Consider the following 56482-nt stretch of genomic DNA (forward strand, 5'->3'; position numbering starts at 1 on the left):
AACGGGTGCCGGTGCCGCCGCACTGGGGCGGCTTCCGCGTCGTACCGCAGACCATCGAGTTCTGGCAGGGCCGGGAGAACCGCCTGCACGACCGCCTGCGCTACACCGCCCGCCCCGACGGCGGCTGGCGGATCGAGCGCCTCAGCCCCTGAGGCCCGCCTCGAAAACGCAGACGACCCGCGGGCTGGGTTCCTCCGGAGAGGAGCCGGCCGGACGTACCGGCAGCCCGCGGGTCGGGTGACTGCTTGGGATTGGGCCGGCCGCACGTATCTCTCACGTGCCGGCCCGGCACCGCACTGAGCGTGGTGACGAGCCGCTAGCCCGCAGCCACCTCACGCGTCCGGTATCCATACATTCGCCGAACCACCTCCCTTCCGTGTGCCTACAGCGTAGGAACCGGCCGGAGCGGACTCAACTGTTTTTCCGCGCCTTCGGCCGGGGGCGCCCGGAACGCCCCCGGACCACCGTCGGCTCGCCCGAATGGATGAGCCGCATCGGTGGTAGGACTGGTGGCTGTGACCGATCTTCCGCATCCCCCCGATCCCTCCGATCTCTCTGGTGTGCCCGGACTCCGGACGGCCCCGGTCGAGGGCGACGCCATGCTGGAGCAGTGGCGGCTCGTGCACAACGCGGTGGTGCCGCCCGCCGCGATGTCACCGGCGCAGGCGCGGGTGCGCAGGCAGCGGTACCTGCTGGACAACGCGTACGCCGGGGACGTCCTCGTGGGCTGCTCGACCGTGCGGCCGCCGGTGGGGAAGGAGCGGGTGGCGACCGTGATCGCGCGGGTGCTGCCCGAGTTCCGGCGCCGGGGGTTCGGGACGGTGATCTACGGGAACGCGCTGGACCGGGCCCGCTCGCTGGGAGCGGGCGTCGTGGAGACCTGCGTCCTGGCGGCGAACGAGGACGGGCTGCGGTTCGCCCTGCGGCGGGGCTTCGCGGAGGTCGAGCGCTACGTGCTGGACGGAGAGCGGGACGAATGGGTCGACCTGCGACTTCTGGTCACGGAACGCGGGGATTGATTCCCTCCATCTTGGGGGAACAGGATGTGGGCTGCGTCACGTTCGAGTTGAATGAGGGCAATGAGCGGAACGGGCGCCTTACGTGCGCCGACGCAGCGTGCAGGGGGTCCAGGTGAGTACTTCCCGGCGGAGTGGGGCCACCGATGAGCTGGGGCCCGACGAGCCCGGCGCGTCGGGGGAGTGCGGCGGCGCGGATCTGCTGGCCGCGCTGCTCGACGGCATGGACGCGGCGCTGTGCGCCTTCGACGCGGACGGCGTCATCACCCACTGGAACCGCGAGGCCGAGCGGATCCTCGGCTGGAGCGCCGCGGAGGCGGTCGGACGGCGCGGGTTCGCCGGCTGGGCCGTGCGCACCGCCGACGCCGACCAGGTGCAGGCCCGGCTGCTCTCGGCGATGCGGGCCCACGGACGGCAGGTGCACGAGTTCGCGCTGCTGACCAAGGACGGCGGCCGGGTCCTCGTACGCACCCAGTCCGCCGCCGTACGGGGGCCCGACGGGGAGCCGGCCGGGGTGTACTGCGCCTTCAGCGAGGTGCACGCGCAGATCGACCTGGAGCGGTCCATCGCGCTGAGCGAGGCGCTGTTCGAGGACGCCGAGTGGGGTGTCGTCCTGGTCGACGCCGACCTGCGCCCCGCCGTCGTCAACGCGCACGCCGCGAAGGCCCTCGGCACCGGGCGCACGTCCGCGCTGGGGCGTCCGCTCGGCGAGCTGCTCACGCAGGGCGTGGAGGAGCTGGAGGCCGCGCTGACCCATGTGCTCGCCGAGGGTGCGCCACCCGCGCCCGCCGAGGTGTGGGTGACCCTGCGCACCGCCGCCGAGGGCGAGCGGCGCCGCTGCTGGCGCAATGCCTTCCTGCCGCTCGCCTCACCGCTCGCCGAGGAGCCCGTGCCGCTCGGGGTCGGCTGGCTGTTCACGGACGTCACCGAGGCAAAGCGGGCCGAGCAGGAGGCCGCGCTGCTGCGCTTCCGCACCAAGCAGCTGCACCGCGCGGCGCGCGCCGCCGCCGAGTGCGAGGACCCGCTGGAGGCGGCCACCGTCCACCTCGACTACGCCCTCGCCGGCTTCGCCGACCACGCCCTGATCGACCGGCTCGCGAACGCCCCGCGCGATCCGGGCGCGGCACCGGCGGGCGCGGTACGGCTGGTACGGCTCGCCGCCACACCCGCCGGGGCGCCGGGCCCGAGCGTGCTCACCGGGGCCGCCGGGCTGCCCGTGCGCTACGAGCCGGGGCATCCGGCGCTGAGCTGCGTGGAGCGCACCGGGTGCGTGCGCGCGGAGGCCGGGTCGGTGCCGCCCGAGCTGGCCCGCGAGTGGGCGCTGCGCCGGCAGTGGCCCGGCGACGCGGTGCACGCCCTGTGCGCGGTGCTGCGCAGCCGGGGCCGCACGCTCGGCGTGGTGACCTTCCTGCGCGGCGCCGCCCGCACCCCCTTCGAGCGCTCCGACGCGTCGTACGCCGAGGACGTGGCGCTGCGGATAGCGGCCGCGCTGGACCTCGGCGGGGCGGTGCCGGCCGGGGAGGCTCAGCGGCGGTAGAAGATCCGGTCGCCGTACTCGTCCATCACGCGGGTGTTCCAGTCGTGGCCGCCGTCCACGTTGCCCGAGCGCAGCAGCGGGGGCTCGATGCCGCGGTCGGCGAGGGCGGCGGCGGTGGTGGCCAGGACGGCCTGCATCAGTGCCGTGGTGACCACGGTGGAGGCGGGGGCGAAGGGCGCCGGGATGGTGTCGAGGGTGAGCTCCGCGTCGCCGACCGCGATCTTCGAGTCGAGGACCAGGTCGCAGTGGTCCTTCAGGAAGGTGCCGGAGGAGTGCCGGGACGTGGTCTGCGCCGCGTACGCCACCGAGGTCACGCCGATCACCGTGATGCCGAGGGCGCGGGCGCGCTGGGCCATCTCCACGGGCAGCGCGTTGCGCCCCGACAGGGAGATGATCACGAGGGCGTCGCCGGAGCGCAGCGGCGAGGTGCCGAGGACGGCGCTCGCCAGCCCGTCGACGCGTTCGAGCGCGGAGCCGAGGGTGGCGGGGGTGACATCCACGCCCACCACGCCGGGGACGGCGAGCAGGTTCATCAGGGCGAGGCCGCCGGCGCGGTAGACGACGTCCTGGGCGGCGAGCGAGGAGTGACCGGCGCCGAAGGCGAACAGGCGGCCGCCTCTTTCGACGGTGTCGGCGAGCAGGGTGCCGGCGGACTCGATCGCCTCCGCCTCCTCCTGCCTGAGCCGTCGCAGGAGGTTGATGGCGGCGTCGAAGAACAGGTCGGCAGGCGTGCCGTCGCTCATGCGGTGCCCCTTCGCAGCGTCTGTGTCGCGGATCACGGTGCGGTCTGGACCAGTGCGGTGTCAATACGGCCGCCGCCCGCTGCGGCGCCCGGACCTGCCCCCGCCCCCGGAACCCGCCCCGTTCCCCCGCTGACGCCCGGTTGTCGGTGGCATCCGGCAGAATTGAGTGGAGGCCGGCGCACGCGCCGGGTGCCGGCAGAGGTAATCGAGGGGCACGTATGTCCGGACTGATCGACACCACGGAGATGTATCTCCGCACCATCCTCGAACTGGAGGAGGAAGGCGTCGTCCCCATGCGCGCCCGGATCGCGGAGCGGCTGGACCAGAGCGGGCCGACGGTGAGCCAGACGGTGGCGCGGATGGAGCGCGACGGACTGGTCTCGGTGGCCAGCGACCGCCATCTGGAGCTGACCGACGAGGGCCGCAGGCTCGCCACCCGCGTGATGCGCAAGCACCGCCTCGCCGAGTGCCTGCTGGTCGACGTGATCGGCCTGGAGTGGGAGCAGGTGCACGCGGAGGCCTGCCGCTGGGAGCACGTGATGAGCGAGGCCGTCGAGCGCCGCGTCCTGGAGCTGCTGCGGCACCCGACCGAGTCGCCGTACGGCAACCCGATCCCCGGCCTGGAGGAGCTGGGCGAGAAGGACGGCGCCGATCCGTTCCTGGACGAGGGCATGGTCTCGCTCGCCGACCTGGACGCGGGCACCGACGGCAAGTCGGTCGTCGTACGCCGCATCGGCGAGCCCATCCAGATGGACGCGCAGCTGATGTACACCCTGCGCCGGGCCGGTGTGCAGCCCGGTTCCGTGGTGAGCGTGACCGAGTCGCCGGGCGGGGTGCTGGTCGGCAGCGGCGGCGAGGCGGCCGAGCTGGCGGCCGACATCGCCTCCCACGTGTTCGTCGCCAAGCGCTGAGCGCCGGACCGCACCGGGACCCGGAAGGACGGGCCCCCGGATGACAGCGGGCCCCCGGATGACAGAGGGCCCCGGCGCCTCGCGGCGCCGGGGCCTGTCCTCCCCTGCTGCTGACCCGGAGCCCCGAGCTCTCAGGGTCAGTCCCCCTCGGACCGTTTTTCCCCGAGCGGTCCGCCTCCTGCCAGAAAGATCCCCTCCGGGACGGCGATCATTCCTGACGCGGTGTCACTCGAATGAGGGGTGTTGCCCGCAGAGGCAGTATTTTCGAACGCGCGTTCGCGGCAATGCGTCCTCACGCGTACATCCGCAGCTCACCCCTTGCTGACCGCCGCCAGGATCTCCGGCAGTCGGCCCGCCGCCCGCGGGGCCGCGAGGCGCAGCCCGAGCAGCGCGATCCCGGCGCCGTACACCGCCCCGACGGGCAGCAGCAGCCAGGCGGGGCCGCCGTCCGTGCCATGGGTCAGCCAGACGGTGAGGGCGATGAAGGGGGCGCACAGGACGGCGGCGGCGAGCATCCCGCCGAAGAGGCTGGCCCCGGCGAGACCGGTCTGACCGGGGACGACGTTCTTCATGGCCTCCTGCGGGATGGAGTACGGGTACCGCGCCGACGCCCACGCCCCGGCCGCCAGCATCGCCCCGAGCAGCGCCAGGGACAGCCCGAGGACCCCCGGCAGCCTGGTCCAGGCGTCCATCAGGGCGACGGTCAGCACCGTGACGAGCGTGGCGTAGGGGAGGGTGATCAGCAGCAGCGCGAGGGCCCGGCCGCGCAGCTCCTCGTACGCGTCGTGCGGCGAGGAGATGGTCAGGGCCACCATCCAGAACGCGGAGGTGTCCTGCCCGAACTGGTTGTACATCTGGAGGCCGAGCAGCCCGGCGGCGAAGCACCCGAAGTACACCGACCCGATGTGCTGGAGCGCGTAGAACACCGGGACGAGCAGCCCGATCGCCAGCGAGGTCACCCAGCCGGCCTTGGTCTTCGGATCGCGCCACACATAGCGCAGGGTGCGCTCCATGACCGCGCCGGTGCGCCCGGCCGGCAGCAGCCGCGCGAGCCCGCCCGAGCGCCGGCGCTCCGCGCGCCCGGAGCCGGCCGCCTGGAGCGTGGACCCGTCCGGCGTGGTCATCAGCCTGGTCATGCTCCGCGCCCAGACGACGATCAGCGCCACCAACGCGGCGGCGGTGAGCGCGAGTTGGGCGAGCGCGATGCCGTACGACCCCTCGCTCGCCGAGCGCACCGCCGCCACCGCCGACGCGGGCGGGACCCAGGAAAGCACGTCCGCGACCGGCCGCAGCTGCCCGAGCCCGCCCGAACCGAGGCGCCGCGCGCCGAAGTTGACGAGCTGGGTGCCGAGCGCGATCACCAGTCCGCTGAGCACGGCCAGATCGCGGCCCTTGCGGCTGGTGAGCAGCCGTACGTTGGCGGCGGCCACGGCCCGCGCGAGCGCGACGCACACCAGCAGCGCGAGCGCGAGGGCGACGACCGCGGTGAGCCAGCCCGCCGCGCCCCGCGCCGGCACCAGCACACAGCCGAGCAGCAACAGCAGGGTGACCAGCGGGCCGACGCCGACCAGGGAGGACACCAGCAGCGCGCGCATCAGCGGCAGGGGCCGCAGCGGCAGCATCACCAGGCGGGTCGGGTCCAGCGTCTCGTCGCCGGTCGGGAAGAACAGCGGCAGGAAGGCCCAGCCCAGCGCCAGAAGGGCCGTGGCGGTCACGGAGGCCACCTCGCCGTGCGGCTGCCGGCCGAGCAGCACCATGCCGGGCAGCTGCGCGAGCGCGAACAGCAGCGCGAGGACGCTGGAGACGATGAAGGCGTCCCGCCGCCCCCGCGACTGCCGCAGCCCGCCCCGCAGCAGCGACAGCTTCAGACGGACGACGGTGCCGGTGAGGTTCGTCATCGGGCCGCCCCGCCGCCCAGCCAGTCCAGCTCGGAGCCGGCGTCCCGGCCGTTCGCCCCGACCAGCTCCAGGAACGCGTCCTGGAGCGTGGGGTGTTCGCCGCGCACCTCGGCGAGGGGCCCCGCGGCCCGGACGCGGCCGGCCGCCATCACCGCGACCCAGTCGCACAGCGACTCGACCAGCTCCATGACATGGGAGGAGAAGACGACCGTCGCGCCGGAGGCCGTGTACCGCTCCAGGACGCCCCGGATGGTCTGCGCGGACACCGGGTCCACGCCCTCGAACGGCTCGTCCAGGAACAGCACGTCGGGGTTGTGCAGCAGGGCCGCGGCGAGCCCGATCTTCTTGCGCATGCCGGTCGAGTAGTCGACGACCAGCTTGTGCTGGGAGCCGGCCAGGTCGAGCACGTCCAGCAGCTGGGTGGCCCGCTTGTCCACCTCGTCCCCCGGCAGCCCGCGCAACCGCCCGGTGTAGCCGAGGAGTTCCCGCCCCGACAGCCGCTCGAACAGCCGCAGCCCCTCGGGCAGCACCCCGATCCGCGCCTTCACGGCCACCGGGTCCCGCCACACGTCGTGCCCGACGACCTCCACGGTGCCCTCGTCGGGCCGCAGCAGCCCGGTCACCATGGACAACGTCGTCGTCTTCCCCGCCCCGTTCGGCCCCACCAGCCCGATGAACTTCCCCGCGGGCAGCTCAAGTTCGATCCCCCCGACAGCCACCTGCTCCCCGAACCGCTTCCAGAGCCCCCGTATACACACTGCGGTATTGGTCATGTTCCGAAGCCTACGGCGGCATCAGCGCGACCCGAAGGGGCGCGGGGAACTGCGCGAGTACCACGACTCACCCGCACTCGCGCGTGATCCGAACCAGGCAGACGAACAGGCGAACTACCTATCCCTACCGCACGCATACGCGAGGGCCGAGATCAACTCCTCCACATCCGGCAGCCACCGGTTCGCCGGCGTCGGCCGCCGCGCCCACTGCACCGCCCCGCGCCCCCCGAACCGGGTGGGCGGCGCCGCCACATACGCCCCCTCGCCCAGCGCCACCAGATCCAGCGACGCCGGCGCCCACCCCAGCTTCCGCACCAGCTCCGGCACCTTCAGCGAACCCCCCGGCAGCACGAAGAACTGCATGCGCCGGTCGGGGGAGAGCGCGACCGGCCCGAGCGTGAGCGACATCCGCTCCAGGCGGGCCAGTGCCAGGAACCCCGCGGTCTCCGGGACGGACAGCGCGTCGAACGTGCGCCCCGTCGGCAGCAGCACCGACGCCGTCGGCTGCTTCTGCCACAGCCGCCGTACCACCGTCGCGCTCCCCGTCGCCTGGGTCGCCCAGTCGGGGCGCGCGGGGTGCGCGCCCGGCGCGGGGCAGGACGCCTCGCCGCACGAGCAGCGCGGCATGCCGCGGACGGCTTCCAGCCAGGTCCCCGGGAACACGTCCCAGTGCCGCTCCTCGGCGTAACGCACGGCGGTTTCCTGCGGTGATTCCCCGCGCTGCTGCGGAATCTGTCCGGCAATCTGACTGTCTTCGGCGGCCGCGATCGTCTCTTCCACGCTCCACTCAACTCCCGCACCCACCGGGAGTTACGGCCCCTGCCCCGCCGGGGGAGGAGCATCGCCTGCCGCATGGGGCGCATGGGCGCACCGGTGGGGGCGCGCGGGAGGAGGCGGGGAGTGAGTTGGGTAACCAGGAGGGGGGTTGGCATCCGCCGGTACCCGGCAAACCGCACATGTCACGCATTGACGGAATGTCAGCTGGGCAGTGATCTTCCCGAAAGGTCACGCTCCAGGGGTTCGCAGGGGGTAGGTACATGGCCGCACGGCCGCTCGTCGCGAGGCAGCCGAACGAAAGGCTGCAGGCACTCATCCAGGAAGCGGGGTGCTCCAACGCCGGTCTTGCCCGGCGGGTCAACATGTGCGGCGCCGAACACGGCCTCGACCTGCGCTACGACAAGACGTCCGTGGCCCGCTGGCTGCGCGGCCAGCAGCCGCGGGGCCGGGCCCCGGCGATCATCGCGGAGGCCCTCGGCCGCAAGCTGGGGCGCACGGTCACGATCGACGAGATCGGCATGGCCAACGGCAAGAACCTCGCCTCCGGGGTCGGTCTCCAGTTCTCGCCGACGGTGCTGGGGGCTATCGAGCAGGTCTGCGAGCTGTGGCGCAGCGACGTGGGGCGCCGGGACTTCCTCTCCGGTTCCTCGGTCGCCGCGTCCGCGCTGGTGGAGCCCAGCCGCGACTGGCTGATCTCCGCGCCGGACGCCCAGGTGGCCCGGCAGGCGGGCCCGCGCGTGGGCCAGTCCGACGTGGCGGCCGTGCGGTCCATGACCCAGGCGCTCACCGACCTGGACCACCAGTTCGGCAGCGGCCATGTGCGCCCGGTCCTGGTGCACTACCTCAACAGCGTCGTCTCCGGACTGCTCGCGGGCTCGTACCGCGAGTCGACCGGACGCGAACTCTTCGGCGCCGTAGCCAGGTTGACGGAGCTGGCCGGATACATGGCCGTGGACACCGGCCAACCCGGCCTGGCCCAGCGCTACTACATCCAGTCGCTGCGCCTCGCCCAGGCCGCCGGGGACCGCGGCTACGGCGGATACGTCCTGGCCGCGTCCATGAGCCACCTCGCCGCACAGCTCGGGAACCCGCGCGAGATCGCCCAGTTGGCGCGCGCCGCGCAGGAGGGCGCACGCGGCCATGCGACCCCCCGCGTGGAGGCGATGTTCCACGCGGCCGAGGCGCGCGGGCACGCACTGCTCGGCGACGCGCGCGCGGCGGGCGCCGCGACCGCGCGGGCGGTCTCCGCGATGGAGCAGTGCGACGAGGACTCCGGGGACGACCCGGTGTGGATCCGGCACTTCGACGAGGCGTATCTGGCCGACGAGTTGGCGCACTGCCACCGCGATCTCGGCCAGCCCGAGCAGTCCGCGCGCTACGCCGAGCAGTCCCTCGCAGGCCACCCCGTCTCCCGTGCCCGGCGGCGCGCGATCGGCTATGTGCTGCTCGCCACCGCCCAGGTGCAGCAGCGCGAGGTCGAACAGGCCTGCGCCACCGGCATGAAGGCGGTGGAACTGCTGGAGACGCTGCGCTCCAACCGGGGCGCGGAGTATCTGGACGACCTCCAGCAACGGCTCGAACCCTTCCGGGACGAGGCGGTGGTACGGGAATTCGGGGCGCGTCTGGATCTTCAGCAGGCCGCGTGAACAGCGGCCCCGCGCACACGTGAACATGTGGCGAACACCACCCGGTGGGGCGGTCGGTGCCATATACAGCGTTGCGCGGGGCCGTTGTGTTACTGCCGCCGGGGGCGGGCGGATCGCGGGCCGAGGTGCGTGGCAAGGGGCTCCGGGTACCCGGTAGCGTGACCCGACGATTCACAAGGTCCCCCATTGGTAGGAGTCCCGGTGACGCAGAGTGGACAGGGCGAGGAGCTCTCGGCGCAGCCCGCGCACGAAGGCATCGTGCTGCCCTCCGACGGAGGAGAGCCCCTGCTGCCGGGCATGCACGCCACGCCCGCGGGCGGCCAGGCCTGGGGCGGATCCTGGGGGCCCGGACAGCAGGCGCCGCAGCAGGGAGCGCAGGGCCAGGGCTGGCCCCCGGCGCCCGCCCAGCAGTGGGGCGACCAGGGCGGGGCCCAGCCCCCGGCCGGCGCGGGCCCGCTGCCCCCGGAGGGTGCCCCGGCCCCGTCGTACGGGGGGCAGCAGCAGGCGTCGTACGGCGGCCAGCCGCAGGGCTACGGCGCGCGGGACCCGTACCAGCAGCAGGGCCACCAGCCCCAGGGGCACCAGGGGCACCAGCCCCAGCAGCACCAAGGGCACCAGCCCCAGCAGCAGCCGGCCCACCAGCCCCAGCAGCCGCAGTACCCGGCCCCCGGCCAGGCCGCCCCGCTGCCCCCGGCCGCGGACGACGCCACCCACTATCTGCCGCCGGTCTCCGCCGCCCCCGCCGACGAGGGCGCCACGCAGTACATACCGCCGGTGACCGCCGGGGCGCTGCCGCCCGAGTCGCCCGGCGAGGAGACCCGCTATCTGGGGGTCAACCGCCAGGCCCCGCCCCCGCCCGCCTCGCCCGACGCCGAGGCCACGCAGTACATCCCGCCGTACCAGGCCCAGGGCCAGAACCCGGCGCAGGGACAGGGGCAGGGCGGGGACCGGCAGCCGCCCGCCGAGTTCGACAACCTCTTCCGGGGCGGCCCGGCCGGCCCCGACGCCCCCGCCGGCTCCACCGCGCAGCTCCCGCGCGTCGAGCAGCCGGGCGCCTATCAGCCCTCGTACGACGGCCCCCCGTCGCCGTACACCCGCCACGACGACGGCCAGGACGAGCGGCCCCGGCGCCGCCCGTCGAAGGCGCCCATGATCGCGGCCGTCGGCGTCGGCATCGTGGTGGTCGGCGTGGGCGCGGGCGCGCTGCTCAGCAAGAGCGGCGGCTCCTCGGGCAGCACGGACGACAACAAGACGGTGGCCGCCACCTCCGCGGCCCCGCAGAGCTCCGCGCCCGCCGCCGACCCGGCGCGCGCCCAGGCGGTCGAGCTGGACAAGCTGCTCGCCGACAGCGGCAGCAGCCGCGCCACGGTGATCAAGTCGGTGGCCGACGTCAAGCAGTGCGCGAGCCTCGACGGCGCCGCCACCAACCTGCGCAGCGCGGCCGGGCAGCGCAGCCAGCTGGTCACCCGGCTCGGCAAGCTCAGCGTGGACAAGCTGCCGGACAACGCCGCCCTGAAGGCCGCCCTGACCAAGGCGTGGCAGGCCTCGGCCGCGGCCGACAACCACTACGCGGCCTGGGCCGACCAGATCAAGGCCGGCGGCCGGAAGACCTGCCACAAGGGGCACGCCAAGACCACCAACGAGGCGCAGGCCGGCAACCGCGAGAGCGGCACCGCGAGCCAGCAGAAGGCCAAGGCGGCGGCGCTGTGGAACGCCATCGCCGCCAAGTACGGCCTGACCCAGCGCCAGCCCACCCAGCTCTGACCGTCCTGACCTGGGAGGACGCGGACGCGGGGCCCTAGTCCACGTCCGCGTTCTCCAGGGTGCCGGTCATGTCGGTGGTGCCGTCGATCCCGCCGACGCCCTTGCGGGGCGCGACCAGCTCGCCGTCCCGCACCACCTGGAGGGTGACGTCGGCGTTGACCATCCGCGGGAAGCCGACCGAGGCCAGCTTGCCCTCGTAGGGCCAGCGCAGGGTGGGGGTGAGACCCCCGGTGGAGACCGCGAGGCCGCCGTCCAGCGTCTTGCGCACGGAGTCGGCGCTCACCGTGCCGTCGCCGATCTTCTCCAGGACGGCCTTCAGCACGGTGTAGGCGATCCAGGTGGTCTGCACCCCGGCGTCCGCGGGGTCGATGCGGTTGTCACCGAACGCCTCCTTGTCGATCACCTGCTTCATCCGCGTCCAGCGGGCGTCGTTCGCGGGCGGGTACCAGCCGGTGAAGTACGACCCCTCGTACGGCCCGGACGAGCCGCCGGTCGCGTTGATCATCGTCTGGTCGACGCTGCCCAGCACCGTGCCGAGCCGCACCGCCGGATAGTCCGCGCGCTCGCGCCGGAAAGAGTCCATGAAGGTGTCCGTGCGGTCGCCGAGCGCGGGCACCACGCACCCCTTCTTCATCGCGTCGCCCGCCGCGTACCGGAGCGCCTTGTCGGACGGGGTGCCGTACTCGGTGAGGTCCTCCGCCACGAGCTGGTCCTGCGCCTCGGAGTGCCCGCCCGCCTTCAGGCCGGAGTCGAGCATGGCGGGCAGCTCGTCGCCCGCGATGCTGTCGGGGCGGACCAGCGAGACCGGGCCGCAGCTCGCCGCGAGCGCCCTGCCGAGACCGGCGAGCAGCGCGGGCTGGCCGCCGTTGACCGGGTAGGACATCATCCCGGTGAACTCGTCGGTGGTGACGCCGTAGCCCCCGATGTAGGGGATGCCGGCGCTCTCCAGCGGGGCGAGGAAGGAGTCGCCGAACTGGCTGTAGGAACCGACGACGGCGACCACGTCCTCGTCGGCCGCGCGCCGGGCGCAGTTGGCGGCGTCCACGCTGTCGTTGTGGTCGTTGCAGGTCAGGACCTGGAGCTTGTGGCCGTCGATGCCGCCCTGGGAGTTGATCCACTTGGCGTAGGCGAGGGCCATCGCGGGCATGCCCGGCTTGTTGGTGGCGTCGGTGTCCTGCGGCGCCCAGGTCATGACCTTGACGGTGTCCGCGGCGCCCGTGACGGACGGGAGGACCCCGCAGCCGGCGGTGAGCGCGGCGGACACGGCCAGCGCGCCCAGGGACAGGGCACGCGCCCTGCCGGGGCGGGCGGCGGAGGGAAGGGGGGACGTGCTGGTGGTGCGGGGCCTGCCGGTCATGGTCCCGCACGATTCCCTCACACCGCTAACCCGCGAGTGATCCACGGCCGACGGAAGGTGACGCATGGGTGAATTGCGGGGGTCGGTGCGGCGCGCGGACCGATGAACGTACGATCGGTGACCGTGCAAGGTTCGGAGAACTCTTCCCGTCGCGGCCGTCGCTCCTCCACCATGGGCGGCATGCCTCTGAACGACATGCCGTGGTGGCGCTGGCGCACGCAGGTGCGGTCGGCTCTGCACATGCTTTCCGACCCCGTCTTCCAGCGGGACGTCTGGCTGGCCGGCGTCGACGGCTACGGCGACGTCACCGACGCCGTGTACCGGCTGGTGGAGGACACCTGGCTGGACAACTGGTCCGCGGAGAAATACGTCGGCACCATCTTCCGCGACTCGCAGGAGGCGGCGCTCGTCGACACCGCCGTGCTGCGGGTGCTGCGGATCATGCACCAGGTCGGTCCGGACGCGCCGGTCTCCGCCTACGTCGACCATCCGGGCTGGCCGGAGGCCGTGCGCGCGGCGCGGGACGCGCATGTGCGGATGGCGGCCAGCGACGGCGAGGAGCCGGACACGCCGCCCAAGAGCCTGGAAGTGCTGCGCATCCTGACCCGGTCCGCGTAGCGGACGGCGGCTCGGCACCGGGGCCGCGTATGGGACCCTGAGTTGCATGAACGAGCAGTCCACGCCCGCCGCCGCCCCGGCCGACCAGTACGTCCTCACCCTGTCCTGCCCGGACAAGAAGGGGATCGTGCACGCCGTGTCCAGTTACCTCTTCATGACCGGCTGCAACATCGAGGACAGCCAGCAGTTCGGCGACCGCGACACGGGCCTGTTCTTCATGCGCGTCCACTTCACGGCCGAGGAGCCGGTCACCGTGGACAAGCTGCGCGCCAGCTTCGCCGCGATCGGCGACTCCTTCCGCATGGACTGGCAGATCAACCGGGCCGACGCGAAGATGCGCGTCCTGCTGATGGTCAGCAAGTTCGGGCACTGCCTGAACGACCTGCTGTTCCGGGCCCGGATCGGCGCGCTGCCGGTGGAGATCGCCGGTGTGGTCTCCAACCACACGGAGTTCGAGGAGCTGGTCGGCTCCTACAACATTCCGTTCCACCACATCCCGGTCACCAAGGACACCAAGGCGGAGAGCGAGGGCAAGCTGCTCGATCTCGTCCGCGAGGAGCGGGTCGAGCTGGTGGTGCTCGCGCGCTACATGCAGGTGCTCTCGGACGACCTGTGCAAGCAGCTCAGCGGCCGGATCATCAACATCCACCACTCCTTCCTGCCGAGCTTCAAGGGCGCCAAGCCGTACCACCAGGCGCACGCCCGCGGCGTCAAGCTGATCGGCGCCACGGCGCACTATGTGACGGCCGACCTGGACGAGGGGCCGATCATCGAGCAGGAGGTCGAGCGGGTCGGGCACGGCGTGACCCCGGACCAGCTGGTGGCGATCGGCCGGGACGTGGAGTGCCAGGCGCTCGCGCGCGCGGTGAAGTGGCACGCGGAGCGCCGGATCCTGCTGAACGGGCGCCGTACGGTGGTCTTCGCCTGACCGTCCCACCGGGCGTCCGCCCGACCGTCGTACCGGGCGTCCGCCCGACCGCTTACCGGGCGGGTCGGTGTTTCACTGCTCGGTGATGGTGAAGTAGCGAGCGAACGCGGGTACGACGTCACGCTCGTCGATCTCCCCGTCCCCGTCGGCGTCCAGGGCCGCGGCGACACTCCCGGCGGTCTCCTGGGGCACCTGGCACACCCGCAGCACCCGCGTGGCGTCCCCGACGGTGACCCGGCCGTCGCCGTCGGCGTCCGCGACGGCCAGCGCCGCGTGCAGGAAGGGGCGGGCGATCTCGGCGAACCGGTCGGGGGTGTCGCGCAGCCGCTTGACCGCGCCGCCGACGAACTCCTCGCGGGTGATGCGCTGATCGCCGTCGCGGTCCGCGATCCCGGCCATGCCCTGCCAGAACGCCTCGGCGCCGGCGTACAGCGCCTGCCCCTTGTCGGAGCGCGCGGCCACGGCGAACTCGGCGAGCAGCGCCTTGGCCACCGAGTTGAAGTCCTCGCGGGCGATGAATCCGTTGCCGTCCTGGTCGAAGGTGGCGAACCGGGCGGCGATCCTGCGCTCGTACTCGGTGCTGACCATGTCTGTTCGGGCCGCCTTACCTGTGCGTGGGGGCGATCTCGCGGCTGCCGCGGATCTCGCGTTACTCGCACGGAGCGTACGGCCTGGGTGACGGCGAAGTGACGGAAAACAGATGGTTGTGCCGAGACCGGGGGAATTTTGCGACAACAACGTCGTCTTGTCGCAAACTACGGCGCGTGCCGGGCTCAGGCCGACAGGGGGCCCGCTTCCTCGGTGGTGGCGGTGTCGAGGTCCGGGTGGCAGTCGAAGAGGCGGCGCACGCCGAGCGCGCCGAGCACCCGGTTGACGTGCGAGCCGTCGTCGGCGCCCCGGTCGGGCAGGATCAGCCGCAGCTGCCCCTGGCAGGAGCGGATCAGCCGGCGGGCGGCGATGAGCACGCCGACGCCGCTGGAGTCGCAGAAGAAGACGTCGGAGAGGTCCACGACGAGGCTGTGGTGGCCCTCGGCCACGACGTCGTGCACATGCTGGCGCAGTACCGGCGAGGTCATGAGGTCCAGTTCGCCGCGCACCTGGAGCACGGCCCAGTCGCCTCTTTCGACGCCGGTCACATTGAATGCCACGGCCCAGCCCCTCCGCTCGCGGGTTCTCCCGGAACCGCCCGGAACCGGAAGCCGTTCCTACGTTTCATTCCGCGCGGCTGCCCAGCCGCGTTTCCCTGAAACGCGATGCGGCAAACCGCGCATGATCGTTTAGGGGCTTGTTTCAGTCACTACCGATCCGGTTCGATCAGATATACACGTAGTGTCTGTGGGGAAAGTGTGAAGAGGGCACTATCACCTGCGGCGCTGCCGCGGCGCGCTTTGACACAAAGAGAGGTGCCCTGCCGGTGGCGCCGACTACATTCGGGACAACGGTCGCACGGACACCGGCGGGCCGGACGACGGGCGAGGGGAGGGGACCCCATGGCCAAGAAGGACGCGCCACCGCGCTGGGACCGCAAGATGCAGCAGCGGCTCGCCCGCGGTGAGGCGGCCGCCCTGGGCGAGGCGTACGACCGGTTCGCCTCCCTGGTGCACAGCCTGGCCCACCGCGTCCTCGGCGAGGAGAAGGCCGCCGACGCCGTCACCCGCGAGGTCTTCGCGCACATCTGGGAGCACCCCGAGACGTACGACCCGAAGCAGGGCCCGCTGCGCACCTGGATCGCGGCGGTGACGCACCGGGTGGCCGTCCAGCGCCTGCGGGACCGGGAGGAGCGGGAGTGGGAGGGACGGGACCGGGAGGGACGGGACCGGGGCGGCTTCGGGGATCCGCTGGGCGGTGAGGAGGAGGCCCTGGAGAGCAAGGTGCGCCGCGCCTCCGTGGCCGCCCGCGCCGACTACATCGTGCACTCCATGCCGGTGCCGCTGCGCCGCGCGCTCGAACTGGCGTACTTCCAGCGCCGCGACTACCGCCAGACGGCCGCCGACCTGGGCGTCACCGAGGACGAGGCCCGCCGCCGGCTCCGGCTCGGCCTGCAACTGCTGTCCACCGCCCACGACGCCGGGGCCCCGCCGGGCTACGGAGGCGCGGCATGAGCGGGGCGGAGGAGTTCCGGGCGGAGTACGACGAGCCCCGTGAGCGGCGGATACCGGCGCCCCGCGCCCCGGTGGAGGGCGGCGGGGACCCGCTGCCCGAGCCGGCCGGCCGGGGCGAGGAGGTGTCCGTGCCGCTCGACCTGCCGCACGACGTGCTGAAGTCACTGCTCGGCGCGTGGGCGCTGGCCGCGTGTTCGGCGGCGGAGACGGAGGCGGTGGAGCACCACCTGGGCGACTGCGGCGGCTGCGCCGACGAGGCCCGTCGGCTGCGCGAGGCGGTCGGCCTGCTGCACCAGCCCGAGACCCTCGACCTGGACCCGGCGCTGCGCACCCGCGTCCTCGACGCCTGCCTCGACCGCCGGCCGCCGCGCATCCCCATCCCGGACTGGGCCGCGCCGTACGACGCGGAGGCCGCCCGCCTGGACGCGCTGCTCCAGGACTTCGGGGATGCGGAGTGGCATGCCCCGGTGCGGCTGCGGTGGTTCGAGGACGACGTCCAGACGAGCCGCCGTACGACCGTCGCCGGGGTGATCGCGCATCTGCTGGCCGTGGACGGCGTGATTGCGGCGGCGCTCGGCCTGGACGATCCGCTCGGGGACGCGACCGGGGTGACGGGCCCGGCGGCCCGCACGGAAGCCCTCTGGCGGTCCACCCCCTTCCCGCCGACCCGCGCGGTCCACGCGCCCTGGCGTGAGCAGACGCACGCCCTGGTGAAGACGGTGTCCTTCACCGGCGGCAGCGCGGGCGGGTTCACCGTGCCCTACGGCGGCTTCGAACTCCCGCTGCACGACGCGATGCTGGACCGCGCGTTCGGCTGCTGGGTGCACGCGGAGGACATCGCGGTCGCCGTCGACTACCCCTACCGCCGGCCGGCCCCACGCCACCTGAACAAGATGATCGAGCTGGCCGTCCGCCTCCTGCCGGACGCCCTGGCCGCCCGCCGCCGCTCCGGGCTGTCCACCCCGCCCCGCGCCACCCGGCACCTGACCGCCGCCGGCTCTCCCGGCCGCACCCTCCGCCTGGAGATCGAGGGCCCCTCCGGCGGCAACTGGCTGATCCCCCTCGACTCCCCGTCCGCGACGCCCTCCACCGACCTGGAGGTCGCTCATGTCGCCCTGGACTCCACCGAGTTCTGCCATCTGGCCGCGGGCCACCTCCTCCCGGAGGAAGCGGCGGCGGGCCAACTCGGCGACCGGGAGGCGATCAGGGACGTGCTGTACGCGACGGCGTCGCTGAGCCGGATGTGACCGGGACCGGCCACCGGCGCCGGACCATCCCTGGCTGAAGTGGGCGCGGGTACGGACCGAGCGGAAGCCATGGCCCAAGATGTCGCGGATCGTGGCGTCCCGGAATCACAGAGCGTCGATACCGGGTTGTGTCCTTCGCGGGGGCTCGTCACGGCTCGGAGTCGGGGGGTGCTCCGGTACCTTGTGTGGGATGCGAGTGGCTGCGAGCGCGGGCGGTGCCGGCGGTGCCCCTGGGGCGGCGCCGGGACATGCGGTGCGCGCCGCTGCTCGCCGGGCGGACCGGGCTGACGCCCCCGTCTGTTCGACTCCCCGGCGCAAGCGTCGCACAGTATGCCCTACGCGTACTCCTTCGCGAGGGAATATGCCCGAAGCGCTTGTTGGGGTGACTGTACGTCAACCATGCTGTGAGGCAAGGAGATCACGTTCCGTGACCCTTGCTCTGGCTGTTGTCCAGACCATGCAGGAAATGGCTGCGATCGTGGCCCTCGTGATCGTCGTCACGGCTCGCGCCGGGGCGGTTCGGTGGCGCGGGGTCGCGGTTTCGCCGGTTCGGATGGTGTGAGCGGTGCAGGTGCTTCAAGTGCAGCTGGAGATCCGGCCCGACCCCGCGGAGGTGGGGCGCGCGAGGAAGTGGGCGCGCTCGCGGCTCGACGGGCTGGGCATAGCGGCCGACGAGCCGGTGGCCGAGACGCTGGTCCTGCTCATCTCCGAACTGGTGACCAACGCCGTGGTGCACACCGGCCGTCCGGCGGTCCTGCGGCTCTCCCTGCCGGGCACGCGGGCAGCGGCCGCCCCCTCGCCCACGGTGCGGGTGGAGGTGACCGACACCTGCTCCCGCGCCCCCGTGCCGCGCTGCGCCGGCAGTGACGCCACCGGCGGCCGGGGCCTCGCCCTGGTCGACTGCCTCGCCGACCGCTGGGGCTGGAGCCGCGAGGGCGCCGGCAAGAGCATCTGGTGCGAGGTGGACGGCGGCGCGCGTCGCGAGGGGGACGCGGCGGTGGCGTACGGCGGCGGTCCGTCCGCGTACGAGGACTTCGCCTTCGAAGCGGTCTGACTCCAGGGGTGTCGCGGTGCGCCGGGGGATGCCTCCGTGCGCGGGCGTCGTGAATCGGCCGCGTGTCCTGAACCAGTGCCCCGGCATTGACGATCCGTGCCCGGCTGAACACGCTGGTGTGCGTCGATCCGCCGCGAGGGGACGGCGAGGGCCGGGCGGCGGCCATAGGTCCTCACCGGGAGCGGGTCGCACCGGAGGGCGGCGCGGGCATGCGGCGCAGGGGGTGACCGCGCCGCCAACCGGACTGTTCTCACGGCGCGTTGCCCAGAGAACCCCCACTCTCTCCACAGCCTGTGGAAAACTCTCCCGGATTCCGGTTCTGCTTGCCGGACAGCAGGGTTTCCAGTCCCCGTCCGTGAGCAACGAGCCGCCGTGCGTTGCGGAGGTACGCGCGCTCACGCGGGCCCCGTGAGTGACCGGAACGTCCGGCGGTAGGACGTCGGGGTCACGCCCAGGGACTGTTGCATGTGCTGGCGCATCGACTGGGCCGTGCCGAAGCCGGAGGATCGGGCGACCTGGTCCATGGAGAGGTCGGTGGTCTCCAGCAACTGGCGTGCGCGGTCGATCCGTTGGCGGGTGAGCCACTGTCCGGGGCTGACGCCGACCTCCTCGCGGAAGCGGCGGGTGAAGGTGCGTACCGACATGGCCTCCCGCTCGGCCAGATCGCGCAGCTGGATCGGCTCGTGCAGCCGCTCCAGCGCCCCGATCCCTTACTCCGGTGTGGTCGAGTACCGCTCGATGCTCGCGCGGCCTGTCGATCGGTCGAGTAGGCGCAGCTCCCACGGGCCCGTGTTCACGTCGAAGTCCTTGCCGAACCCGACCCACTTGCCCGCCATGCGTCGGCCTGTCGGCTCGACGAGCAGCTGAATGGCACCGTGGTACCGGGCGCCCTGGTAGTACCCATCAGCCGCTGTCTGCTCGGTCCACGTACCGGTGACGACGTTCCGGTCGACCGTGAGATCCAGGGACAACGGGCTGTCTGGATTGGTCGACGCTCCGGGCAGGCTCTGAGCTGTCAGCCGGTTGCCGTGCTGGACGATCACGACGTGGTGCTTGCAGTCGAATGTCTCGTCACGGCTGGACGAGTAGAACGCGTACCGGGACAGCCAGATGCCCGCGTACTCGCTCTGCGGCTCCGGCTCCGGGCTAGTGGCAGCGTCAGCCGTGCCGACTTCCCCAGCCTCCATGTCGTGGCCTCCTGCCCCGTCCGAGTGGACGCGTGCCATCGGGATCGCGAACCCCAGCGACTCGGGGGCACGGCCGGTGAACCGCTTCAGTGCCCGCGCATACAGCGGGCGGCATGTCCTGGTCTCCCCGGACTCCCAGCGTTGCACGAGTCGCTTGGAGGCGTCGTTCGGTTCCCCCAGCTCCGCGCCTGCGTCACGTAACCCCCGGGCGAACTCGTCTTGGCTGAGGTTCATCGACTTGCGTACGGAGGTCAGCGCGTCGTTGGGGATTCGCTCACGCTCGGCCGAAGTCGTCATGATCCGAGGGTAGCCACGGTCAGGGCCGACGGCACTCGGAACAAGCCACGAACCCTCTACGAGGGTGAGGGCGAGGAACCCCTCGCCACTGGCCTGATGCCGCCGTGCCTGTGTCCCAGGTGCAGGGGTGGACGACATGACCGGAGCACCACAGACCCCCAGTTACGTGGAGGCAAGCCAGCATGAGCACGGCGGTAGTGATCCGCGACCCGAAGGCGTACGTCACCCCGGACGTGTGGGAGCGGGAGGTAGCCCTCCTCCTCCGCAACCCGGAGAACACGCGCGAACTGGCAGCGGCCAAGTTCGGACAGGCCATCGCCTACCTGGTCACGTGCGGCGAGAACCCGGACCTTCTCATGGGCCCGTCCAAGCAGGTGGACGAGGCATGGCACTCGTTCATGCTCGACTCGATCCCGTACCACCACTTCACCAGCCGGCACTTCGGCCGGTACATCCACCACGTACCGGAGCTTCCGGGGGCGGCGGCCGGTGTCCAGTGCGTCAGCGACGACAAGGCGACGCTGGACGGCCACGACCTCAAGACCGGCGGCCCGCTCGTCCTGGAGCAGACGATCAAGGCGATCAAGGCGGCCGGGTTCGAGATCGACCCCGACCTGTGGGGCATGGAGGACGCGGCTGACTGCAACCAGTGCCACGCCGGTTGCCACGACTCGCCCAAGTAGTCGTGAGCAGCGCGTGAGTTGGGGCCTGTCCTCGTACGTTAGGGGACGGGCCCCTCTTGCCGGAAAGGATCACCGCATGTCATTGGCTGAGTCCTGGGACAGATACGCGGTCGGGAGCAAGCCACGCAGGACCGTGAACGCCAAGGGTGATACGACGTGGCTGAACTGGACCCAGTACGCCGATCACGGGCCGAACGAGAGCGTTCTCGGTCCTGTGGCCGGACGCCGGGTGCTGGAACTCGGCTCGGGGAGCGGCAGTAACCTCGCGCACCTCGTGACGCTTGGCGCGACAGGTCTGGGGGTGGACGTAGCGCCCGCCCGCGAGACGGTCGCGCGGGAGCGCTGGGGCAATCTGCCGGGCCTTGAGTTCCGTACGGCGGAGGCGACGGCGTTTTTGAACGAGACGGACGAGACATTCGATGTCGTCCTCTCGATCTTCGGTGCCGTGTGGTTCGTCGATGCGGACGCCCTGCTCCCACTGATCCGCTCGCGCATGGTGCCGGGTGGCCTCCTGGCCTTCTCGCACTTGCCCCCTGGCAGCCAGGGGCCCAAACCCGCCAAAGCCGGACTGCGGCACGACCGCACCCCGGATGAGTGGGGGCGCATCCTGACGGGACACGGCTTCTCTGACGTGAGCGTGTCTCTGATCGACCCACCAGAGGGCAAGGCTGTAGGCACGATGCTTGTCCGTGCCCTGGCGCCCTGACCGCGTGGCTGTGCCGCCTGCCTCAGGCGCTCTCTCCGGAGAGCCCCGATCACCTTTGCGGCGTGGGCCGAGAGCGTGACGCTGTCGCGCCCGTTCTGACCAGAAGTTGTATGCGCAACCCCGCCTGCTGGCGCTCTACTACGCCCTGCGCGGCCTGTCCCTGGTTTTTCTGCCGATGCTGCTGGCGCCCTCGGTCCACCCGCCGATGCTGTTCTTCATCGTCTTCTACGGCCTCGACTGGGTGGCCACCGTCCCGCCCACCCTCGCCCTGTGCCGTGAGCGGTTCGGCGAGGACAGCGCGATCGTCTTCGGCTGGGTGCTCGCCTCCCACCAGATCGGTGCCGCCCTCGTCGCCTACCTCGGCGGCCTCGCCCGCGACGTCTTCGGCTCGTACGACCTCGTCTGGTACGCCTCGGGCACGCTGTGCGCGGCGGCGGCGCTGATGTCCCTGGTGATCCGCAGGGTGCGCGCGCCCGAGCCGGTCCTCGGCACCGGCTGACCCGCGCGGTGCTACCGGCGGCGCCCCGCGCGGGCCGCCACCGCCTTGGCGATCCGCCCCGCGTCCCGCGCCAGTTCGCGCAGCATCCCGCTGATCGGGTTGGTGTACCCGGTGAAGTACAGGCCGGGGGCCGACTCCGGTGCCCGGCCGCCCCGTACGACCGGTTTCCCGTCCGCGCCGAGGACGTCCAGGTGCCCGACCAGCCCGTCGAGGCCGCGCGCGTACCCCGTCGCCGCGATCACCGCGTCCGGTTCGATCCGGGAGCCGTCCGCCAGGACCACCTTGCCCGCCTCGAAGGACTCCACGGCCGCCACGACCTCCACCTTCCCGCGCCGCACCGCGTCCAGCAGGCCCACGTCCTGCACCGGGATCGCGCCCTGCTGCACCCTGCTGTACAGGCCGGTGCGGGGCCGGGGGAGCCCCTGCGCGGACAGGTCGGGCAGGAACAGCCTGGCCTGCTGCCGGGAGAGCCGGTCCACGAGGCGCACCGGCAGCCGCCGTACCAGCACGCCCGTGTACTGCGCGGGCCAGCCCAGGGTGGAGCGGCGCACGATGTGCGGGACGGTGCGCACCGCGAGGCGGACCCGCGCCGCCCCGCCCTCCACCAGGTCCACGGCTATCTCGGCACCGGTGTTGCCTGCCCCCACCACCAGCACGTCCCGCCCGGCGTACGGTCCCGCGTTGCGATAGGCGCCGGCGTGCACCAACTCGCCGTCGTACGACTCCCGTCCCGGCCAGTCGGGGATGCGCGGGGTGTGGTTGTAGCCGGTGGCGACGACCACGGCGCTGCCGGTCAGCTCGCGGCCGCCGGACGCGCGCAGCAGCCAGCCGGTGCCGTCCGGGGCGGGCTCGACGCGGTGCACCTCGACGCCGGTGACGATCTCCAGCTCATGGTGTTCGGCGTACTTCTCCAGGTAGCGCACCATGTCGTCGCGCGCGACCCAGCGGCCGAACCGGCGCGGGATCTTCAGGCCGGGCAGGGCGGACAGCCGGCGGGTGGTGTGCAGGCGGAGCCGGTCGTAGTGGCGCCGCCAGGACGCGCCGACCGCGTCGGACTTCTCCAGCACCACCGCGCGTATGCCGCGCGCCCGCAGCGCGTACGCGGCGGCGAGGCCGCCCGGACCCGCGCCGATGATGTACACCGGGTGCCCGGCGGGGGTCGGCGAGGGGTGCGTGGGGGTGGGACGGGAGACGGCCATGAGCGGGAGCGTAATCATCCACCCGCTTGATGGGTCTCGGTCAAGACCGGAATTGGTTCCGGATTGATCACGGATGTGCCGGGTGTGTACGCGGATGGCCCCGGTGGGGAGTCGATCCCGATCATGAGTCCATGAGCCCCGAGTCCTGGCAACTGACCGACGACCTCGACGACTTCCTCGCCCGCGCGGGCGGCTTCCTGCGGTCCCGCCCGGCGGCGCACACCGTGCCGCTGACGGTGACCGACACCCTCCGCCGGCATGGACCGCACTACTACGGCCCCGACGCGCCCCTGTTGGGCACCCTCGCGGCGGCCGACGGCACGGTGACCGCGACCGTGCTCCACACGCCGCCGTTCGCCCTCTTCCTCACCGCCGTCACGGCACCGGAGGCCGACGCGCTCGTCGGCCAACTGGCCGAGTCGGGGCGCGCGTTCACGGAGGTGGCCGCCGAGCGGGAGGCGGCGGAGCTGTTCGCGGCGGCCTGGCAGCGGCGGACCGGCCGGGAGGCGACCGTGCACCGCCGTCAACGCCTCTACCGGCTCGGCGAGTTGACCCCGCCCCGGCCCGCACCCGACGGCCGCCCGAGGGTCGCAGGACCGGCCGACCGGGCGCTGCTGGCCCGCTGGTTCGGGGAGTTCGGCAAGGCCGTGGGCGAGAGCGCGGTGCGGGACGCGGGGGCGTGGGCGGACGCCCGTATCTCCTACGGTGGCGTCACCCTGTGGGAGGCCGCCGACGGCACGCCCCTCGCCATGGCGGGGGCGACCAAGGAGATCGCGGGGCAGGTGCGGCTCGCCCCCGTGTACACCCCGGCGGAACTGCGCGGACGCGGATACGCCGGAGCGGTCACCGCCGAGGTGAGCCGGGCCGCGCGGGCCGCCGGGGCGCAGGAGGTACTCCTCTTCGCGGACCTGGCGAACCCCACGAGCAACGCCCTTTACCAGCGGCTCGGTTACCGGGAGGTCGCGGACTTCGCGGTGTGGGCCTTCGGGGACTGACCCCCCTCACGCCTCACGGCCACAGCAGCCCCCTGCTCCACCCGAACCCCGTGCTGCGGTACTCCAGCCGGACATGGGCGCGGTCGGGAGCGCCCTGGAAGAACTCGACCGTGTCGGGGCGCAGCCGGTAGAGGGTCCAGGTGGGGGCGGGCAGGGAGGGGTTCTCGCGGGCCTCGGCCCAGGCGGCCGCCGAGGCTTGGCGCAGCTCGTCCAGCGCGGCCAGCTCCTCGCTCTGGTGCCCGGTCAGCGCCGCCGCGAGGGCACCCGTGGAGCGGGCGCGCAGATCCGCCTGGCTCTCCTCGGGCGCCGCCGCCGCGACCGGCCCGCGCACCCGCACCTGGCGGCCCAGTACCGGCCAGTAGAAGGTCAGGGCGGCGTACGGGTGGGCGTCGAGCGCCCGGCCCTTGCGGCTCGTGGCGTGGGTGGCGAAGGACCAGCCGCCGGGGTCGGCGCCGTGCAGCATCACGATCCGGGCGTCCGGCCGCCCCTCCTCGTCCACCGTGGCCAGCGTCATCGTGTGCGGCTCCGGCTGCCCGGCGTCCACCGCCTCCCCGAACCAGCTCGTGAACAGCGGCAACGGGGTCGGCGGGGCCGTCTCCGGGTCGAACGGCGGCAACCGGGTCACCTCGGGCGACCAGACGCGCTGGGTCCGGAGCAGGGCGTGGAGATCGTTCTGTGCCATGGGGCCGAGTATCCAGGCCCGCACCGGCCCGCCCGCCCCCGCCCCGCCACCCCCTCTCACCCGTTCGGGCCGCCCGCCGGCGCACGGGAGGGCATCCGGGTGCGCGGGTGCCCGGTTCCGCCCAGGCTGGGAGCGGGGGCCGGCGGGAGCGGGGCTGACGGGAGCGAGGGCGAGGGCGATGATCGTCACGGTGGTGGCCATGCCGCAGGGCACCATCGTGCGCACCGACCTGGCGGAGGCCCGCCGCAGGCTCGCCGCCACCCGCTGTCTCCTGGTGGACGTGGAACTGCCCGAGGCGGGGGAAGGGGGCGCGGGGGAGGAGGGCGAGCCGCTGGCCCGGCGGCTCGGGCTGGGCGACGCGGACCTGGACTGGTTCGGGCGCCCCGGCGAGCCCGCCCGCGCCGACTTCCTCGGCGACATGGTCGGCCTGGTCGTCCCCGTCGTCCAGGGCGAGCGCATCGTCCACGCCCACGCCGTGGCCGGCGACCGCTACCTGGTCACCGCGCACCGGGGCGCCGCGTTCCTCGCGCCCGAGATCACCGCGCACGTACGGCGGGAACGGCCCCCCGACGCCGTGGCCCTCCTCTTCCTGGTGCTCCACTCCGCCCTGGCCACCTTCCGCCGGGCCGCGGTGGCCGCGCTGCTGGAGGTGGAGGAGCTGGAGGACGACATGTTCCAGCAGCGGCGCCCCGAGCAGGTCTACCGGCTGTCCCGGCTGCGCCGCCGCTCCGCGCTGCTGCACCACACGCTGCTGCCCTACCTCCAGGTGGTGGACGAGGTGATCACCCGCCGGATGCTGAGCCCCGACTTCCCGGCGGAGCGGCAGCGGCTCGCCCGCGAGTTCCAGCATGTGGCCCGCACCGTCCTCACCGACATCGAGACCCTTCAGGAGGCCGCGCGCCGGGCCTTCGGCAGCTACTCCTCCCTCGTCGCCGGCGAGCAGAACAATGTGATCAACCGGCTGGCCATCGTGTCCGTGATCTTTCTGCCGCTGTCCTTCCTGACCGGCTTCTTCGGCATGAACTTCGCCTTCCTGACGGACGAGCTGGAGAGCCGCGCGGTCTTCTGGCTGCTCGCCATCGGCCTCCAGGTGTGCGTGCTCGCCGCCGCCTTCTACGTCCTGCACCGCACCCGGATCTGGCGGCGGCTGCGGGACGAGGACTGAGGCGGGGGACCGGAGTCTTCCGGTCGGCCGAGTGGTCCTCCGGCCGGAGCGCGCCCCCGTGGCTACAGGGTCGCCAGCCGCTCCACCAGCAGGAACGCGCCGATGCCGAGCATGGCCGCGCCCGAGGTGCGGGTCACCGCGCGGGCCGCGGCCGGGCGGGCGGCGAGCAGGGCGCGGGCGAGGACGCCCACGGTGAGGTAGACGGCCGCGCAGCATGCCATGTGGAGCAGGCCGAGGGCCGCGGTCTGCGCGGGCACGGGCAGATGGGCGCCGCGCAGGGTGAGGAACTGGGGGAGGACGGAGAGGTAGAGCAGCAGGCCCTTGGGGTTCAGGCCGCTGATCGTGGCCCCGCGCAGGAAGGGGCGCTCCCCGGCCGCCCCCGTGGTGGCCCCGGCCGTGCCACCGGGGGACTCGCCGGCCTCCGGGACGGCCGGGCGGCGCAGGACGCCCCAGCCCAGCCAGAGCAGATAGCCGGCGCCCATCACGGTCAGCGCCGTCAGCAGCCGGGGCGAGCCCGCGACCAGCACCGCGAGGCCGGCCGTCGCCAGGGCCGTGTGCAGGGCGTATCCGCAGACCAGGCCCGCCACCGCGCGCGGGACCCGGTCGCCGCGCAGGGCCGTCGCGATGACGTACGCCCAGTCGGCGCCCGGCACACACACCAGCAGCAGGTCCACGACGAGGAAGGAGAAGAGCAGTCCCGAGTCCATGAAGGGGACATTAGGCGCGATCGGCCCGAAAGTGTTCCCGGATTTTGCGCATGATCCGCGTTTCTGCGCAAATATCTACTCCATGGACGACGTGGACCGGAAAATCCTTGCCGAGCTCCAGCAGGACGGGCGGCTGACCGTGACCGAGCTGGCCGCGCGGGTGCGGCTCAGCGTCTCGCCGTGTCACCGGCGGCTGCGCGAGCTGGAGCGCTCCGGGGCCATCCAGGGCTACCGGGCGGTGGTGGACGCGACGGCGCTCGGGCTGAACTTCGAGGCGCTGGTCTTCGTGTCCATGCGGCAGGAGGACCGGGACACGGTGGCCGAGTTCGAGCGGGCGGTCGGCGAGCTGGACCACGTGCTGGACGCGCAGCGGCTGTTCGGGGAGCCGGACTACCTCCTGCGGGTGGCCACGGCCGACCTCGCGGCGTTCCAGCGGCTCTACGACGAGCGGCTCGCGACGCTGCCGGGGGTGCAGCGGCTGACGTCGACGCTGGTGATGAAGCACGTCGTACGGGACCGGCCGCTTCCGGCGTGAGCGTCCTGGTGCCCCCGACAGCACGGCAGGCGGTGGCTCACCTCGGTGAACCACCGCCTGCCAGACAGGACTTGGCTGCTTCGGGGGACTCGGTGATCCCTGTGGGTGCTATTTCGACGGCTTGCGCCCCGTGACGCCCAGGTGGATCAACAGGGCCAGGTTGGGCTTGATCTCGGCCTGCTTGACGCCCCAGGAGGAGAAGCCCTTCTGGTGGGCGGCGACCGCGGCGAGCATGGCGACGAGGGAGCCGGCCACCGCGGCGGGATTCACGTCCTTGTCCACCCGGCCCTTGGACTGGAGTTCCGCGATCGAGCCGGCGAGGGAGCTGTTCACCGAGTTCAGGATCTTCATGCGGATCTTGTAGAACCGTTTGTCCCCTTCGGCGGCACCGAGATCGACCACGCGCAGGATCGCGTCGTGCTTCTTCCAGAAGTCCAGGAAGCCGTCGACGAGTTCCTGCGCGGTCTGCCAGCCGGACTTGCCGGCCCAGGAGCGTCCTTCGAGCAGCTCGGTCAATCCGGCGCCCTCGGCCGCCATTTGCTCGGCGATCTCCAGGACGGCGCCCTCGACGTCCGGGAAGTACTGGTAGAAGGTCGCGGGCGAAGTGCCCGCCTTCCGGGCGACATCGATGACCTTGACGTCCCGGTACGGGGAGGAGCTGAGCATCTCGCTGAGGCAGTCGAGCAGCTTCTGCCGGGTCGCCTGCCCACGCCGACCGGCCACGCGGCCGTCGACGGTACGCACTTGTCCTGTCATGCCGTCAGCTTACCGAGGGGTGATGGGAGCGCGATTCGGCCGACTGCAAATGGGGTGCGCGGGCCCGTCGAGCCTGGTGTGCCTGGTCTGCGGGCTGCGCGCCGCGCGGTTACTTTGACGACATGGCCGAAAACAGGGCATCCACGAACGAAGACCCGCACGGGGGTCGCAGCGGCGTCCCGGCGACGGGCGGAGGGGATGTCTCCCGGGGGCCGGGAGGACCGCGGGACGCGGCGCGCGCGGCGGCGAGCGCGGGGCCGGGGGAAGAAGGACCAGGGGGAGAGGGGCCGGCAGACCCGACCGAACCCCCTGCCACCGCCGAACCCCCCACCCCGGCTGGCACCCCCACCACCCCCGAAACCTCCGCCCCCACTCCACCCCCCTACCCCGAAGGCACCCCTTGCTGGCTGGACGCGCAGTTGCCCGATCTCGAAGGGGGCAAGCGGTTCTACGGGGAGCTTTTCGGGTGGAGCTTCCAGGAGGGGGAGGCGGGGTCCGTGTGGGCCCGGCTGGGCGGGCGGCCGGTGGCGCAGCTCGGGCGGAAGGCGGACGGACGGATGCCCACCGTCTGGACCGTGTACTTCGCGACGCCGGACATCCAGACGCTCGGCCGGAGGATCACCGCGGCCGGCGGACAGCTGATCCTGCCGCCGTACCCGGTCGCGGAACTCGGCCGGGCCGCCCTCGCCGCCGACCCCGAGGGTGCGGTGTTCGGGCTCTGGCAGGCGCGCCGGCACCCCGGATTCGGGCGGCGGCACGAACCCGGCACCTTCGTCTGGGCCGAGCTGTACACCCGCGACACCACCGGCGCGAACACCTTCTACGGCGCCCTGTTCCACCACGCCCTGTTCGCCCCCGGCGCCGACCCCGACTTCGGCCGCGCCGACGTCACCGACGTCTTCCCCGCCGAGATGCCCCCGCACATCCTCGCCCACTTCCGCGTCACCGCCCTCGACGAGGCGCTCGGCACCGTACAGCGGCTCGGGGGCCGGGTGCAGGCGCCCCCGTTCGAGGCGTCGTACGGACGGGTGGCCGTCGTCACCGACAATCAAGGGGCGTCGTTCGCACTGCTGGAGCGGTAGGACATCCCGATTTGTCCCCTGGTTCGCAACCGGCCGCCCGGCCAGGAAGAATCGGGGTGCGTGCCGCCATGGCGGTGCGGTGGTGAGACGCTGCACTTTGGTCGCGTACAACAGGGCTGGCGCGGCCAGCACGGGGAGGTGGCAGGCAAGTGGATCAGCTGACGCAGCACGATCCGCGGCGGATCGGGCCGTTCGAGGTGCTGGGCCGGCTGGGCGCCGGCGGCATGGGGCTGGTCTATCTCGCGCGCTCGGCGTCCGGCCGGCGCGTGGCGATCAAGACGGTGCGCACGGAACTGGCCGAGGACCAGCTCTTCCGCGTCCGCTTCACCCGCGAGGTGGAGGCGGCCCGCGCGGTCTCCGGTTTCTACACGGCCGCCGTGGTCGACGCCGACCCGCGGGCCGCCGTGCCGTGGCTGGCCACCGCCTATGTGCCCGCGCCCTCCCTTGAGGAGATAGTGAACGAGTGCGGGCCGCTGCCCGCGCAGGCCGTGCGCTGGCTCGCCGCGGGCGTCGCCGAGGCCCTCCAGTCCATCCACGGCGCCGGCCTGGTCCACCGCGACCTCAAGCCGTCCAATGTGCTGGTGGTCGAGGACGGCCCGCGGGTGATCGACTTCGGCATCGCCTCCGGTGTCTCGAACACCCGTCTGACGATGACGAACGTCGCGGTCGGCACCCCCGCCTACATGTCCCCCGAGCAGGCCAAGGACTCCCGCAGCGTCACCGGCGCCAGCGATGTCTTCTCGCTCGGCTCCATGCTGGTCTTCGCGGCCACCGGACACCCGCCCTTCCACGGCGCCAACCCCGTCGAGACCGTCTTCATGCTGCTGCGCGAGGGCCCCGACCTCTCCGGACTGCCGGACGAACTGCGCCCGCTCATCGAGCTGTGCATGCAGATGGAGGCCGCCGCCCGCCCGTCCCCGGCCGACCTCCAGGCCCAGCTCGCGCCGCATCTGTTCGGCTCCGGCTCCGACGACAGCGGCACCGCCTCCGCCTGGCTGCCCGAGAAGGCCGTCGCCCTGATCGAGGCCCGCCGCGGCGGCCGGCCCGCTCCCAAGCCCGCCCCGGCGACGACCGGTCCGGGCCCGCGCCCCACCGGACCGGGGCCCCGCCCCACCGCCGGTCCGGCCATCCCGCCGCCCCCGGCCTACGACCCCCCGGTCCCCTCGGCCTCCTTCGCGGCCCCCGCCGCCCCCGACACCGGCCCCGTCCGCCTCGCCGGCGCCCCCGTCCCGATCGGCCCCGGACCCCGCGTCGCCGACGCCCGCGCCGCCGCCGTCAAGGCGCCCCCGCCGGAGGCCGGACTGGTCGCCAACTGGTCCCGCCCGCGCCCCGGAGTGGCCGGCCCCGACCCCGCCGTACCCGCCGCCCCGCCCGGCCCCCCGGAGCCGGCGAGCGGCTGGCGCCCCTGGCGTTTCCGCATGTCGAACGACGTCTGGGGCACCCCTGCCGTCGACGGCGACCTGGTCTACGTCACCTCCTTCGAGGTGCACGCCCTGGACGTGGGCACCGGCCGGCGCCGCTTCAAGACGCGGGACGTGGCCTGGTCCATGGCCGTCGCGGACGGGCGGGTGCACGCCTCCGACGGCCCCACCCTGTTCGCGCTGGACGCCCGCGAGGGCACCGATCTGTGGCGGCTGTCCACGGACGCCTGGGTGTACTCCCTCCAGGCCGACCACGGCACCGTCGTCACCGGCACCCGCGGCGGCGGCGTCCAGGCGTGGGAGGCGTCGAACGGGCAGCGGCTGTGGGAGATCAGCGGCTGCCAGACCGACTTCGAGACCCCCGAGGCGGGCCCGCTCGTCCACGAGGGCACGGTCTACGTCTGGCAGGACGCCCGGCTGCGCGCGCTGGACGCCCGCACCGGCGAGGAGCGCTGGGCGTACCCCATCGGCGACGCGGCCTCCTGCGGCGGCGTCCCGGTCCGGATCACCCCGGCCCCGGACGGCTACGTCTACCTCTGCGCCGGCAGCCGCGTGCTCGCCGTCGACGCGGCCAGCGGCATGGTGCGCTGGCACTTCGAGGCCCCGGCGGTCTTCCTGAGCCCGCCCGCCTTCGCGCCGGGCCCGGCCGTCACCGGCGGCGGTGTCTACCTCGCCGACTACCTCGGCACGGTCTACGCCCTCGACGCCACCGACGGCCGCGACCGCTGGCGCATCGCGACCGAGGCCCGGTCCTCCACCGAGCCGGTCCTGGTGGCCGCCGGGCACGTCCACGTCGGCAGCGGCAAGGGCCTGTACACCCTGGACGCGGTCACCGGCACCCCGAAGTGGCGCTTCCAGGCCGGCGGTGACGTGGTGGGCGCCCCGGCGGTCGCGGAGGGCCGGATCCACTTCGGCTCCACCGACCACCTGCTCTACACCCTCAAGGCCGACGACGGCCGGCTGCGCTGGAAGCTGGCCACCGGCGGCGAGATCACCGGTTCCCCGGTGGTCAGGGACGGGGTGGTGTACGCGTGCAGCAAGGACCGCTGTGTGTACGCGCTGGACGCGGAGAAGGGCACGGGTACGGCTCGTACGGCCTGACGCGCGGGGTGTGACGGCCGTCGTACCGGTTCACGGAAAGGGCTCCGGACGGCGGCCGTCCCAGGCCCGACGCTACCCGCAGCACCGGTATCCCGCCACGCGGTGCGGCCCGCGCCTGCTGGTCATGCCCATGCCTCCCCGGACCCGCACGCGCGGACCACGGCCGGTACTCCGGCGAGGGCGTCAACTCCCGGTGGACTCAGAGCGGTTACCATCCCGGCCACGACGGCGATGACGAGCGCCGGTCCGCCGCGGTACGCCACGGTGAGACCGGTCGGCCGCGCCACCGCGATGAAGCTCTGCGCGACGGCCGGAGTCCCCAACTCGGCCGACTCGGCAGGCATGTTCACGGTGTGTGCGACCTTCGTGGGCAGCGGCGGCGTCACGCGGTCGCCCACCGCGCCGCCGCCCCGGACACACCGCGGCCGCGGCGGCTCCCCCTCCGCGCCGCCGCGGCCGATCCCCCGATGTGGTCCTGCGGACCCGCTCCCCCGTCACGGCCCCCGTCGGGCCGTACCCCCGTCGCGGTCCTGCGGACCATTCCCCCTCGCGGTCCCCCCGGACCGCCCCCCGTTCGCGGTCCCCCCGGACCGCCTCCCCCGTCGTACGGAAGTCCTTACGCCTTCTCGGAACCGGCGTGGTTCTCCAGCGGCTGCACGATGTCCTCGGCCACGAGGCCCGCGTGGTTCTCCAGCGGCTTGATCGTCTCGGTGCCCGTCACGGCGCCGGCGTGGTTCTCCAGCGGCTTGACGATGGCCCCGGAGTCCGGGCTGCCGGCGTGGTTCTCCATGGTGCTGATCTTCTTCTTCGCGGTCTCGCTCATCGTCGGCAACTTCCTGTCGGCGTCCTGAAAGGGCGTTGGAACCGTCCGGCGACTCCCCCGGGGGCCGCCGGACGGATATGGAGGCCGTCACCCTAACGGTGAGACCAGGCGCCGGTTCGTCTGGCCCCCCGCCGCGACGAACCGGCACTCATGAGAATGGCGCCCGGCGATAAACAAACAATGAACGCCCGATCCGCCGGCTCGTCAGGCCGCCGCGGTGGGCCGCAGGAAGGCCCGCACCTGCTCGGCCTCGGCCGCGCCCGTCCGCTCGTGCTCGGCGAGCGCCTCCTGCCAGCACGCGCGCGCCCGGTCCCGCTGACCGAGGTGGTCGAGCGTCTGCCCCAGCACCGTCAGCACATTGGCCCGCATCCAATCACCTCCGATGACGCGCAGCGCAAGAGCTTGCTCCGCATGGCGCGCCGCGAGGGCGTACTGACCGCGGGCGAAGTGCGCCTCCGCGATACGGAAGTTGGCCGTGCCCTCCCACAGGCGCTGCCGGTTCTCCTGGAACAGCCGCAGGGCCTCGCGCAGTTGGTCCAGCGCCTCGTCGGCCCGGTTCGCGGCGTTCAGCGCGATGCCCAGGGCGAGCCGTGCGTTGGCCACCCGCAGCGTCAGCCCGAGCTGGTCGTAGACGGCCAGGCCCTGCCGTGCCAGCTCGACCGCGCTGTCCAGCCGCCCGAGCTTGACGTGGATCCGGGAGAGGTTGCACAGGGCGCTGGCCTCGCCCGGCAGGTTGCCGTCGGCGCGGTAGTTGGCGATCGCCTCCCGCAGATGGCGCTCGCCGTCGTCGTTGCGGCCCTGGTAGAGGGCGATGATCCCGCGGTCGTTGGGAACCCAGCAGCACGGCGCGAGGTCGTTCGCCGCCTGGGCCAGCTGGATGGCCAGCCGGGCCTCCTCGTCGGCCTGGCGGAACCGGTCGGACACCAGCAGCGCGTTGGTCAGCGCGGTCCGCGCCCGGCCCTCGGCCCGCTGGTCGCCCGCGTCGCGCGCCATGTCCCGTACGGCGACGGCGGTCGTCTCGTACTGGTAGGCGTTGGCGCCGGACTCGGCCAGGTCCTTGGCCACCCACAGCAGGTCGACGGCCCGTCTGAGCCTGCCCTGGACGGCGCTCTGCCGGACACAGGCCAGCAGGCAGTCCCCCTCGGCGTGCAGCCAGTCGATGGCGGCCTTGGAATCGGTGAAGGACAGACCGGGGTGCCGCGTCGGCTCCAGGTGGTCCACCAGCCGGTCTCCCGGCCGCTCGATCGCGTACACGCCCGCCGCCGTGGCCAGGTAGAAGTCCAGCAGCCGCGACATCGCCGCCCCCCGCTCGCTCGGCGGCTGTTCGTCGCGTTCGGCGCAGGCGCGGGCGTAGAGGCGGACCAGGTCGTGGAAGCGGTAGCGGCCGGGGGCGGCGGATTCCAGGAGGGAGGTGTCGACCAGGGACTCCAGGAGGTCTTCCGTCGACTCCGGCGGCAGGTCCAGGACCGCGGCGGCCGCGGCCAGGGAGATGTCCGGGCCGTCGGCGAGGCCGAGGAGGCGGAACGCGCGGGCCTGGGCGCGGTCGAGCTGGCCGTAGCCGAGTTCGAAGGTGGCCTTGACCGCGAGATCGCCCGCCTGGAGTTCGTCCAGGCGGCGGCGCTCGTCCGCGAGCTTCGCGGCGAGCACCGAGACCGTCCAGGTGCGCCGCGCCGCGAGGCGGGACGCGGCGATGCGGATGGCCAGCGGCAGGAAACCGCACGCGGCGACGACGTCGAGCGCGGCGTCCCGCTCGGGGGTCACCCGCTCCGCGCCGACGATCCGGGTGAACAGCGCCAGCGCCTCGTCCGGGGACATCACGTCCAGGTCCACCAGGTGCGCCCCGGCCAGCCCCACCATCCGCACGCGGGACGTCACCAGCGCCGCGCACCCCTCGGTGCCCGGCAGCAGCGGCCGTACCTGCGCCGCGTCCTTCGCGTTGTCCAGCAGGACGAGGACCCGGCGGCCGTCGAGGACGGAGCGGTACAGCGCCGCCCGCTCCTCCAGGGAGTCCGGGATCGCCGAGTCGGCCGTGCCGAGGGCGCGCAGGAAGGAGCCGAGGACCGTCTCCGGTTCGGCGGGGCGGGGGCCCGCGCCCTGGAGGTCGACGTAGAGCTGGCCGTCCGGGAAGGAGGCGCGCGCCCGGTGCGCCACATGCACCGCGAGCGTCGTCTTGCCGACGCCCCCGATTCCCGCCATCGCGGAGACCGCCATCACGCTGCCCTCCGTCTCCCCGGCCGAGGCCAGCACCGCGCTGAGCTCGTCCACGAAGGCGGCGCGGCCCGTGAAGTCCGGTACGGAAGCGGGTAGTTGGGCCGGACGCACCGGTGCGGCGGGTGGTTCCGCGACCGGTGCCGAGGGCGCCGCGAGGGCCGGGTCGGCCTGGAGGATGCGCTGCTGGAGCTCGCGCAGTCCGGGGCGCGGGTCGACGCCCAGTTCCTCGGCGAGCAGGCGGCGGGTGTCGGCGTACACGGCCAGCGCCTCGGCCTGCCGCCCGCTGCGGTACAGCGCCAGCATCAGCAGCTCGCGCAGCCGCTCTCGCAGGGGGTGCGCGGCGGTGAGCGCGGTCAGCTCGGAGACCGCCTCCGCGTGGCAGCCCTGCTCCAGGTCCATGTCCAGGCGGGACTCCAGCAGCCCGAGCCGCCACTCCTCCAGGCGCACCCGCTGCGTCTCCGCGTAGGGTCCGGGCACGCCGGCCAGGGGCTCGCCGTCCCACAGGTCCAGCGCCTCGTTCAGCAGCGCGCGGGCGCGGGTCAGATCACCGGTGCCGCGCGCCTTCTCCGCCTCCGCGCCGAGGTCCTGCGCCCGTACGAGGTCCAGCGCGCCCTCGCCGAGCCCGCGCACCGCGTACCCGCCGGACTCGCTCACCAGCACACCGGGGTTCAGGACCTTGCGCAGCCGGGACGCGTACGTGCGGACCGCGGCCAGCGCCTGCGACGGCGGCTCGGGTCCCCACAGCGCGTCGATTAGCTCCGCCGCCGTGGCCGTACGGCCCTCGCGCAGCAGCAGGGCGGCCAGCAGGGCCCGCTGCTGGGGGGAGCCCGTGTTCAGGACCTCCTCGCCGCGCCAGGCCCGCACCGGACCGAGCACGCCGAACCGCAGCGTCTCCGGCTCCGCGCTCGCGGAACCCGGACGCCGCTGCTCAGGCACTCGCGGCCGACCGTCCATGCGTTCGCCCCCTAGGCATCACTGACATCCCTGTCAGTTTGCCTTGTTCAGGCTGGTTGCGTCAGCCGTGCGAGACACCGATCACAGACCGCCGCTCGGCAGTCCACAAAGCCCTCACACCCTCTTCGCACATACCGGGGCGCTCCCGGCAGCTGACTGTTCGTCGGGTGAGTGATGCCGCGGGCGGCGCGGAGGTAGGGAGAGGTGCGGGCGATCGTGGTCACTGGGTGAAGAAGGACGCCGGGTGCCGGGGGTCCGCGGCGCAGACGAAGAGGCCGCCGTGGCCGCCCCGGCCGACGGTCATGCCGACCGGCTCGCGGGCCGGGTCCCTGGCCCCGTCCGCCGGTCCGTGTCCGCGTTCCTCCAGGGGCCAAAACCGGTGCGGCGCGCCGTCGGGCCCCCACGCGCCGAGCTCCCACTCGGCGGTGTCGAACTGGAGGAACAGCTCCAGCGGGGCGCCGCACGCACCGCACTCCAGGGCGTCCGGCCGGTCCGTCGTGCACCAGTTCAGGAAGCCGCCGAGCTTGTGGCCGGGGACGGTGGTGAGGTCGTCGGGCAGGCCCCGCTCCGCCAGCCAGGCGCGGAAACGCTCGGCGAGCGGGGGCGGCAGCTCCTCGTCGCCTGGGTAGTCGGTGATCCGCTCCGGGTGCAGGGCGCAGGCGCGCGGGATCATGTCCGGCCCGTACTCCCAGTGTTCCTCGGGGTCCGGCTGCCCGGTGAGCGGGTCCGTGACCGCCGCGGCCCGGCGCCAGTGCAGGCGGCAGGCCTGGCCCCAGCCTTCCGGGTGCGGCTGGTCGTGCCACTCCGGGCACCACAGGAGCTGGACGAGGTCCGTGCCCTCGGGGAAGCGGAGTCCGGGGAAGTCCGCGGCCGTCAACTGGGCCACCGCGACCAGCGGCAGCGTGTACGCGCGGCCGTTGACGTCCCGGTGCTCGGCGCACCGGGGCCACGCCTCGGCGGCCGGCCAGAGCAGCGGCCCGCCGATGTGGCTGTCGTACGGTCCGGGGGTGCCGCGGCGCGGGTGCAGCCGGACGGCGGTGCGGCCGTGCGGCAGCAACTCCGGGAAGTCCCGTGCGGGTTCGACGGCGGACGGCGCGGTGGTGAGCTTCACGCCGGGCAGTCTCCCGGCCGCGGGCCGGTGGGGTCCACCCGGAGGGCCGGCCACCGGGCCGTCGGGTTCGCCCGGCTGGTCAGCCGTCGGTCTGTCGGGTCCGCTCGGAGGGGGCCGCCCGACCGTCGGGCCACCCGGAAAGCCGGCCCTCAGTCCGTCAGGTCCACCCGGATGGTCAGCAGGTCCGTCCCCAGGGCCCGTACCGCCGTGCTGTTGAGCCGGGGCAGTCCCCGCAGCCGGGCCCGTGGGTCGTCGTCCGGCAGCAGATGGGCGGTGCCGTGGTGCCACCGTCCCGCGATCCGCACCCGGACCCGCGGATCGGCCTCGATGTTGCGCACGTACTGCGACCGGTGCCCGAACTCCGACACCAGCCAGAACGCCCCGCCGACCCGCCGCCCGCCCACCGGCGTCCGCCGCGGCACCCCGGACACCCGCCCGGTCGTCTCCAGCACGGTCTGCAGCGGGAGCCGCCGGATCAGCGGATTGAGCCGGCGCTGGAAACCGGTCACGATGCGGTGCTTGCGCTGCTTGCGGTCTGCTCGGCCGGTCATGGCTCCTGAACCTCCTGCGGAATCCTGCGGGGCGGCGGCTGCCCGGCCCAGGATGCCCCAACCGCCCGCCCCGCCGGCACCGGAACCGCCGGGTCAGACCTCCCCGAGGAAGACCGGGTTGGTGAACGCCGCCAGCGCCCCCGGCACCGGGCCCGCCGCCGTCTCGTGCCGCACCTCGGCGCGGACGTACGCCGCGTACGAGGGCGTCGTACGCCATTCGACCGTGCCCGAGCCCGACACCGGCAGCGGATCGCCGGTGACCAGGGTGCCCTCGTCGGTGACGAGGCGGAGGGTGCAGCGCGGGGCGCCGGACACGTCGAGGCGGACGGTCACCGGGGTGTCCGCGGCGACGGCCAGCCGCTCGCCGATGCCCGCCTGCCGGCCCCGGCCGCCCGTGGCCGTGAGGGAGACGGTCACCTTCCCGGACTCGGCGACGTAGCAGCGGCCCGCCCGGATGCCCTCCTGGACGGCCTCGCGGGTCAGGTCGTCGGCGAGGACGACGGTCTGCGGGAGGCCCACCGCGTCCGGGTCCCGGTGGGCGTCGCTGTTGCCCATCGCCGGGAGCCAGCGGCGGCCCTGGCGCACCGAGGCGACCAGGAGGTTGTCCCACTCGGCCAGGGTCGCCTCGTCGTCGGGCGTGTAGGGGCCGTTCCACACCTCGACGGCGTCCGCCTCGGCGAAGCCGAACTTCCAGCCGCAGCCGACGCAGGTGGCGTGCGGATGGGCCGGGACGACCAGCCCCCCGGCGCGGCGGATGTCGCGGGCGAAGCGGGCCCAGCGGTTGTCGCGGGCCCGGTAGCGCCAGTCCACGAAGGTGCCGGGCTCGGTGCCGAGCGCCACCACATGGCCGTTGCGGGTGGTGATCTCCTCGCCGAGCATGATCAGCAGATCGTCGCCGGCCGCGTCCGCCCAGTGCGGGTGGGACGCATGGGTGTTGTGGTCCGAGGAGTTGATGAAGTCCAGGCCCGCCGCCCGCGCGAGGGCCGCGATCTCGGCGGGGGTGCGGCGGCCGTCGGAGTACCAGGAGTGCAGATGGCAGTCGCCCCGGTACCAGGCCCGCCCGCGCCCCTTGGCACGGGAGGGCGGGTACACCGGGCGGGGCGTCTCACCGGGTTCGCCATAGGTCAGGGTGATCGTCAGCTCGTACGACAGTCCTTGTGGCGCCACCGTGTAGGGGCCCAGCGCGATGTGCCAGGTGCCCGCGCGCACCGGTCCCGGCACATAGCCCGGTGTCGCGTCGTCGGCCCGTACGAAGAACTCCGTGCGGGCGCCGCCCGACCAGCCCCGGAAGCCCTCGCCGCCCAGTTCGGTGCCGCGCTGGTCGAAGAGGCCGATGTCGAGCGCGTTGCCCTGGGTGCCGGCCGGGACCGGGGGCCTGTCGTAGGTGTAGGAGACCCTCAACTCCCGCACCCCGGCCGGTACCTCGACCGGGACGTACACGAAGTCGGGGGCGCCGGGCGGCAGGGTGCCGCGCACCGTCCGGGTCTCCTGGCGCTGGCCGTCCGCCGCCGCGAAGCTCACGGTTCCCAAGGTAAGGGCGGCGGCGGCGCCGGTCACGAACAGCGCGCGCCTGGCGATTCCCGAGGCGTGATCGTGCGTGTCGTCACACATGGGCCTCATTGTGCGGGCCGGACGTGAACTCCCCCGGACCAAAAGGAGACCGGGCCCGGAGCAATCGGGGGAGGCCCCCGCCCCCGCACAGCACAGCCGCCCCTCGTCCCGCATCCGTCCTGATCACCCCGTACGTATCGTGGAGTCATGACGACTCCCGCGACCCCCGGACCCGGCCGCCCCACCGAGAACTCCATGCGTCGCGCCCTCAAACGCGCCCGTGACGGCGTCGCCCTCGACGTCGCCGAGGCCGCGGTGCTGCTCCAGGCGCGCGGCGAGGACCTGACCGCCCTCGCCGCCTCCGCCGCCCGTGTGCGCGACGCGGGCCTGGAACAGGCGGGCCGCCCCGGTGTCATCACCTACTCCAAGAGCGTCTTCATCCCGCTGACCCGGCTGTGCCGGGACAAGTGCCACTACTGCACCTTCGTCACCGTCCCCGGCAAGCTCCGCCGGGCCGGTCACGGCATGTTCATGTCCCCGGACGAGGTGCTCGACATCGCCCGCAAGGGCGCCGCGCTCGGCTGCAAGGAAGCCCTGATTACCCTCGGCGACAAGCCCGAGGACCGCTGGCCCGAGGCCCGCGAATGGCTCGACGCGCACGGCTACGACGACACCATCGCCTACGTCCGCGCCATCTCCATCCGCATCCTGGAGGAGACCGGACTGCTGCCCCACCTCAATCCGGGTGTCATGAGCTGGACCGACTTCCAGCGCCTGAAGCCGGTCGCGCCGAGCATGGGCATGATGCTGGAGACCACCGCCACCCGCCTGTGGTCCGAGCCCGGCGGCCCGCACCACGGCTCCCCGGACAAGGAACCGGCCGTACGGCTGCGGGTCCTGGAGGACGCCGGCCGCTCCTCCGTCCCCTTCACCTCCGGGCTGCTGATCGGCATCGGCGAGACCTACGAGGAGCGCGCCGAGTCGCTGTTCGCGCTGCGCAAGGTCTCCCGCGCCTACCACGGCATCCAGGAACTGATCATCCAGAACTTCCGCGCCAAGCCGGACACCGCGATGCGCGGCATGCCGGACGCCGAACTGGACGAACTGGTCGCCACCATCGCCGTCGCCCGGCACATCATGGGCCCCGCCGCCTGCCTCCAGGCCCCGCCGAACCTGGTGGACGCCGAGTACGAGCGGCTGATCGGCGCCGGCATCGACGACTGGGGCGGGGTGTCGCCCCTGACCATCGACCACGTCAACCCCGAACGCCCCTGGCCGCAGATCGAGGAGCTGGCCGAGCGCTCCCGCACCGCCGGCTTCGAACTGCGCGAACGGCTCTGCGTCTACCCGGAGTTCGTGCGCCGCGGCGAGCCCTGGCTGGACCCCCGGCTGCGCCCGCACGTCGCCGCCCTCGCCGACCCGGAGACCGGCCTCGCCCGCCCCGACGCGCTCCCCACCGGCCTGCCCTGGCAGGAGCCCGAGGACACCTTCACCCCCACCGGCCGCACCGATCTGCACCGCACCATCGACACCGAGGGCCGTACGAGCGACCGCCGCGACGACTACGACGAGGTGTACGGCGACTGGGACGCGCTGCGCGAGGCGGCCGCCCCCGGCATGGCGCCGCAGCGCATCGACACCGATGTGCGCGAGGCCCTGCGCACGGCCGCCGACGACCCCACCCGGCTGACCGACGCCGAGGCCCTGGCCCTCTTCCACGCGGACGGCCCGGCGCTGGACGCGCTGTGCCGGATCGCCGACGACGTGCGCAGGTCGGCGGTGGGCGACGACGTGACGTACATCGTCACCCGCAACATCAACTTCACCAATGTCTGCTACACCGGCTGCCGCTTCTGCGCCTTCGCCCAGCGCCGCACCGACGCCGACGCCTACACCCTCTCCCTCGCCCAGGTCGCCGACCGCGCCCAGCAGGCGTGGGACGTCGGCGCGGTCGAGGTGTGCATGCAGGGCGGCATCCACCCCGACCTGCCCGGCACGGCGTACTTCGACATCGCGAAGGCGGTCAAGGAGCGCGTCCCCGGCATGCATGTGCACGCCTTCTCCCCGATGGAGGTGGTGAACGGCGCCACCCGCACCGGCATGTCCATCCGCGAGTGGCTGACGGCCGCGAAGGAGGCGGGTCTCGACACCATCCCCGGCACGGCCGCGGAGATCCTGGACGACGAGGTCCGCTGGATCCTCACCAAGGGCAAGCTGCCCACGGCCACCTGGATCGAGGTCGTGAAGACGGCCCACGAACTGGGCATCCGCTCCTCCTCCACGATGATGTACGGCCATGTCGACCAGCCCCGCCACTGGCTGGGCCATCTGCGCACGCTGGCCGGGATCCAGCGGGAGACCGGCGGCTTCACCGAGTTCGTCACCCTCCCCTTCATCCACACCAACGCGCCGGTCTACCTCGCCGGCATCGCCCGCCCCGGCCCGACCACCCGCGACAACCGCGCGGTGACGGCCATGGCCCGCCTCCTGCTGCACCCCTGGATCCCCAACATCCAGACGAGCTGGGTCAAACTGGGCACCGAGGGCGCGGCGGAGATGCTCCGCTCCGGCGCGAACGACCTGGGTGGCACGCTGATGGAGGAGACGATCTCCCGGATGGCGGGCTCGTCGTACGGCTCGTACAAGTCCGTCCGCGACCTGGTGGCCGTCGCGGAGGCGGCCGGCCGCCCGGCGAAACCCCGTACGACGCTCTACGGCGAGGTCCCCCAGGAGCGGCAGCGGGCGGCCACCGCCTCCGACGGCCACCTCCCGGAACTGCTCCCCGTGCTCGACTGAGCTCCCGGTACGCGGTGCGGGGGCGACTGAGTACGATGATCCGACCCCCGGACCGTGTGGGGGACCCATAGCGGAGGAGATGCGTACCCGTGGCTGCCCGACTGCCCTCCTGGGCCTGGGTCTCCGGCCTGACGGTGGGGGCGACCGTGGCCGTCGTCGCCCTCGCCGTGCAGGCGGACCACGGGCCGCATCCCACCGCCGCGAGCGTGCGGCCGGGCATATCGGCGTCGGCGAGCCCTCATGGCCCGGCCAAGCCGAAGCCGCCGGCGGGGCCGCCCGCGCTGCCGGCGGACTCGGGGGACGGCCGCAGGATCGTGTACTCGCTCGGGGCGAAGCGGCTGTGGCTGGTCGACGCGACCGGCAAGGAGATCAGGACGTTCGGGGTGTGGCCGGGCACGGTGACCCTGCCGCCCGGCCGCTACTCGATCATCAAGCGCACCCAGTCCATCACCGGCTCGGACGGCGTTCCGATCGAGCACATCATGTACGTGGCCATGGTCGACGGCGTGAACATCGCCTTCTCCAACGCCCTGGACGGCGCCTCGCCGCCGCCGGCCCAGGGCAAGAAACTGGGCGGCATCCGCATGCGCAAGCAGGACGGCGCCGCCCTGTGGGCCTTCGGTGATCAGGGCACGAAAGTGGTCGTGGTCAAGTAGGTCGAGCAGGGTCAGGAAGCGGGGGAGTCCTTGGCGCCGCCCGGCAGGTGGTTGACGATCAACGCCACCCCGGCGAGCAGGAAGACACGGGTCGCGGAGTCCTCCCCGTTCCACGCCTTCGCCTGCCACATCGCGAACCACTCACCGCCGATCGCGATGAACCCGGCGCCGAACAGCAGCAGGAGCATCAGCAGCCCATAGGTGGAAACGCGCCGCGCGAACGCGTCGTCGCGCCGCGCCGCCCACAGGTACGTCCCCCAGATCAGGACCAGCGCGGCCACCGTCTCCCACGCGATGATCAGGACGTAGGCGGTGTCCTGCAGGGCGGTGCTGGTGATCGCCCGCCACATCAGATCGTGGTCCTTGAAGGTGCTGTCCATCGCCAGTACATGCCGCACGAACTGCTGGTTCGTCCCGAAGTCCGTGATGTTGCCGAACGCGACGAGGGCGATGTACAGCGCGAGTATCCCGGTGAGCACACCGGCGGCCAGTCTGTGACTGGAGTGACGCTTGGGGTCGGTGGTGGTCATGGCTGAATTCTCCCCTGGCGGCAGACCAATTGACGCACTGCCATTGCGCCATCATGGAGAGGCGGTCCGCACCGCCCCCGGAACCGACCGCCCCCGCCTGACGGTTGTGGAGTCGGCCCGGGGCGCGATCCAGGCGCGTTACGCGGAGTGAGCCGCGAACGCCACGAACTCCGTCCAGCTGGCCTCGCCGACGGTGAGCCGGGCGCGGTCCTTGTCCTTGGAGTCACGGACGTGGACGGTGGCGGGCGCGACGGCCACCTCGACGCAGTCGGGGCCTTCGTTGCTGCTGTAGCTGCTCTTGAACCAGATCAACGCGCGGGTGGTCACGTCTCTTCTCCCAGCACTTTTTCGATGAATGTCTCGGCTCGGGACGCGATTTAGTCGCGCTACGCGGAGTGAGCCGCGAACGCCACGAACTCCGTCCAGCTGGCCTCGCCGACGGTGAGCCGGGCGCGGTCCTTGTCCTTGGAGTCACGGACGTGGACGGTGGCGGGGGCGAGGGCAACTTCGACGCAGTCGGGCTCGTCGTTGCCGCTGTAACTGCTCTTGAACCACGGCAAAGTGGTCATGCTAGGTCTCCCAGTACTTTCTCGATGAAGGCCCGCGACTCCCGAGGCGAGAGCGCCTGCGCCCGGATCATCCCATAGCGCATCTCAAGGATCCGAACGTCCGCGGTATCGCTGATCACCCGACCGTTCAGCTGGCCCGCCGTGTATCCGATGGTCTTGCCGTCACGGAGTTTCAGCACCCGGAACGGACCGCTCAGACCTGCGTGGTCTTCCCGATCGGTCGGCATCACCTGGATCTTGACGTGCCGAAGCTCGCTGATCTCCAAGAGGTGTTGGACCTGCCGTCGTAGTACCGATGGACCGCCGATGGGCCGCCGCAGTGCCAGTTCTTCCTGCACGAAGGTGATCAAGGGCCGAGGCGTGCGGTCGAAGACGGCCTTCCTCGCCATGCGTGCGCCGACGAGACGCTCGATCTCGTCATCGCTATAGGCGGGTTGACGCATCGCGTACAAGGATTGCGCGTACTCCTCCGTCTGGAGCAGGCCGTGGATCTGGAGACCGGCGTAGGCCCCAAGCTCCACGGCCTCGTCCTCCAACTTCTTCAGATCCCGGACGCTCTTCGGATACCGGGCCTTCTCCACGTCCTCCTTCATCGCGGACAACTTCCCACCCGCGCCGACCGCTTCGTCGGTCGCGTCCAGGAACTCGGGCTTGGGAGATCGCCGTCCGCGTTCCACGGACGAGACCATCTCCTCGCTGTACCCGATACGCGCGCCCAACTCCCCCTGCTTCAGCCCGGCGGCCTCACGCCACAGCCTGATCTGCCGCCCGACCGTTTTGAGTACGGCCGCGGCCTCTTCGTCCTCCATGTTCACCCTCCGTGTGTCCCATGTCACGCCCAGGCTAGGGAGAGACCGCATGCCGGATGGCCGGATCGGAGGAAATCACCTTCGGGAGCTCATCCTGGACGGTGTCGAAGCGGTCGGCGGTGGACGTGAACGAGCCGTGAGGGTCGCCCTCGTCCGCCGGGGACCGCTCGTACGGTCGATTAGAGTGCGGACCGTCGTGCGGGCGGACGGTGCCTGAGGAGGGTCTGGGTGGCGACGACGACCGGTGCCGTCTGGGGCCGTGCCGAGCAGCAGGACTTTCGCAGCAGGGTGCGCGGCACCCTGCTGGGCGGCGCCCTGGGCGACGCGCTCGGCGGGCCCGCCGACACCCTCACGCTGGAGGAGATCCGCGCGGCCCACGGCCCCGAGGGGCTGCTCGACCTCGCCGCCGGGCACGGGCGGCGCGGCACCATCACCCACCACACCCAGCTCACCCTGTTCAGCGTGGACGGGCTGATCCGCGCGCAGGTGCGCCGCGACACCGGCGCCTGGCATCCGCCGACCGACCTGCACCGGGCGTATCTGCGCTGGGCCGCCACCCAGCGGGACTGGGGGCCGGACGAGCGGCGCGCGGAGGACGGCTGGCTGGCCCGCGAGGAGTGGCTGTACGCGCGCCGCGCGCCGAGCCGGGCGCTGCTCATCGGCTTCGGCGACGCGCACATGGGCACGCTGGACAAGCCCAAGAACCCGGCCGAACAGGGGCCGGAGGCGGTCGCCCGCTCCGCGCCCTTCGGGCTGCTGGTCGGCTGGGAGCCGCAGCTCGTCGTCCAGCTCGCGGTGGAGTGCGCCGCGCAGACCCACGGCCACCCGGTCGGATACCTCTCGGCGGGCGCGTACGCCGTGATCGTGCACGGACTCGCCCGCGGCGAGAGCCTGGACGGCGCCGTGCAGGGGGCCCTCGCCCTGCTCGCCGTCCGCCCCGGCCACCAGCCGGTCTCCGACGCCCTCCAGCACGCGCTCGGCGCCGTACGGCAGGGCATGCCGAGCCCCGCGCGGGTGGAGGAACTGGCCGGCGACGGCACGGCCGACGGGCTGCTCGCGGCGGCCGTCTACTGCGCCCTGGTCGGCGAGGACGTACGGCACGGCCTGTGCCTCGCCGTCAACCAGAGCGGCCCCTCCGCCGCCGCCGGCGCCCTCACCGGCGCCCTGCTGGGCGCCCTGCACGGCGAGACCGCCCTCCCCCCGGCCTGGATCGCCGAACTGGAGGGCCGCCCCACCATCCTCGAACTGGCCGACGACTTCGCCATGGAGATGACCCAGGGCCCCGCACTGCACGGCCCGGCCGGCTCCGCACCGGGCTGGCTGGCGCGGTACCCGAGGTAGGCGGTGCGCGCGGCAGGCCCCTACTTCAGGGCGTCGGGGCAGGGCGTGCCCCGCGGCAGCTGGTAGGGCGCCGCCAGCCGGTACGTGCCCGCGCGCGGAGCGATCAGCATCGTCCACCGGTCGCCGTTCGCGTCCTGCGGGGTCTCCATCAGGCACCCGTTGACGTTGCGGTACTTCCGCTCCGTGCCCGGCGCCGAGGGGACCGGCTGCGGTGCCTTCAGGCTCTTGCCGTGGGCGTCGACCACGCTCAGCCAGGGGGAGTAGGGGATCCGGATCAGGATGCGGCCGGCCTTGCGCACGTCCAGGGTCATCTCGCCCTGCCCGGCACGGTCCACCCGCGCGTTCGGCTCGGCCAGCGGGGTCGGGTCGGTCACCCGGAACAGCTGCCAGTTGGCGTCGCCCCAGATCTGCGTCAGGTACGGCATCCCGCGTTGCAGCAGCTGCCGCTCGCGCTCGCCGCCGTCCCCGTCCGGGTTGTCCCTGGGCAGCACCACGAAGTGCACGGCCCAGCGCTGGAGCCACTCGTGGTAGTTCGCCGAGTTGAGCGTGTCGTCGTAGAACAGCGGGTTGCGTTCCATGTCGGCCTGCCGGTTCCAGCCGCGCGCCAGGTTGACGTACGGCGCGAGCGCGGACGCCTCCCGGTGCGAACGCGCCGGTACGACCTCCACGCGCCCCCGCTCCGCGCCGACCTTCTGCAACTGGTTGACCAGCGGCGCCAGCTCGTGCGCCCAGGACGCGGCCGGGGTCGTGTGCACGATGTCGTCCACCGACTTGTAGCCGATCCACCCGACGAACCCCAGGAACGCCACCACCGTCGCGTACCACTTGCGCGACTTCGGCACCGTGAACGGCAGCGCCGCGATCAGCGTCGCACCCGCGAACAGCATCGGCAGCCGCGAGATGTTCGAGCCGATCTGCGAGCTGACCACCCACACCGCCACGACCATGACGCTGTAGACGGCCGCCGTCAGCCGGACCGTGATCCACCGCTTCGGCACCAGGAACAGGCAGAGCAGGCCGTACAGCAGCGGCAGGCTCACCGAGCCGAGCGTCATCGGCTGGGTGCCGGAGAAGGGGAAGAGGAAGTACGACGCGGCCACCACCGCCGCCGGGGCCAGCCCGAGCGCCCACGCGCCCGGCCGTCGCTTCTGCAAAAACAGCGCGACCGCGACCAGACCGACGAACAGCCCGGAGACCGGCGAGGCCATGGTGGAGAGCCCGGCCAGCGGGGCCGCCACCGCCGCCTTCGCCCAGCGCTTGTGCCGCCAGCGGTACGGCCAGCAGAACACCGCCGCCACCGCGCCGAGCGCGATCATCGTGCCGAGCCCGAAGGTCACCCGGCCCGACAACGCGTTGCACAGCAGCGCGAAGACCCCGGCCAGCGAGGCCCACAGGGGGTTCTTCACGGCCCGGCTGCGGATCAGGATCAGCGTCAGCAGGCCCGCCGAGACGGTCCCGGCGATCATCATCGTCGTACGGACGCCGAGGACGGCCATCAGATACGGCGACACCACGCTGTACGACACCGGGTGCATGCCCCCGTACCAGGCGAGGTTGTACGCCGAGTCCGGGTGCCGGCCGACGAACTCCGCCCAGGCGTCCTGCGCCGCGAGATCGCCGCCGCTGTTCGCGAACGTGAAGAACCAGATGATGTGCAGTACACCGGCCAGCGCGGTGACCCACAGGACGGGGTGGCGCAGCATGCGGACGCGGAGCGGATCGAGGGGCGCGAGGAGGCGTGCGAGGCGGCCGCTGGGCGCGGGCGCGGTGGCGCCGGCGGCAGCGGTACGGCCGTCCTCGGGGGTGCGGGTGTCCGCGCCCGGCGCATCCCTCACGTCCGTACGACCGCTCGGGCGCCGCGTACGACCCTCCGCGCCGGTGTCCGCCTCAGGCGCGGACAGGCGTATTCGTGGGCCGTTTTCCGGGCCCGGTCCGGCGTCGTCGGCGCGTGTCGGCTCCGCAGTGGCCACCTGAAGGCACTCCCCGTGTCCCGTCTTCTGTTCTCGGCCGTTTCCTTCGGTGTTCCCGGCCGCTTCTCTTCCAGCTTGCGGCCGTGTCCCGGGAACCGGCGACCTGCCCCGATTCGTGACGCTAGCACGCACCCCGCCACGGGGCCCTCGGGTGGGGCGCCGTGACGGGGTGCGCGGGCGTGCGGGGCGGGCGTCAGCCGATGCGGGTGAGCTTCGCGCCGAAGCCGGGCTCGGCCAGATCCCGCTGGAGGGCCACCGGGACCTTGACGCCGGCCGTGGTGCCGTCGCCGACCGTGAGGGTGCCGACGCGGGTGCCGGCCTTCGCGGTGTGCGGGACGGGGTCGGAGGCGAAGGACAGCCTGACCTTCAGGCCCGACCAGCCGACCGCGGTGACGTCCTGGGTGACCACGATCGGGGTCTTGCCGCCGAGCTGGTCGTCCACGTAACCGACGACGTCGCCCTTCTTGAGGATCTTCGCCGAGGTCAGCGCGTGTTCGGCGCCGAGCAGCGCGGTCTTGCTGACCTGGTTGACCGTGTCCAGGATCGACGGCTTGTGCTGGCCGAGGATCGCGCCGACGACGGTCACCGTCTGCCCGCCGACCTTCTGGCGGGCGGCGAACAGGAGGTTGCCGCCGGCCGCGGTGGTGGTGCCGGTCTTGATGCCGATCGCGCCGATCCAGTAGGGGAGCGAGTTGTAGTTCGGCCAGTTCTGGCCGGTGGGGTCGGTCCAGCTCGCGGCGCTGGTGATGGCGACCAGGGCGGGGATCTTCACCACCGCGCGGCCGAGCCTCACCTGGTCGTGGGCGGTGGAGACGGTGGTCTCCTTCAGGCCCGAGGGGTCGGTGTACGTCGTACCGGTCATCCCCAGCTGTTTGGCGGTGGCGTTCATCTTCTTCACGAACGCCGCCTCCGAGCCCGCGTCCCAGCGGGCCAGCAGCCGGGCGATGTTGTTGGCGGAGGGGATCATGACGGCCGACAGGGCCTGCTTCTCCGTGAGGGTGTCGCCGGCGTGGACGGTGTTGAGGGTGGACTCGCCGCTCTTGTTGTAGCCGCCCTCCTTCTCCGCCGTGGCGTCCACCTTGATCTTCGGGCCCTCCTGGCCCGGCTTCAGCGGGTGGTCGCGCAGGATGATGTACGCGGTCATCGTCTTGGCGACCGAGCCGATGGCGACGGGGGTCTGCTTGCCGAAGTTCCCCATCGTGCCGATGCCGTCGCCGTCCATCCAGCCCTGGCCCTCGCCCGGCCACGGCAGGCTCACCGGGCCGCCGCCGAAGGTGTAGGTGTCCTTCGCGGTCAGCGCGAGGGTGGGGGACGGGAGCGGGCGCAGGGTCTGTACGACCGCGAAGATGATCACCAGGAGGAGGACCAGCGGGGTCCAGATCTTGACCCGCCGCAGGACCGTGCGGACCGGGGTCTCCGGGGGCGGCGGGGTGTTGGTCAGCTCCGCGAGGAGGTCGAGCGGGGGCTTGGGGGGCAGCGGCTGCTGGGTGGTGCGCTCGGGGCCGACCTGGGGGACGGCGGTGGTCTCCTCGGCGGGCGCGGGCTTGGGCCTGGACCGGACGTCGTCCTTCAGCGCGACGAACTTGCTGGTGCGCTCGGCGTCGGTCTCGTCCCGCTTGCCCTTGCCGACCTTGAGCATGGTGGTGGGCTGGTCGACCTGGGGGTCCTCGGGGCGTACGGCCTTGAAGACGGTGGTCGGCTGGTCGACGGCGTCGGCGGCCTTGCCCTTGGCATCGGCGCCGCGCTCGGCCGTGGCCTCGGCTTCGCCGTCGGCCGTTTTCCCACCCGCACCACCCGTGCGGCTTTCGTCGTCACCCGCGGGTGGCCCCTGCGGGCCCTCCGCGCCGTCGGCGTCCGCGGGCTCGCCGACGGTCTTCCCGGCCTCGGTCTTCGCAGCTGCGACGGCCGCGGTGCCGGCCGGGGTCTTCGGCCGAGCGTCGGTTTTCGCGCTCGCGTCCGCCTTCGTGCCCGCCCCCGCCTTCGTGCCCGCCTCGTCCGCCAGGGCCTCCGCCTCGGCGTCGGCGGTCTCCGCGTCGGCCTTGGCACGGGCCGCCGCAGCGGTGGCGTCGCGCGCCGGGTTCTTCCCGTCGGCGTCGGTGCCCGCGTCGGCGTCGGCGCCCGCGTCGCCCTTCGAAGCCTTCGCCCCGGCACCGGTCTTCGCCTCGGCACCGGTCTTCGCCTCGGCACCGGCCTTCATCTCGGTGGCGGCCTTCCCGCCAGAGCCGTTCTTCGCGGTGGCGCCCGGCTTCGAGCCCCCGGCCGCGCCCGCCGCCGCCTTGGTGTCCGCCGGAGTCTTCGCGACCGCGCTGTCGGCCTCCGGGGACTTGCGCTCGCCCTCGCTCTTCGTGTCGCCCGTCGAGGACTTCGCCACGGCACCGGTCTCGGAGCCGCTGGCGTCGGCGCCCGCGGACTCCGCCTCCGCACCGTCGTCCACCGGCCCCGAGTCGCCCTCCGCGTCGGAGCCGGCGTCCGCCTCCGCGTCGTTGCCGTCGGCGGTCGCCTCGGCGTCCGCGCCCTCGCCTATCGCCGCGCCCGCGTCGCCCCCGGCGCCCGTCTCCGTCGTACCCCCGGAACCCTCAGCGTCCTTCGCCGGCGCGCCCGTTGACGCCTCCGGGGCGTCCGCGTCGCGTACCCACGCGGCGGCCGCGTCGCGCAGGTCGGTGTCCTCCTCGGCCGCGGGGGTCCGGAACACCTTCGTCGCGGTGTCCGTGCCGCCGTTCGAGGAATCCTTTTGCCCGGCACCACCACCGGTACCGGCACCGGATTCCGCCCCCCGGCTCACCGCCACGCGGGGATCGCGGGCCTCGGGAACCGAATCCGCGTTCCCCGACGTCGCTCCTGCCGACGACTCACGCTGCTTCGACCTGTCGGGGGACTCGCCCGCCACCGATGCCTCCTCATACCCCGCACGCCTGCGCGCGCGCCCTGTCCGAACCATGTACCAGTGTCCTGTGTGAGGGCTTGGCCCCTGCGGTAGACGAGAACGACATACCTGCCGGTTCCCTCACGAACCGGTCACGCACCCTCGACAGACCAATGTGAGAGGGGTCACCCTGTCATTCATCCACGCGGGGAGGCATGGATGGGCAGGAGCCGCAGAACACTTCCGGAGGAGCTTCTGCTGCTGGCACTGGACCCGGCCACGGGTACCACTGCGCAGCCGCAGTCGCTCGACCTCGGTCTGGCCGGTGCACAGCTAGTGGAGCTGGCGCTGGCCGGACGGATAGCCCCAGACGGGGATCGTATCGCCGTGGTGGTGCCACGGCCGACAGGAGATCCGACTCTGGACTGCGCGTTGGAGTTGCTGCGAAGGCGTGGCGCTCCGGTTCGCGCCGTCCACTGGATCGGCGGGCCCCGGCTGGGGCTGCGCCAGACCTACCTCTCGCATCTGGAGCGGTGCGGCATGGTCGCCGCGGTGCCGGGCCAGATGTGCGGAGTGCTGCCGACGACGCGCTACCAGGCGACGGAGACGGCCATCAGCCGGGAGATCCGCGGCCGGCTGGACTCCGCGATCCGCACCGGCGTCCCACCGGACCCGCGGACCGCGGCGCTCGCCGCCCTGGCGCACGCCGTCGGGCTCGGCAAGCACCTGTATCCGGGCAACGAGGGCAGATCGTCCCGCTCCCGGCTGCGGGACCTGATCCGGCACGATCCGATGGGCGGGCTGGTCGCGCACGCCGTGATGGACGTGCAGAACGGCGCGGCCGCGCAGCCGCGCCGCGCTCCGGCCGCCACAGGGCGCCCCGCGCCGGGGTCCCGGCCCGCGGCCGAACCCGCGCACGGTGTGCCGATGCAGCAGCGCCACGGGTCCATGGCCCGCGCCGTGGCCCACTGAGCCGCCATCGCGCCGCGACGACCGTCCCCACAGGCCCGGTTCGGGAGCCGCAGGCCGAGCGGGGTGGCGAGACCTCCGGGTCCCGCCACCCCGCTCGGCCGTCTCCGCGGCCGTGCCCCGCTCCGGCGCGCCCCGCGTGAACCGGCGTGCGGACAGCCACCTGTGCGTGCCGCATATCGAGCATTTCCCAGCGCCGGCAAGTGCCTTGGTGGCAATCTGCTCAGCAGCAGATACGGAAAGTGTCAGTACAGGCAGCAGCCGGAGGTGCGCGTCCCGTGGCGTCCAATGTCAATCCCACCGTAAGGCGGCGCCGGCTGGGCCAGGAGCTTCGAAAACTCCGCGAGCAGCGGAACATGACGGCCGAAGAGGTCGCCGAGCGCCTGCTCGTGTCCCAGTCGAAGATCAGCCGTCTGGAGAACGGCCGCCGCAGCATCAGCCAGCGCGATGTGCGCGATCTGTGCGGTGTCTACGAGGTCGAGGACCAGCGGGTCGTGGACTCGCTGATGGAGATGGCCCGCGACTCCAGGCAGCAGGGGTGGTGGCACACCTTCGGGGACATCCCCTACAGCGTGTACATCGGCCTGGAGACCGACGCCCAGTCGCTGCGGGTCTACGAACCCCAGATCGTCACCGGCCTGCTCCAGACCCCGGCGTACGCCGAGGCGCTGGTGCGGGGCGCGCTGCCCGAGACCTCGGCCGCGGAGATCGAGAAGCGCGTGGGCGTGCGCATGCGCCGCCAGGACCGGATCACCGACGAGAAGGACCCGCTGCGGCTCTGGGTCGTCCTGGACGAGGCCGCGCTGCACCGGGTCGTCGGCAGCAAGCGCGTGATGCGCGAGCAGCTGGAGCATCTCCTCAAGCTGTCCGAGCTGCCCCATGTCACCGTGCAGGTCATGCCGTTCGAGGTGGGCGCGCATCCGGGGCTCAACGGCCAGTACGCGATCCTGGAGTTCGCGGACGCGGCCGACTCCAGCGTGGTCTACCTGGAGGGCGTCACCAGCGACCTGTACCTGGAGAAGGCCCAGGACGTGCAGAAGTACGCCGTGATGTACGAGCACCTGCGGGCCCAGTCGCTCAGCGTGGACGCGTCCCGGCAGCTGATCGACGAGACGGCGAAAAGGTACACGGAGTAGGGCCGGCCGCGGCGGGCGCGTGATCCTACAGGGTGGGCGCGCTCCCGTGGAAGACACGTTGGAATATGCCATCCGGTCGAGTGAACGTCCGCTCCGGTGGCGGCAGTTGCCCGGTAGCGTCGATCACGCCAATCGGTCATCGGGTTGGCGTGAACCGCACTACCGCAACTCGTACACAGGAGTGGACATGGCACTGATTCAGGGCGCTTCGGAGACGTGGCTGAAGTCCTCCTACTCCGCGGGCAACGGCGCCTGCGTGGAGGTCAAGTCGCCCGCCACCGCCGAACTGGCCGTCCGTGACTCCAAGGTCGCCGAGGGCCCGGTCCTGGCCTTCCCCGCCGACGCGTGGAACGCCTTCGTGGACTCGGTCAAGGCCTAAGAGCAGACGTAAGGAGGCCGTCCCCGGCCCTCCTCCCGACGCAACAACCGCACAACCGCACACGCACACAACCGCACACGCGCCACCCAAGAGCCCTCTCGACCAGTCGCCGTCCTTGCCGAGGGGGCTCGGTCGTGCCCGGCCCCGACGGGACGGCCGCGTCCCGAGGACACGGCCGCACCGCCTCACCGGCCCGGCACCAACGGCTTCAGCGGGTGCCGCCCCTCACCGGCGCCGCACCGGGAACGCCACATCGCACACCGGGTCCTCGGGCCCCGCCGCCGCCCAGTCGGCGAAGTAGATCTCCCGGCAGGACCCGGCCGGCTCCAGACCCTCCCGGCGCAGCCACTGCTCCACCGCCTCGAACGCCGCGAGGATCTGCGGATGCGCCACCTGCGCCTTGGTGATCCGGACGTACGCCAGCCGGGCCGCCGGCTCCACCCGCACCCCGGTCACCCGGCCCCGCCCCTGCCGCCCGGCCCACGCCCGCGCCGCCGCCTCGTCGGCCACCGGCACACACGCCTCCACGGGCCCGTCGCTCTCCATCGACACCTCGGCGTGGTAGACGACGAACGGCGCCGCCGTCGCACCCCCGCACTCCCGCGCCGCCGCCTCCAGCCGGCCCAGCGAGGCGCCGATCCAGGCCGGCAGCTCGTCCACCAGGGTGTGCCGCGACTCGGTGATCACCACCCGCTCCGGCACGTCCACCGTCTCGACCGCGAACTTCCCGTACATCTCGTCACTCCTCCCGGACAGCCGTCCACGGAGGTACTCGGCGAGGGTCCGCTGCCCGGCGATCCGGGCCTCCACGTCCGCCCAGTAGGCGCCCAGCAACCGGGCCGCCTCCCCGTCCCCGGCCCCGACCACCTCGGCGATCCGGGCCAGCGGCATGTCCAGCTGCCGCAACAGGGCCACCAGACGGGCGCGTTCCACCTGAGCGGCGCGGTAGTAGCGGTAGCCGCTCGACTCGTCGACGTACGCCGGGGCGAGCAGGCCGAGGCGGTCGTACAGCCGCAGGGCCTTGGCGGACAGCCGGGCCCGCGCGGCGAACGCCCCGATGGTGAGCAGGTCCTCGTGCACCGATGTCATCCTCCGTCGCCGGACGGTTCCTTACCGCCCGGCGACCAGGACGCTCCGCCCTGCCCCAGGGGCAAGGTCAAGCGGGGTCAGCCGAGCTGCGCCTCGATGGCCGCGACGACCTCCGGGGACTCCGGCTCGGTGCGCGGCGAGAACCGGGCGACGACGCTGCCGTCCCGGCCGATCAGGAACTTCTCGAAGTTCCAGCGGATGTCGCCGCTGTGGCCCTCCGCGTCCGCGAAGTCCACCAGGCGCTCGTACAGGGGGTGCCGGTCCGTGCCGTTCACCTCCACCTTCTCGGTCAGCGGGAAGGTCACGCCGTACGTCGCCGAGCAGAACTCGGCGATCTCCTCGGCGCTGCCCGGCTCCTGCCCGAGGAACTGGTTGCAGGGCACGCCCAGCACGGTGAAGCCGCGCTCGGCGTAGCGCTCCTGGAGCTTCTCCAGGCCCGCGTACTGCGGGGTCAGGCCGCACTTGGAGGCCACGTTCACGATGAGGACGGCCTTGCCGGCGTACTGCGGCAGGTTCGCGGCGCCGCCGGTGAGGGCGCCGATCTCGGTGTTCAGCACAGTGGTCATGGGCGCGATGGTATGCGCCGGGCCGGAGCCGGTGTCAGGCACCGCGGTGCCGGGCGCCGTCACCGGCCACGCGCCACCGCGGGCCGGTCGCGCGGCTCCCCGCGCCCGTCCGGAGCGCCGCCGTGGCCGCCTCCGCCGCTGTGTCCGTCCGGGGTGCTGCTGTGGTCGTCTCCGTCACCGTGTTCGTCCGGGGTGCTGCTGTGGTCGTCTCCGTCACCGTGTTCGTCCGGGGTGCTGCTGTGGTCGCCTCCGCCGCTGTGTCCGTCCGGGGTGCCGCCGTGGCCGCCTCCACCACCGCGTCCGTCCGGGGTGCTGCTGTGGTCGTCTCCGTCACCGTGTCTGTCCGGGGTGCCGTTGTGGCCGTCTCCGTCACCGTGTCTGTCCGGGGTGCCGTTGTGGCCGTCTCCGTCACCGGGTCCGTCCGGGCGCCGCCGTCGCCGCCTCCATCACCGCGTCCCCGGCCGCCGTCCGCTCGTACAGCACCGACCGCCCGGTCCTGCGCCCCGCCACCAGCCCCGCCTCCCGCAGCACCTTGAGATGCCGGCCGACCGAGCCGAGGCCCTGCCCCGTCACCGCCGTCAGCTGGCTCGTGGTCATGGGGGCGCCGAGCAGGGCCAGGACGCCCGCGCGGGCCGGACCGAGCAGGGCCCCGAGGGCGGCCGGAACCGGGCGGGCCCCCGCGTCGGCGAGGACGCCCGCGCAGGGGTAGACCAGGGCATACCGCTCCCCGTCGTCCCAGGACACCCAGCCGTGCCGCTGCGGGGTGACCGGCACGAAGATCATCTCGGCGCCGGAGATCTCGCGCGGCGGGTACGCGTGCAGGTTGACCTGGAGCCGGTTCTGCCCGAGCCACCGGGTACGACCGGGCCGCAGTGAGTCCAGCACGCTCACCCAGCCGCCCCGCCCGGCCCGCGCGGTCCGGGCCACCACATCCGCCTCCAGCACCCGCCGCTGCCGCCCCCAGTACGGCCGTACGGCTTCCCGCCACACCCACTCCAGGAGCACGGCCGCCCGCTCGGGCAGGTCCGCGCGGTCCAGCACGGCGGGCAGCGGCCCGGCGAGGGCGGTGCGCAGATGCACGCGGGCGAGGTCCGGCGCGACGGAGCGGACCCGCTCGACCTCCGTGGCGAACTCCTCCCCGTCGCGGGGCGTCGGGGTGAGGAAGTCCGCGATCCACTCCCGCCCGAGGCCCGCCCGCACCAGCCGCTCCGTCACCGGGTCGGCGGCCAACAGCGCCTGATAGGCGGGCAGATGGTCCCGCAGCCACGCCCGCTCACCGGGATGCGCCGCCTCGCCCGCGTGCAGCAGCTTCAGCCGCGCGAAGGTCTCCGCGAGCGGCGAGATCACGAACCGGCTGCGCGCGAGCGTGTCCGCGTTGAGCTCCCACCAGCCCACCGCCACCCCCCGAACCGGCCTGTGCCGTACGACCTTTCGCGCTGCCGCGAAACGATAACGCCCCGGCGCGCCCCGGCCGAGACTCCCCGGTGTGACCAGCTACCGATCCCTGTTCCGCACCCCCGAGTTCACCCCCCTCTTCCTCGGCTCCGCCGCGCAGACGGCGGCCGGCACCCTCGGCTCCCTCGCCCTCGGCACCCTCGTCTTCCGGGCCACCGGCTCTCCGCTGCTGTCGGCGATCAGCATGTTCGGCTCCTCCCTCGCCCAAGTCCTGGGCGCCACCGTCCTGTTGTCCGGCGCCGACCGGCTGCCGCCGCGTACCGCCCTGACGGTGATCGCCCTCGCCCTCGCGGCCGGTACGGCGTTCCAGGCGCTGCCCGGACTGGCGGTCGGCGCGATCCTCGGCGCGCTCCTCGCGATGGGCCTGGTGACCTCGCTCGGCGGCGGCGTCCGCTGGGGCCTGCTGAACGAGATCCTCGCCAAGGACGGCTATCTGCCAGGGCGTTCGGTGTTCAACATGATGAGCGGACTGACCCAGATCGCCGGGTTCGCCACCGGCGGCGCCCTGCTGGCCGCGCTGCCGCCCCGCTTCTGCCTGGTCCTGGCGGCGGCCCTGTACCTGGTGGCCGCCCTCGCGCTGCGCCTCGGCCTCACCGCACGCCCGCCCCGCAGCGCGGGCCGCCCCTCCGCCGCGGCCACCTGGCGCACCAACTCCACGCTGTGGTCGGACCGTTCGCGCCGCCTCACCTATCTGGGACTGTGGCTGCCCAACGGCATGGTCGTCGGCTGCGAGTCCCTGTATGTGTCGTACGCGCCGCACGCGGCCG

General features: G+C 73.0%; 53 protein-coding genes and 2 pseudogenes (2 of these 55 only partly in view). 27 read left to right on the forward strand and 28 right to left on the reverse strand.

The features are described from left to right. From pdxH to AC069R_RS20515, 3 genes are all read left to right on the forward strand, one after another. A protein-coding gene (gene pdxH, locus AC069R_RS20505; protein WP_478768250.1) for a pyridoxamine 5'-phosphate oxidase crosses the window boundary here: on the forward strand, positions 1–152 show its 3' portion. Its footprint begins 535 nt before the window's first position; only the last 152 of its 687 coding nucleotides appear in the window; its start codon lies off the left edge, out of view; it ends in the stop codon at positions 150–152. A 408-nt stretch (positions 153–560) separates the two neighbouring features. Then, positions 561–1019 carry a GNAT family N-acetyltransferase gene (locus AC069R_RS20510; RefSeq protein WP_478768251.1) on the forward strand — a complete coding sequence of 153 codons (459 nt, stop codon included), beginning with the start codon at positions 561–563 and terminating at the stop codon, positions 1017–1019. 112 nt (positions 1020–1131) lie between these two features. Beyond that, entirely contained in the window at positions 1132–2553 is a 1422-nt protein-coding gene (locus AC069R_RS20515; RefSeq protein ID WP_478768252.1) for a PAS domain-containing protein, read from the forward strand. Here AC069R_RS20515 and AC069R_RS20520 read toward each other — a convergent pair. Further along, positions 2541–3296, reverse strand: a complete 756-nt coding sequence (locus tag AC069R_RS20520) for an SIS domain-containing protein (protein WP_478768253.1) — start codon at positions 3294–3296, stop codon at positions 2541–2543. The two genes, AC069R_RS20515 and AC069R_RS20520, sit on opposite strands and share 13 nt — an antisense overlap. 218 nt (positions 3297–3514) lie before the next feature. On the opposite strand from AC069R_RS20520, the gene AC069R_RS20525 reads away from it, so the two are divergent. Continuing rightward, positions 3515–4207, forward strand: coding sequence for an iron-dependent transcriptional repressor DtxR (locus AC069R_RS20525; RefSeq protein WP_478768254.1), 693 nt, complete (start codon positions 3515–3517; stop codon positions 4205–4207). Positions 4208–4518: 311 nt separating this feature from the next. Here the strand turns inward: AC069R_RS20525 and AC069R_RS20530 are convergent, their stop codons facing one another. From AC069R_RS20530 to AC069R_RS20540, 3 genes are all read right to left on the reverse strand, one after another. Then, positions 4519–6105 (reverse strand): transporter, encoded by a 1587-nt coding sequence (locus AC069R_RS20530; RefSeq protein ID WP_478768255.1) that lies wholly within the window; start codon positions 6103–6105, stop codon positions 4519–4521. After that, the gene (locus AC069R_RS20535) at positions 6102–6878 is read right to left on the reverse strand and encodes an ABC transporter ATP-binding protein (protein WP_478768256.1); all 777 of its coding nucleotides are present in this window, start codon (positions 6876–6878) and stop codon (positions 6102–6104) included. The genes AC069R_RS20530 and AC069R_RS20535 overlap by 4 nt, the downstream gene beginning before the upstream one ends. Positions 6879–6992: 114 nt before the next feature. Further along, on the reverse strand, positions 6993–7658 hold the full coding sequence (locus tag AC069R_RS20540; protein ID WP_478768257.1) for a bifunctional DNA primase/polymerase: 666 nt from the start codon (positions 7656–7658) through the stop codon (positions 6993–6995). A 257-nt stretch (positions 7659–7915) separates the two neighbouring features. Here AC069R_RS20540 and AC069R_RS20545 point away from each other — a divergent pair, with 257 nt between their 5' ends. After that, complete coding sequence (locus AC069R_RS20545; RefSeq protein WP_478768258.1) at positions 7916–9301, forward strand: transcriptional regulator; 1386 nt, start codon at positions 7916–7918, stop codon at positions 9299–9301. 201 nt (positions 9302–9502) lie between these two features. Next, positions 9503–11065, forward strand: a complete 1563-nt coding sequence (locus AC069R_RS20550) for a hypothetical protein (protein ID WP_478768259.1) — start codon at positions 9503–9505, stop codon at positions 11063–11065. A gap of 34 nt (positions 11066–11099) precedes the next feature. Here AC069R_RS20550 and AC069R_RS20555 read toward each other — a convergent pair whose 3' ends face one another. After that, positions 11100–12422 (reverse strand): ABC transporter substrate-binding protein, encoded by a 1323-nt coding sequence (locus tag AC069R_RS20555; protein WP_478768260.1) that lies wholly within the window; start codon positions 12420–12422, stop codon positions 11100–11102. A gap of 117 nt (positions 12423–12539) precedes the next feature. On the opposite strand from AC069R_RS20555, the gene AC069R_RS20560 reads away from it, so the two are divergent. After that, a complete protein-coding gene (locus AC069R_RS20560; protein ID WP_478768261.1) occupies positions 12540–13040 on the forward strand; it encodes an SCO4402 family protein in 501 nt (166 codons plus the stop codon). 46 nt (positions 13041–13086) lie between these two features. Beyond that, complete coding sequence (purU, locus tag AC069R_RS20565) at positions 13087–13968, forward strand: formyltetrahydrofolate deformylase (protein ID WP_478768262.1); 882 nt, start codon at positions 13087–13089, stop codon at positions 13966–13968. A 72-nt stretch (positions 13969–14040) separates the two neighbouring features. On the opposite strand, the gene AC069R_RS20570 is transcribed toward purU, so the two are convergent. Then, complete coding sequence (locus AC069R_RS20570; RefSeq protein ID WP_478768263.1) at positions 14041–14556, reverse strand: EF-hand domain-containing protein; 516 nt, start codon at positions 14554–14556, stop codon at positions 14041–14043. A gap of 185 nt (positions 14557–14741) precedes the next feature. Then, a complete protein-coding gene (locus tag AC069R_RS20575; RefSeq protein WP_478768264.1) occupies positions 14742–15116 on the reverse strand; it encodes an STAS domain-containing protein in 375 nt (124 codons plus the stop codon). Between the two features lie 342 nt (positions 15117–15458). On the opposite strand from AC069R_RS20575, the gene AC069R_RS20580 reads away from it, so the two are divergent. From AC069R_RS20580 to AC069R_RS20595, 4 genes are all read left to right on the forward strand, one after another. Beyond that, entirely contained in the window at positions 15459–16070 is a 612-nt protein-coding gene (locus tag AC069R_RS20580; RefSeq protein WP_478768265.1) for a sigma-70 family RNA polymerase sigma factor, read from the forward strand. After that, a complete protein-coding gene (locus AC069R_RS20585; protein WP_478768266.1) occupies positions 16067–17317 on the forward strand; it encodes an MDMPI N domain containing protein in 1251 nt (416 codons plus the stop codon). The genes AC069R_RS20580 and AC069R_RS20585 overlap by 4 nt, the downstream gene beginning before the upstream one ends. 427 nt (positions 17318–17744) lie before the next feature. Next, complete coding sequence (locus AC069R_RS20590) at positions 17745–17879, forward strand: hypothetical protein (RefSeq protein ID WP_478768267.1); 135 nt, start codon at positions 17745–17747, stop codon at positions 17877–17879. A gap of 18 nt (positions 17880–17897) precedes the next feature. After that, positions 17898–18371 (forward strand): ATP-binding protein, encoded by a 474-nt coding sequence (locus AC069R_RS20595; RefSeq protein WP_478768328.1) that lies wholly within the window; start codon positions 17898–17900, stop codon positions 18369–18371. A 395-nt stretch (positions 18372–18766) separates the two neighbouring features. Here the strand turns inward: AC069R_RS20595 and AC069R_RS20600 are convergent. After that, a pseudogene (locus AC069R_RS20600) lies at positions 18767–19072 on the reverse strand (helix-turn-helix domain-containing protein); the annotation flags it as partial. 9 nt (positions 19073–19081) lie between these two features. Continuing rightward, complete coding sequence (locus AC069R_RS20605; protein ID WP_478768268.1) at positions 19082–19855, reverse strand: helix-turn-helix domain-containing protein; 774 nt, start codon at positions 19853–19855, stop codon at positions 19082–19084. Between the two features lie 182 nt (positions 19856–20037). On the opposite strand from AC069R_RS20605, the gene AC069R_RS20610 reads away from it, so the two are divergent. The 3 genes and pseudogenes from AC069R_RS20610 to AC069R_RS20620 form a co-directional block, all read left to right on the forward strand. After that, positions 20038–20538, forward strand: coding sequence for a glycine-rich domain-containing protein (locus AC069R_RS20610; RefSeq protein ID WP_478768269.1), 501 nt, complete (start codon positions 20038–20040; stop codon positions 20536–20538). A 76-nt stretch (positions 20539–20614) separates the two neighbouring features. Continuing rightward, positions 20615–21244, forward strand: coding sequence for a class I SAM-dependent methyltransferase (locus tag AC069R_RS20615; protein ID WP_478768270.1), 630 nt, complete (start codon positions 20615–20617; stop codon positions 21242–21244). A gap of 121 nt (positions 21245–21365) precedes the next feature. Further along, positions 21366–21743 (forward strand): annotated as a pseudogene (locus AC069R_RS20620) (MFS transporter); the annotation flags it as partial. Between the two features lie 11 nt (positions 21744–21754). Here AC069R_RS20620 and AC069R_RS20625 read toward each other — a convergent pair. Next, complete coding sequence (locus tag AC069R_RS20625; RefSeq protein WP_478768271.1) at positions 21755–22942, reverse strand: flavin-containing monooxygenase; 1188 nt, start codon at positions 22940–22942, stop codon at positions 21755–21757. Between the two features lie 131 nt (positions 22943–23073). Between AC069R_RS20625 and AC069R_RS20630 the strand changes: the two genes are divergently transcribed. Further along, positions 23074–23937 carry a GNAT family N-acetyltransferase gene (locus AC069R_RS20630; protein ID WP_478768272.1) on the forward strand — a complete coding sequence of 288 codons (864 nt, stop codon included), beginning with the start codon at positions 23074–23076 and terminating at the stop codon, positions 23935–23937. A 13-nt stretch (positions 23938–23950) separates the two neighbouring features. Here AC069R_RS20630 and AC069R_RS20635 read toward each other — a convergent pair whose 3' ends face one another. Then, complete coding sequence (locus AC069R_RS20635; RefSeq protein ID WP_478768273.1) at positions 23951–24619, reverse strand: pyridoxine/pyridoxamine 5'-phosphate oxidase; 669 nt, start codon at positions 24617–24619, stop codon at positions 23951–23953. Positions 24620–24797: 178 nt separating this feature from the next. Here AC069R_RS20635 and AC069R_RS20640 point away from each other — a divergent pair, with 178 nt between their 5' ends. Then, the gene (locus AC069R_RS20640) at positions 24798–25784 is read left to right on the forward strand and encodes a CorA family divalent cation transporter (protein ID WP_478768274.1); all 987 of its coding nucleotides are present in this window, start codon (positions 24798–24800) and stop codon (positions 25782–25784) included. A 62-nt stretch (positions 25785–25846) separates the two neighbouring features. On the opposite strand, the gene AC069R_RS20645 is transcribed toward AC069R_RS20640, so the two are convergent. Beyond that, complete coding sequence (locus tag AC069R_RS20645; protein ID WP_478768275.1) at positions 25847–26491, reverse strand: LysE family translocator; 645 nt, start codon at positions 26489–26491, stop codon at positions 25847–25849. 82 nt (positions 26492–26573) lie between these two features. Between AC069R_RS20645 and AC069R_RS20650 the strand changes: the two genes are divergently transcribed. Next, the gene (locus AC069R_RS20650) at positions 26574–27026 is read left to right on the forward strand and encodes an Lrp/AsnC family transcriptional regulator (RefSeq protein WP_037657809.1); all 453 of its coding nucleotides are present in this window, start codon (positions 26574–26576) and stop codon (positions 27024–27026) included. A gap of 108 nt (positions 27027–27134) precedes the next feature. Here AC069R_RS20650 and AC069R_RS20655 read toward each other — a convergent pair whose 3' ends face one another. Continuing rightward, positions 27135–27770 carry a TetR family transcriptional regulator gene (locus AC069R_RS20655; RefSeq protein ID WP_478768329.1) on the reverse strand — a complete coding sequence of 212 codons (636 nt, stop codon included), beginning with the start codon at positions 27768–27770 and terminating at the stop codon, positions 27135–27137. 419 nt (positions 27771–28189) lie between these two features. Between AC069R_RS20655 and kbpA the strand changes: the two genes are divergently transcribed. After that, positions 28190–28864: an AfsK-binding protein KbpA gene (gene kbpA / locus AC069R_RS20660; RefSeq protein ID WP_478768330.1), complete on the forward strand. Its 675-nt coding sequence runs from the start codon at positions 28190–28192 to the stop codon at positions 28862–28864. Between the two features lie 149 nt (positions 28865–29013). Next, entirely contained in the window at positions 29014–31386 is a 2373-nt protein-coding gene (gene afsK / locus AC069R_RS20665) for a protein serine/threonine kinase AfsK (protein ID WP_478768276.1), read from the forward strand. A gap of 122 nt (positions 31387–31508) precedes the next feature. On the opposite strand, the gene AC069R_RS20670 is transcribed toward afsK, so the two are convergent. The 6 genes from AC069R_RS20670 to AC069R_RS20695 form a co-directional block, all read right to left on the reverse strand. Beyond that, positions 31509–31730 carry a hypothetical protein gene (locus AC069R_RS20670; protein WP_478768277.1) on the reverse strand — a complete coding sequence of 74 codons (222 nt, stop codon included), beginning with the start codon at positions 31728–31730 and terminating at the stop codon, positions 31509–31511. A gap of 272 nt (positions 31731–32002) precedes the next feature. Continuing rightward, on the reverse strand, positions 32003–32209 hold the full coding sequence (locus tag AC069R_RS20675; protein ID WP_478768278.1) for a hypothetical protein: 207 nt from the start codon (positions 32207–32209) through the stop codon (positions 32003–32005). A 204-nt stretch (positions 32210–32413) separates the two neighbouring features. Beyond that, entirely contained in the window at positions 32414–35374 is a 2961-nt protein-coding gene (gene afsR / locus AC069R_RS20680; RefSeq protein ID WP_478768279.1) for an SARP-family global regulator AfsR, read from the reverse strand. 220 nt (positions 35375–35594) lie between these two features. Then, on the reverse strand, positions 35595–36485 hold the full coding sequence (locus tag AC069R_RS20685; RefSeq protein WP_478768280.1) for a DUF1963 domain-containing protein: 891 nt from the start codon (positions 36483–36485) through the stop codon (positions 35595–35597). Positions 36486–36634: 149 nt separating this feature from the next. Continuing rightward, a complete protein-coding gene (locus AC069R_RS20690; RefSeq protein ID WP_478768281.1) occupies positions 36635–37036 on the reverse strand; it encodes a nitroreductase/quinone reductase family protein in 402 nt (133 codons plus the stop codon). Between the two features lie 93 nt (positions 37037–37129). Further along, complete coding sequence (locus AC069R_RS20695; RefSeq protein ID WP_478768282.1) at positions 37130–38647, reverse strand: CehA/McbA family metallohydrolase; 1518 nt, start codon at positions 38645–38647, stop codon at positions 37130–37132. Between the two features lie 147 nt (positions 38648–38794). On the opposite strand from AC069R_RS20695, the gene AC069R_RS20700 reads away from it, so the two are divergent. Both AC069R_RS20700 and AC069R_RS20705 read left to right on the forward strand, forming a co-directional pair. Next, a complete protein-coding gene (locus AC069R_RS20700) occupies positions 38795–41383 on the forward strand; it encodes a bifunctional FO biosynthesis protein CofGH (protein ID WP_478768283.1) in 2589 nt (862 codons plus the stop codon). 89 nt (positions 41384–41472) lie between these two features. Continuing rightward, positions 41473–42039 carry a L,D-transpeptidase family protein gene (locus AC069R_RS20705; protein ID WP_478768284.1) on the forward strand — a complete coding sequence of 189 codons (567 nt, stop codon included), beginning with the start codon at positions 41473–41475 and terminating at the stop codon, positions 42037–42039. An 11-nt stretch (positions 42040–42050) separates the two neighbouring features. Here AC069R_RS20705 and AC069R_RS20710 read toward each other — a convergent pair whose 3' ends face one another. The 4 genes from AC069R_RS20710 to AC069R_RS20725 form a co-directional block, all read right to left on the reverse strand. Further along, a complete protein-coding gene (locus AC069R_RS20710) occupies positions 42051–42569 on the reverse strand; it encodes a DUF2165 domain-containing protein (RefSeq protein WP_478768285.1) in 519 nt (172 codons plus the stop codon). Positions 42570–42707: 138 nt separating this feature from the next. Then, positions 42708–42896, reverse strand: coding sequence for a DUF397 domain-containing protein (locus AC069R_RS20715; protein WP_478768286.1), 189 nt, complete (start codon positions 42894–42896; stop codon positions 42708–42710). 59 nt (positions 42897–42955) lie between these two features. After that, complete coding sequence (locus AC069R_RS20720) at positions 42956–43138, reverse strand: DUF397 domain-containing protein (protein WP_478768287.1); 183 nt, start codon at positions 43136–43138, stop codon at positions 42956–42958. Continuing rightward, entirely contained in the window at positions 43135–43947 is an 813-nt protein-coding gene (locus AC069R_RS20725) for a helix-turn-helix domain-containing protein (RefSeq protein ID WP_478768288.1), read from the reverse strand. Before AC069R_RS20725 ends, AC069R_RS20720 begins: the two co-directional genes overlap by 4 nt. A 228-nt stretch (positions 43948–44175) precedes the next feature. Between AC069R_RS20725 and AC069R_RS20730 the strand changes: the two genes are divergently transcribed. Then, positions 44176–45288, forward strand: coding sequence for an ADP-ribosylglycohydrolase family protein (locus AC069R_RS20730; RefSeq protein ID WP_478768289.1), 1113 nt, complete (start codon positions 44176–44178; stop codon positions 45286–45288). Between the two features lie 20 nt (positions 45289–45308). Here the strand turns inward: AC069R_RS20730 and AC069R_RS20735 are convergent, their stop codons facing one another. Next, positions 45309–47258, reverse strand: coding sequence for an MFS transporter (locus AC069R_RS20735; RefSeq protein WP_478768290.1), 1950 nt, complete (start codon positions 47256–47258; stop codon positions 45309–45311). Between the two features lie 193 nt (positions 47259–47451). Then, on the reverse strand, positions 47452–49950 hold the full coding sequence (locus AC069R_RS20740) for a D-alanyl-D-alanine carboxypeptidase (protein WP_478768291.1): 2499 nt from the start codon (positions 49948–49950) through the stop codon (positions 47452–47454). Between the two features lie 390 nt (positions 49951–50340). On the opposite strand from AC069R_RS20740, the gene AC069R_RS20745 reads away from it, so the two are divergent. The 3 genes from AC069R_RS20745 to AC069R_RS20755 all read left to right on the forward strand — a co-directional run bounded on the left by AC069R_RS20745 (position 50341) and on the right by AC069R_RS20755 (position 52605). Beyond that, complete coding sequence (locus AC069R_RS20745) at positions 50341–51093, forward strand: GOLPH3/VPS74 family protein (RefSeq protein ID WP_478768292.1); 753 nt, start codon at positions 50341–50343, stop codon at positions 51091–51093. Between the two features lie 275 nt (positions 51094–51368). Then, on the forward strand, positions 51369–52226 hold the full coding sequence (locus AC069R_RS20750; protein WP_478768293.1) for a helix-turn-helix domain-containing protein: 858 nt from the start codon (positions 51369–51371) through the stop codon (positions 52224–52226). 187 nt (positions 52227–52413) lie between these two features. Then, on the forward strand, positions 52414–52605 hold the full coding sequence (locus tag AC069R_RS20755; protein ID WP_397985447.1) for a DUF397 domain-containing protein: 192 nt from the start codon (positions 52414–52416) through the stop codon (positions 52603–52605). Positions 52606–52830: 225 nt separating this feature from the next. Here the strand turns inward: AC069R_RS20755 and AC069R_RS20760 are convergent, their stop codons facing one another. The 3 genes from AC069R_RS20760 to AC069R_RS20770 form a co-directional block, all read right to left on the reverse strand. Further along, complete coding sequence (locus AC069R_RS20760) at positions 52831–53694, reverse strand: MerR family transcriptional regulator (RefSeq protein ID WP_478768294.1); 864 nt, start codon at positions 53692–53694, stop codon at positions 52831–52833. A 77-nt stretch (positions 53695–53771) separates the two neighbouring features. Then, on the reverse strand, positions 53772–54260 hold the full coding sequence (locus AC069R_RS20765) for a glutathione peroxidase (RefSeq protein ID WP_478768295.1): 489 nt from the start codon (positions 54258–54260) through the stop codon (positions 53772–53774). Positions 54261–54668: 408 nt separating this feature from the next. Beyond that, positions 54669–55655: an ArsR/SmtB family transcription factor gene (locus AC069R_RS20770; RefSeq protein WP_478768296.1), complete on the reverse strand. Its 987-nt coding sequence runs from the start codon at positions 55653–55655 to the stop codon at positions 54669–54671. 91 nt (positions 55656–55746) lie between these two features. Here AC069R_RS20770 and AC069R_RS20775 point away from each other — a divergent pair, with 91 nt between their 5' ends. Further along, positions 55747–56482, forward strand: partial view of an MFS transporter gene (locus AC069R_RS20775; protein ID WP_478768297.1) — the 5' portion only. The gene runs 479 nt beyond the window's last position; the window shows 736 of its 1215 coding nt (coding positions 1–736); the start codon lies at positions 55747–55749; its stop codon lies off the right edge, out of view.

It is taken from the genome of Streptomyces sp. NPDC043952 (assembly GCF_056435325.1).

What these genes read in the sequence shown, in the direction of transcription:
- AC069R_RS20720 (WP_478768287.1), bottom strand. Translation starts at nt 43,138, where the DNA reads ATGACCACTTTGCCGTGGTTCAAGAGCAGTTACAGCGGCAACGACGAG.
- AC069R_RS20555 (WP_478768260.1), bottom strand. Translation starts at nt 12,422, where the DNA reads ATGACCGGCAGGCCCCGCACCACCAGCACGTCCCCCCTTCCCTCCGCC.
- AC069R_RS20635 (WP_478768273.1), bottom strand. Translation starts at nt 24,619, where the DNA reads ATGGCACAGAACGATCTCCACGCCCTGCTCCGGACCCAGCGCGTCTGG.
- AC069R_RS20525 (WP_478768254.1), top strand. Translation starts at nt 3,515, where the DNA reads ATGTCCGGACTGATCGACACCACGGAGATGTATCTCCGCACCATCCTC.
- AC069R_RS20545 (WP_478768258.1), top strand. Translation starts at nt 7,916, where the DNA reads ATGGCCGCACGGCCGCTCGTCGCGAGGCAGCCGAACGAAAGGCTGCAG.
- AC069R_RS20725 (WP_478768288.1), bottom strand. Translation starts at nt 43,947, where the DNA reads ATGGAGGACGAAGAGGCCGCGGCCGTACTCAAAACGGTCGGGCGGCAG.
- AC069R_RS20580 (WP_478768265.1), top strand. Translation starts at nt 15,459, where the DNA reads ATGGCCAAGAAGGACGCGCCACCGCGCTGGGACCGCAAGATGCAGCAG.
- AC069R_RS20670 (WP_478768277.1), bottom strand. Translation starts at nt 31,730, where the DNA reads ATGCCTGCCGAGTCGGCCGAGTTGGGGACTCCGGCCGTCGCGCAGAGC.
- AC069R_RS20710 (WP_478768285.1), bottom strand. Translation starts at nt 42,569, where the DNA reads ATGACCACCACCGACCCCAAGCGTCACTCCAGTCACAGACTGGCCGCC.
- AC069R_RS20535 (WP_478768256.1), bottom strand. Translation starts at nt 6,878, where the DNA reads ATGACCAATACCGCAGTGTGTATACGGGGGCTCTGGAAGCGGTTCGGG.
- AC069R_RS20650 (WP_037657809.1), top strand. Translation starts at nt 26,574, where the DNA reads ATGGACGACGTGGACCGGAAAATCCTTGCCGAGCTCCAGCAGGACGGG.
- AC069R_RS20615 (WP_478768270.1), top strand. Translation starts at nt 20,615, where the DNA reads ATGTCATTGGCTGAGTCCTGGGACAGATACGCGGTCGGGAGCAAGCCA.
- AC069R_RS20700 (WP_478768283.1), top strand. Translation starts at nt 38,795, where the DNA reads ATGACGACTCCCGCGACCCCCGGACCCGGCCGCCCCACCGAGAACTCC.
- AC069R_RS20630 (WP_478768272.1), top strand. Translation starts at nt 23,074, where the DNA reads ATGAGCCCCGAGTCCTGGCAACTGACCGACGACCTCGACGACTTCCTC.
- AC069R_RS20605 (WP_478768268.1), bottom strand. Translation starts at nt 19,855, where the DNA reads ATGACGACTTCGGCCGAGCGTGAGCGAATCCCCAACGACGCGCTGACC.
- AC069R_RS20765 (WP_478768295.1), bottom strand. Translation starts at nt 54,260, where the DNA reads ATGACCACTGTGCTGAACACCGAGATCGGCGCCCTCACCGGCGGCGCC.
- AC069R_RS20625 (WP_478768271.1), bottom strand. Translation starts at nt 22,942, where the DNA reads ATGGCCGTCTCCCGTCCCACCCCCACGCACCCCTCGCCGACCCCCGCC.
- AC069R_RS20760 (WP_478768294.1), bottom strand. Translation starts at nt 53,694, where the DNA reads ATGACATCGGTGCACGAGGACCTGCTCACCATCGGGGCGTTCGCCGCG.
- AC069R_RS20755 (WP_397985447.1), top strand. Translation starts at nt 52,414, where the DNA reads ATGGCACTGATTCAGGGCGCTTCGGAGACGTGGCTGAAGTCCTCCTAC.
- afsR (WP_478768279.1), bottom strand. Translation starts at nt 35,374, where the DNA reads ATGGACGGTCGGCCGCGAGTGCCTGAGCAGCGGCGTCCGGGTTCCGCG.
- AC069R_RS20530 (WP_478768255.1), bottom strand. Translation starts at nt 6,105, where the DNA reads ATGACGAACCTCACCGGCACCGTCGTCCGTCTGAAGCTGTCGCTGCTG.
- AC069R_RS20610 (WP_478768269.1), top strand. Translation starts at nt 20,038, where the DNA reads ATGAGCACGGCGGTAGTGATCCGCGACCCGAAGGCGTACGTCACCCCG.
- AC069R_RS20695 (WP_478768282.1), bottom strand. Translation starts at nt 38,647, where the DNA reads ATGTGTGACGACACGCACGATCACGCCTCGGGAATCGCCAGGCGCGCG.
- AC069R_RS20585 (WP_478768266.1), top strand. Translation starts at nt 16,067, where the DNA reads ATGAGCGGGGCGGAGGAGTTCCGGGCGGAGTACGACGAGCCCCGTGAG.
- AC069R_RS20690 (WP_478768281.1), bottom strand. Translation starts at nt 37,036, where the DNA reads ATGACCGGCCGAGCAGACCGCAAGCAGCGCAAGCACCGCATCGTGACC.
- purU (WP_478768262.1), top strand. Translation starts at nt 13,087, where the DNA reads ATGAACGAGCAGTCCACGCCCGCCGCCGCCCCGGCCGACCAGTACGTC.
- AC069R_RS20640 (WP_478768274.1), top strand. Translation starts at nt 24,798, where the DNA reads ATGATCGTCACGGTGGTGGCCATGCCGCAGGGCACCATCGTGCGCACC.
- AC069R_RS20520 (WP_478768253.1), bottom strand. Translation starts at nt 3,296, where the DNA reads ATGAGCGACGGCACGCCTGCCGACCTGTTCTTCGACGCCGCCATCAAC.
- AC069R_RS20675 (WP_478768278.1), bottom strand. Translation starts at nt 32,209, where the DNA reads ATGAGCGAGACCGCGAAGAAGAAGATCAGCACCATGGAGAACCACGCC.
- AC069R_RS20645 (WP_478768275.1), bottom strand. Translation starts at nt 26,491, where the DNA reads ATGGACTCGGGACTGCTCTTCTCCTTCCTCGTCGTGGACCTGCTGCTG.
- AC069R_RS20570 (WP_478768263.1), bottom strand. Translation starts at nt 14,556, where the DNA reads ATGGTCAGCACCGAGTACGAGCGCAGGATCGCCGCCCGGTTCGCCACC.
- AC069R_RS20745 (WP_478768292.1), top strand. Translation starts at nt 50,341, where the DNA reads ATGGGCAGGAGCCGCAGAACACTTCCGGAGGAGCTTCTGCTGCTGGCA.